Annotated in this window: 59 protein-coding genes (2 of these 59 running past the window's edge); 24 read left to right on the top strand and 35 right to left on the bottom strand. The window is 71.5% G+C overall.

The features are described from left to right. From ACGFT1_RS34585 to ACGFT1_RS34565, 5 genes are all read right to left on the bottom strand, one after another. Positions 1–1,248, bottom strand: the 5' portion of a protein-coding gene (locus tag ACGFT1_RS34585) for an ATP-binding protein (protein ID WP_373912945.1). The gene continues 165 nt to the left of window position 1, outside the view; 1,248 of the gene's 1,413 nt are visible here — the first part of the coding sequence; its start codon is at positions 1,246–1,248; its stop codon lies beyond the left edge, outside the window. 14 nt (positions 1,249–1,262) lie between these two features. After that, a complete protein-coding gene (locus tag ACGFT1_RS34580) occupies positions 1,263–2,819 on the bottom strand; it encodes an SCO6880 family protein (RefSeq protein ID WP_373912944.1) in 1,557 nt (518 codons plus the stop codon). Continuing rightward, on the bottom strand, positions 2,816–4,144 hold the full coding sequence (locus ACGFT1_RS34575) for a hypothetical protein (RefSeq protein ID WP_373912943.1): 1,329 nt from the start codon (positions 4,142–4,144) through the stop codon (positions 2,816–2,818). Before ACGFT1_RS34575 ends, ACGFT1_RS34580 begins: the two co-directional genes overlap by 4 nt. Continuing rightward, positions 4,134–4,961: a hypothetical protein gene (locus ACGFT1_RS34570; RefSeq protein WP_373912942.1), complete on the bottom strand. Its 828-nt coding sequence runs from the start codon at positions 4,959–4,961 to the stop codon at positions 4,134–4,136. The genes ACGFT1_RS34575 and ACGFT1_RS34570 overlap by 11 nt, the downstream gene beginning before the upstream one ends. Before the next feature lie 171 nt (positions 4,962–5,132). After that, a complete protein-coding gene (locus ACGFT1_RS34565; protein ID WP_016436843.1) occupies positions 5,133–5,441 on the bottom strand; it encodes a hypothetical protein in 309 nt (102 codons plus the stop codon). A 552-nt stretch (positions 5,442–5,993) separates the two neighbouring features. Between ACGFT1_RS34565 and ACGFT1_RS34560 the strand changes: the two genes are divergently transcribed. The 3 genes from ACGFT1_RS34560 (at position 5,994) to ACGFT1_RS34550 (ending at position 8,792) form a co-directional block, all read left to right on the top strand. After that, on the top strand, positions 5,994–6,773 hold the full coding sequence (locus tag ACGFT1_RS34560; protein ID WP_373912941.1) for a serine protease: 780 nt from the start codon (positions 5,994–5,996) through the stop codon (positions 6,771–6,773). Positions 6,774–6,864: 91 nt separating this feature from the next. Continuing rightward, a complete protein-coding gene (locus ACGFT1_RS34555; RefSeq protein WP_373912940.1) occupies positions 6,865–7,866 on the top strand; it encodes an NlpC/P60 family protein in 1,002 nt (333 codons plus the stop codon). 230 nt (positions 7,867–8,096) lie between these two features. Beyond that, positions 8,097–8,792: a phosphatase PAP2 family protein gene (locus tag ACGFT1_RS34550; RefSeq protein ID WP_373912939.1), complete on the top strand. Its 696-nt coding sequence runs from the start codon at positions 8,097–8,099 to the stop codon at positions 8,790–8,792. Positions 8,793–8,858: 66 nt separating this feature from the next. On the opposite strand, the gene ACGFT1_RS34545 is transcribed toward ACGFT1_RS34550, so the two are convergent. Next, positions 8,859–10,433, bottom strand: a complete 1,575-nt coding sequence (locus tag ACGFT1_RS34545; RefSeq protein WP_373912938.1) for an FAD-binding oxidoreductase — start codon at positions 10,431–10,433, stop codon at positions 8,859–8,861. Positions 10,434–10,765: 332 nt separating this feature from the next. On the opposite strand from ACGFT1_RS34545, the gene pstS reads away from it, so the two are divergent. The 4 genes from pstS to pstB all read left to right on the top strand — a co-directional run bounded on the left by pstS (position 10,766) and on the right by pstB (position 14,917). After that, positions 10,766–11,896, top strand: coding sequence for a phosphate ABC transporter substrate-binding protein PstS (gene pstS / locus ACGFT1_RS34540; RefSeq protein ID WP_373912937.1), 1,131 nt, complete (start codon positions 10,766–10,768; stop codon positions 11,894–11,896). A 115-nt stretch (positions 11,897–12,011) separates the two neighbouring features. After that, entirely contained in the window at positions 12,012–13,016 is a 1,005-nt protein-coding gene (gene pstC / locus ACGFT1_RS34535) for a phosphate ABC transporter permease subunit PstC (RefSeq protein ID WP_373912935.1), read from the top strand. Further along, complete coding sequence (gene pstA / locus ACGFT1_RS34530) at positions 13,013–14,065, top strand: phosphate ABC transporter permease PstA (protein WP_373912934.1); 1,053 nt, start codon at positions 13,013–13,015, stop codon at positions 14,063–14,065. The genes pstC and pstA overlap by 4 nt, the downstream gene beginning before the upstream one ends. A gap of 75 nt (positions 14,066–14,140) precedes the next feature. Next, the gene (gene pstB, locus ACGFT1_RS34525; RefSeq protein WP_373912933.1) at positions 14,141–14,917 is read left to right on the top strand and encodes a phosphate ABC transporter ATP-binding protein PstB; all 777 of its coding nucleotides are present in this window, start codon (positions 14,141–14,143) and stop codon (positions 14,915–14,917) included. 96 nt (positions 14,918–15,013) lie between these two features. Here pstB and ACGFT1_RS34520 read toward each other — a convergent pair whose 3' ends face one another. Further along, positions 15,014–16,012 (bottom strand): anion permease, encoded by a 999-nt coding sequence (locus ACGFT1_RS34520; protein ID WP_373912932.1) that lies wholly within the window; start codon positions 16,010–16,012, stop codon positions 15,014–15,016. A 7-nt stretch (positions 16,013–16,019) separates the two neighbouring features. Next, a complete protein-coding gene (locus tag ACGFT1_RS34515; protein WP_121788071.1) occupies positions 16,020–16,640 on the bottom strand; it encodes a DUF47 domain-containing protein in 621 nt (206 codons plus the stop codon). Positions 16,641–16,855: 215 nt separating this feature from the next. On the opposite strand from ACGFT1_RS34515, the gene ACGFT1_RS34510 reads away from it, so the two are divergent. Next, a complete protein-coding gene (locus tag ACGFT1_RS34510) occupies positions 16,856–17,161 on the top strand; it encodes a metal-sensitive transcriptional regulator (protein ID WP_373912931.1) in 306 nt (101 codons plus the stop codon). A 26-nt stretch (positions 17,162–17,187) separates the two neighbouring features. Here the strand turns inward: ACGFT1_RS34510 and ACGFT1_RS34505 are convergent, their stop codons facing one another. Further along, on the bottom strand, positions 17,188–17,349 hold the full coding sequence (locus ACGFT1_RS34505) for a hypothetical protein (RefSeq protein ID WP_356818184.1): 162 nt from the start codon (positions 17,347–17,349) through the stop codon (positions 17,188–17,190). A gap of 101 nt (positions 17,350–17,450) precedes the next feature. Beyond that, on the bottom strand, positions 17,451–18,329 hold the full coding sequence (locus tag ACGFT1_RS34500; RefSeq protein WP_373912930.1) for a hypothetical protein: 879 nt from the start codon (positions 18,327–18,329) through the stop codon (positions 17,451–17,453). Positions 18,330–18,495: 166 nt separating this feature from the next. Here ACGFT1_RS34500 and ACGFT1_RS34495 point away from each other — a divergent pair, with 166 nt between their 5' ends. Beyond that, positions 18,496–18,681 (top strand): hypothetical protein, encoded by a 186-nt coding sequence (locus ACGFT1_RS34495; RefSeq protein ID WP_373912929.1) that lies wholly within the window; start codon positions 18,496–18,498, stop codon positions 18,679–18,681. Between the two features lie 336 nt (positions 18,682–19,017). On the opposite strand, the gene ACGFT1_RS34490 is transcribed toward ACGFT1_RS34495, so the two are convergent. From ACGFT1_RS34490 to mshD, 7 genes are all read right to left on the bottom strand, one after another. Continuing rightward, the gene (locus ACGFT1_RS34490) at positions 19,018–20,136 is read right to left on the bottom strand and encodes a CHAD domain-containing protein (protein ID WP_373912928.1); all 1,119 of its coding nucleotides are present in this window, start codon (positions 20,134–20,136) and stop codon (positions 19,018–19,020) included. Beyond that, positions 20,117–22,471, bottom strand: a complete 2,355-nt coding sequence (locus ACGFT1_RS34485; protein WP_373912927.1) for an RNA degradosome polyphosphate kinase — start codon at positions 22,469–22,471, stop codon at positions 20,117–20,119. The genes ACGFT1_RS34490 and ACGFT1_RS34485 overlap by 20 nt, the downstream gene beginning before the upstream one ends. A gap of 147 nt (positions 22,472–22,618) precedes the next feature. After that, complete coding sequence (locus tag ACGFT1_RS34480) at positions 22,619–23,386, bottom strand: hypothetical protein (protein ID WP_373912926.1); 768 nt, start codon at positions 23,384–23,386, stop codon at positions 22,619–22,621. After that, entirely contained in the window at positions 23,383–24,408 is a 1,026-nt protein-coding gene (locus ACGFT1_RS34475; RefSeq protein ID WP_373912925.1) for an ABC transporter permease, read from the bottom strand. Before ACGFT1_RS34475 ends, ACGFT1_RS34480 begins: the two co-directional genes overlap by 4 nt. Next, the gene (locus ACGFT1_RS34470) at positions 24,405–25,286 is read right to left on the bottom strand and encodes an ABC transporter ATP-binding protein (protein ID WP_373912924.1); all 882 of its coding nucleotides are present in this window, start codon (positions 25,284–25,286) and stop codon (positions 24,405–24,407) included. Before ACGFT1_RS34470 ends, ACGFT1_RS34475 begins: the two co-directional genes overlap by 4 nt. Beyond that, positions 25,283–25,669 (bottom strand): GntR family transcriptional regulator, encoded by a 387-nt coding sequence (locus ACGFT1_RS34465; RefSeq protein WP_373912923.1) that lies wholly within the window; start codon positions 25,667–25,669, stop codon positions 25,283–25,285. The genes ACGFT1_RS34470 and ACGFT1_RS34465 overlap by 4 nt, the downstream gene beginning before the upstream one ends. Positions 25,670–25,801: 132 nt before the next feature. Next, positions 25,802–26,728 carry a mycothiol synthase gene (gene mshD / locus ACGFT1_RS34460; RefSeq protein WP_373912922.1) on the bottom strand — a complete coding sequence of 309 codons (927 nt, stop codon included), beginning with the start codon at positions 26,726–26,728 and terminating at the stop codon, positions 25,802–25,804. A 130-nt stretch (positions 26,729–26,858) separates the two neighbouring features. Between mshD and ACGFT1_RS34455 the strand changes: the two genes are divergently transcribed. Continuing rightward, positions 26,859–28,643, top strand: coding sequence for a bifunctional UDP-sugar hydrolase/5'-nucleotidase (locus ACGFT1_RS34455; protein WP_373912921.1), 1,785 nt, complete (start codon positions 26,859–26,861; stop codon positions 28,641–28,643). Between the two features lie 50 nt (positions 28,644–28,693). Here ACGFT1_RS34455 and ACGFT1_RS34450 read toward each other — a convergent pair whose 3' ends face one another. From ACGFT1_RS34450 to ACGFT1_RS34420, 7 genes are all read right to left on the bottom strand, one after another. Beyond that, a complete protein-coding gene (locus tag ACGFT1_RS34450; RefSeq protein WP_373912920.1) occupies positions 28,694–30,763 on the bottom strand; it encodes a pectinesterase family protein in 2,070 nt (689 codons plus the stop codon). Between the two features lie 121 nt (positions 30,764–30,884). Then, positions 30,885–32,336, bottom strand: coding sequence for an ATP-binding protein (locus ACGFT1_RS34445; RefSeq protein WP_373912919.1), 1,452 nt, complete (start codon positions 32,334–32,336; stop codon positions 30,885–30,887). Then, positions 32,333–33,067, bottom strand: a complete 735-nt coding sequence (locus ACGFT1_RS34440; RefSeq protein WP_373912918.1) for a response regulator transcription factor — start codon at positions 33,065–33,067, stop codon at positions 32,333–32,335. The genes ACGFT1_RS34445 and ACGFT1_RS34440 overlap by 4 nt, the downstream gene beginning before the upstream one ends. 90 nt (positions 33,068–33,157) lie before the next feature. Then, positions 33,158–33,394 carry a hypothetical protein gene (locus ACGFT1_RS34435; RefSeq protein ID WP_373912917.1) on the bottom strand — a complete coding sequence of 79 codons (237 nt, stop codon included), beginning with the start codon at positions 33,392–33,394 and terminating at the stop codon, positions 33,158–33,160. 58 nt (positions 33,395–33,452) lie between these two features. Beyond that, positions 33,453–34,490 carry a S1C family serine protease gene (locus ACGFT1_RS34430; protein WP_373912916.1) on the bottom strand — a complete coding sequence of 346 codons (1,038 nt, stop codon included), beginning with the start codon at positions 34,488–34,490 and terminating at the stop codon, positions 33,453–33,455. A 98-nt stretch (positions 34,491–34,588) separates the two neighbouring features. Further along, on the bottom strand, positions 34,589–35,614 hold the full coding sequence (locus tag ACGFT1_RS34425; protein WP_373912915.1) for a LacI family DNA-binding transcriptional regulator: 1,026 nt from the start codon (positions 35,612–35,614) through the stop codon (positions 34,589–34,591). Between the two features lie 84 nt (positions 35,615–35,698). Then, complete coding sequence (locus ACGFT1_RS34420; protein ID WP_373912914.1) at positions 35,699–36,496, bottom strand: response regulator transcription factor; 798 nt, start codon at positions 36,494–36,496, stop codon at positions 35,699–35,701. 181 nt (positions 36,497–36,677) lie between these two features. Between ACGFT1_RS34420 and ACGFT1_RS34415 the strand changes: the two genes are divergently transcribed. From ACGFT1_RS34415 to ACGFT1_RS34405, 3 genes are read left to right on the top strand one after another with little or no spacing between them, the layout of a single operon-like run. Further along, positions 36,678–37,529, top strand: a complete 852-nt coding sequence (locus ACGFT1_RS34415; protein ID WP_373912913.1) for an alpha/beta hydrolase family protein — start codon at positions 36,678–36,680, stop codon at positions 37,527–37,529. Between the two features lie 56 nt (positions 37,530–37,585). After that, the gene (locus ACGFT1_RS34410) at positions 37,586–37,840 is read left to right on the top strand and encodes a MoaD/ThiS family protein (protein WP_356818073.1); all 255 of its coding nucleotides are present in this window, start codon (positions 37,586–37,588) and stop codon (positions 37,838–37,840) included. Between the two features lie 2 nt (positions 37,841–37,842). Further along, complete coding sequence (locus ACGFT1_RS34405) at positions 37,843–39,090, top strand: hypothetical protein (protein ID WP_373912912.1); 1,248 nt, start codon at positions 37,843–37,845, stop codon at positions 39,088–39,090. 92 nt (positions 39,091–39,182) lie between these two features. Here the strand turns inward: ACGFT1_RS34405 and ACGFT1_RS34400 are convergent, their stop codons facing one another. Genes ACGFT1_RS34400 through ACGFT1_RS34390 form a run of 3 tightly spaced genes read right to left on the bottom strand, consistent with a single transcriptional unit; the run spans position 39,183 to position 41,096 of the window. Continuing rightward, positions 39,183–39,596, bottom strand: a complete 414-nt coding sequence (locus ACGFT1_RS34400; RefSeq protein WP_373912911.1) for an arsenate reductase ArsC — start codon at positions 39,594–39,596, stop codon at positions 39,183–39,185. Beyond that, the gene (arsB, locus tag ACGFT1_RS34395) at positions 39,589–40,704 is read right to left on the bottom strand and encodes an ACR3 family arsenite efflux transporter (RefSeq protein ID WP_373912910.1); all 1,116 of its coding nucleotides are present in this window, start codon (positions 40,702–40,704) and stop codon (positions 39,589–39,591) included. The genes ACGFT1_RS34400 and arsB overlap by 8 nt, the downstream gene beginning before the upstream one ends. After that, positions 40,701–41,096, bottom strand: coding sequence for an ArsR/SmtB family transcription factor (locus ACGFT1_RS34390; protein ID WP_373912909.1), 396 nt, complete (start codon positions 41,094–41,096; stop codon positions 40,701–40,703). The genes arsB and ACGFT1_RS34390 overlap by 4 nt, the downstream gene beginning before the upstream one ends. Positions 41,097–41,176: 80 nt before the next feature. On the opposite strand from ACGFT1_RS34390, the gene ACGFT1_RS34385 reads away from it, so the two are divergent. Further along, positions 41,177–41,593: an ArsI/CadI family heavy metal resistance metalloenzyme gene (locus tag ACGFT1_RS34385; protein ID WP_373912908.1), complete on the top strand. Its 417-nt coding sequence runs from the start codon at positions 41,177–41,179 to the stop codon at positions 41,591–41,593. Between the two features lie 69 nt (positions 41,594–41,662). On the opposite strand, the gene ACGFT1_RS34380 is transcribed toward ACGFT1_RS34385, so the two are convergent. From ACGFT1_RS34380 to ACGFT1_RS34370, 3 genes are read right to left on the bottom strand one after another with little or no spacing between them, the layout of a single operon-like run. Continuing rightward, positions 41,663–42,844 (bottom strand): epoxide hydrolase family protein, encoded by a 1,182-nt coding sequence (locus ACGFT1_RS34380; protein WP_373912907.1) that lies wholly within the window; start codon positions 42,842–42,844, stop codon positions 41,663–41,665. Further along, positions 42,841–43,125 carry a DUF397 domain-containing protein gene (locus ACGFT1_RS34375; RefSeq protein WP_373912906.1) on the bottom strand — a complete coding sequence of 95 codons (285 nt, stop codon included), beginning with the start codon at positions 43,123–43,125 and terminating at the stop codon, positions 42,841–42,843. Before ACGFT1_RS34375 ends, ACGFT1_RS34380 begins: the two co-directional genes overlap by 4 nt. Continuing rightward, complete coding sequence (locus tag ACGFT1_RS34370; protein ID WP_373912905.1) at positions 43,107–43,946, bottom strand: helix-turn-helix transcriptional regulator; 840 nt, start codon at positions 43,944–43,946, stop codon at positions 43,107–43,109. The genes ACGFT1_RS34375 and ACGFT1_RS34370 overlap by 19 nt, the downstream gene beginning before the upstream one ends. Before the next feature lie 166 nt (positions 43,947–44,112). On the opposite strand from ACGFT1_RS34370, the gene ACGFT1_RS34365 reads away from it, so the two are divergent. Further along, positions 44,113–44,514: a hypothetical protein gene (locus ACGFT1_RS34365; RefSeq protein ID WP_373912904.1), complete on the top strand. Its 402-nt coding sequence runs from the start codon at positions 44,113–44,115 to the stop codon at positions 44,512–44,514. Further along, on the top strand, positions 44,511–44,795 hold the full coding sequence (locus ACGFT1_RS34360; RefSeq protein WP_373912903.1) for a hypothetical protein: 285 nt from the start codon (positions 44,511–44,513) through the stop codon (positions 44,793–44,795). Before ACGFT1_RS34365 ends, ACGFT1_RS34360 begins: the two co-directional genes overlap by 4 nt. 95 nt (positions 44,796–44,890) lie before the next feature. Here ACGFT1_RS34360 and ACGFT1_RS34355 read toward each other — a convergent pair whose 3' ends face one another. The 3 genes from ACGFT1_RS34355 to ACGFT1_RS34345 form a co-directional block, all read right to left on the bottom strand. Then, positions 44,891–45,178, bottom strand: coding sequence for a DUF1416 domain-containing protein (locus ACGFT1_RS34355; protein WP_373912902.1), 288 nt, complete (start codon positions 45,176–45,178; stop codon positions 44,891–44,893). A 46-nt stretch (positions 45,179–45,224) separates the two neighbouring features. Further along, positions 45,225–46,070, bottom strand: coding sequence for a sulfurtransferase (locus tag ACGFT1_RS34350; protein WP_373912901.1), 846 nt, complete (start codon positions 46,068–46,070; stop codon positions 45,225–45,227). Between the two features lie 418 nt (positions 46,071–46,488). Then, positions 46,489–47,226, bottom strand: coding sequence for a DUF2993 domain-containing protein (locus ACGFT1_RS34345; RefSeq protein WP_373912900.1), 738 nt, complete (start codon positions 47,224–47,226; stop codon positions 46,489–46,491). Positions 47,227–47,356: 130 nt separating this feature from the next. On the opposite strand from ACGFT1_RS34345, the gene ACGFT1_RS34340 reads away from it, so the two are divergent. Continuing rightward, positions 47,357–47,620, top strand: coding sequence for a DUF3099 domain-containing protein (locus ACGFT1_RS34340; protein WP_373912899.1), 264 nt, complete (start codon positions 47,357–47,359; stop codon positions 47,618–47,620). A gap of 82 nt (positions 47,621–47,702) precedes the next feature. On the opposite strand, the gene ACGFT1_RS34335 is transcribed toward ACGFT1_RS34340, so the two are convergent. Beyond that, positions 47,703–48,065, bottom strand: coding sequence for a DsrE family protein (locus ACGFT1_RS34335; protein WP_111583976.1), 363 nt, complete (start codon positions 48,063–48,065; stop codon positions 47,703–47,705). Between the two features lie 148 nt (positions 48,066–48,213). Here ACGFT1_RS34335 and ACGFT1_RS34330 point away from each other — a divergent pair, with 148 nt between their 5' ends. The 5 genes from ACGFT1_RS34330 (at position 48,214) to ACGFT1_RS34310 (ending at position 50,932) form a co-directional block, all read left to right on the top strand. Beyond that, the gene (locus ACGFT1_RS34330) at positions 48,214–48,375 is read left to right on the top strand and encodes a hypothetical protein (protein ID WP_373912898.1); all 162 of its coding nucleotides are present in this window, start codon (positions 48,214–48,216) and stop codon (positions 48,373–48,375) included. Positions 48,376–48,585: 210 nt separating this feature from the next. Continuing rightward, the gene (locus ACGFT1_RS34325; protein WP_373912897.1) at positions 48,586–49,161 is read left to right on the top strand and encodes an FABP family protein; all 576 of its coding nucleotides are present in this window, start codon (positions 48,586–48,588) and stop codon (positions 49,159–49,161) included. An 87-nt stretch (positions 49,162–49,248) separates the two neighbouring features. After that, on the top strand, positions 49,249–49,491 hold the full coding sequence (locus ACGFT1_RS34320) for a restriction endonuclease subunit S (protein WP_373912896.1): 243 nt from the start codon (positions 49,249–49,251) through the stop codon (positions 49,489–49,491). Between the two features lie 28 nt (positions 49,492–49,519). Then, the gene (locus ACGFT1_RS34315; RefSeq protein WP_373912895.1) at positions 49,520–49,957 is read left to right on the top strand and encodes a Fur family transcriptional regulator; all 438 of its coding nucleotides are present in this window, start codon (positions 49,520–49,522) and stop codon (positions 49,955–49,957) included. Between the two features lie 9 nt (positions 49,958–49,966). Continuing rightward, positions 49,967–50,932, top strand: coding sequence for a folate-binding protein (locus ACGFT1_RS34310; protein ID WP_356944509.1), 966 nt, complete (start codon positions 49,967–49,969; stop codon positions 50,930–50,932). Between the two features lie 32 nt (positions 50,933–50,964). On the opposite strand, the gene dtd is transcribed toward ACGFT1_RS34310, so the two are convergent. Next, on the bottom strand, positions 50,965–51,390 hold the full coding sequence (gene dtd, locus ACGFT1_RS34305; RefSeq protein ID WP_356818026.1) for a D-aminoacyl-tRNA deacylase: 426 nt from the start codon (positions 51,388–51,390) through the stop codon (positions 50,965–50,967). Positions 51,391–51,579: 189 nt separating this feature from the next. Here dtd and ACGFT1_RS34300 point away from each other — a divergent pair, with 189 nt between their 5' ends. Together ACGFT1_RS34300 and ACGFT1_RS34295 are read left to right on the top strand one after the other, a co-directional pair. Then, on the top strand, positions 51,580–52,200 hold the full coding sequence (locus tag ACGFT1_RS34300) for an aerial mycelium formation protein (protein ID WP_373912893.1): 621 nt from the start codon (positions 51,580–51,582) through the stop codon (positions 52,198–52,200). A 471-nt stretch (positions 52,201–52,671) separates the two neighbouring features. Then, positions 52,672–53,394: the 5' portion of a winged helix-turn-helix domain-containing protein gene (locus tag ACGFT1_RS34295; protein ID WP_373912892.1), read on the top strand. It continues 186 nt past the right edge of the window; only the first 723 of its 909 coding nucleotides appear in the window; its start codon is at positions 52,672–52,674; its stop codon lies beyond the right edge, outside the window.

Raw genomic sequence — 53,394 nt, 5'->3', positions numbered from 1 at the left:
GATCAGGTGTTTGACCACCTGGACGTTGCCGTTGACGTCCCAGACCGCGATGCCGGGAGTGAGCGTCGGGATGATCTCGACCGCCCATCTGGGCAGGCCCAGCACCCGGCCCGTGGCGCGTGCCTCGTCGGCCTTCTGGGCGTAGATCGTGCGGGTCGACGCCATCTTCAGGATGGCCGCCGCCTCCTTCGCGGCGGCACCGTCGACCACGTCGGACAGGTGGTGGACGACGGCCACGAAGGACAGGCCGAGCCGCCGGCCGAACTTCAGCAGCCGCTGGAACAGCTGGGCCACGAACGGGCTGTTGATGATGTGCCAGGCCTCCTCGACCAGGAAGATGCGCTTCTTCCGGTCGGGGCGGATCCAGGTGTGCTCCAGCCAGACGCCGACGATCGCCATGAGGATGGGCATGGCGATGGAGTTGCGGTCGATGTGGGAGAGGTCGAAGACGATCAGCGGGGCGTCGAGGTCGATGCCGACCGTGGTCGGGCCGTCGAACATGCCGCGCAGGTCACCGTCGACCAGCCGGTCCAGGACCAGGGCGACGTCGAGGCCCCAGGCGCGTACGTCATCTATGGCGACGTTCATCGCCTCGGCGGACTCCGGCTCGGGGTGCCGTAGCTGCTCGACGATGTCGGTGAGGACCGGCTGACGGTCGAGAATGGTCTCGTTGACGTAGGAGTGGGCGACCTTGAGGGCGAAGCCGGAGCGTTCGTCCAGGCCGTGGCCCATCGCGACCTCGACGATCGTCCGGAGCAGCGCGAGCTGACCGGTGGTGGTGATCGCCGGGTCCAGGGGGTTGAGCCGGATCCCGTGGTTCAGGGCGGCCGTCGGGTCGAGCCGGATGGGGGTTATGCCCAGCTCCTCGGCGATCAGGTTCCACTCGCCGACCCCGTCCTCGCCCTGGGCGTCCAGGACGACGACCTGGCGGTCCTTGAACCGCAGCTGGCGCAGGACGTACGTCTTCTCCAGCGCCGACTTGCCGTTGCCGGACTCGCCGAGGACGAGCCAGTGCGGGGCCGGGAGCTGCTGGCCGTACAGCTGGAAGGGGTCGTAGATGTATCCCTTCCCGGAGTAGACCTCGCGGCCGATGATGACGCCGGAGTCGCCGAGGCCGGGCGCGGCCGTGGGCAGGTAGACGGCCTGGGCCTGGCCCGTGGAGGTGCGCACCGGCAGCCGGGTCGTCTCCACCTTTCCGAAGAGGAAGGAGGTGAAGGCCTCGGTGAGGACGGACAGCGGGTCCCGCATCGGCGAATCAGCCCCTACCTTCGGATGCCGGTGGCGAACGGAAGTGTGTTCACGAAGGCGCGGTGGTGCTCTCGGTCGCACCATTCCAGCTTGAGGTACGACTTGCCGGCGGAGGCCCTTATCGTGCGCTTGTCGCGGGCGAGGGCCTCGGGGGACCGGGAGGAGACGGTGATGTAGCCGACGAGGTTGACGCCCGCGGCGCCGCTGGCGAGGTCCTCGCCGCGCTGGTCGAGGCGGTTGTGGGCGGCGATGTCCCGGGGGTCCACCGTGCGGTTCATCTTGGCGGCTCGGGACGCCTCGGCGTCGTCGTTCGTCTTCTCGGTCAGCATGCGCTCGATGGCCACCTCGGTGGGTTCGAGGTCCATCGTCACGGCGACCGTCCGGATGACGTCCGGGGTGTGGACGAGCAGCGGGGCGAGGAAGTTGACGCCGACGGGCGTCATCGGCCACTCCTTCACCCAGGCGGTGGCGTGGCACCAGGGGGCGCGGGTGCGGGACTCGCGGGTCTTGGCCTGGAGGAAGGTGGGCTCCATGGCGTCCAGCTCGGCCGGCCAGGCGTTGCGCTTGGTCATCGCCTGGATGTGGTCGATGGGGTGGTCGGGGTCGTACATGGAGTGGATGAGGGAGGCCAGCCGGCCCTGCCCCAGGGGCTGCCGGACGCGGATGTCGGCCTCCTGGAGCCGCGAGCAGATGTCGGTCAGCTCGCGGGCCATGACGACGGCGAGCCCGGCGTCCCGGTCGACCTTGGTGCCGCGGGCGCGGACGGCGCGGGCCATGGCGTTCGCCTCGGCGGCCAGGTCGCGGGTGTAGTGCATGCAGGCGACGAGGTAGGCGCGGTGCTGCTCGCTGCTGGTGGACACCATGGACTGCAACTGGTCGTAGGACCGCTGGAGCCAGTCCGGGGAGCGGTCGTCGCCGCGCAGGGTGACGTCCTTGGCGTGCGCGTCCGGGTCGGCGGGCAGGGTCCGGGCGAGCATCTGGATCCGGGTGACGAAGCCGTCCCCGTTGGCGACGTGCTTGAGCAGTGTGCCGAAGCGGTCGACGAGGGCCTCCTGGTCCTCGGAGTCGCGCAGGCCGACGCCCGGGCCCTCGATCTCGATGGCGGCCGTGACCGTCTTGCGGTCGGCGTGCAGCAGTACGGCGATCTCGTCGGGCCCGAAGGGGGCGGCGAGCCAGTTGATGCGCCCGATGCCGGGGGGAGGCCCGATCTCGACCTCGCGTCCGTCGAGGTTGGTGCCGGCCTCCATGACGGTCGAGCGGTAGTGAGCGTTCCGCTTGACGGTCCGCTTGTAGCTGCGGTTGATCTCGAACCACTTGTAGAAGGTGCGGCGCTTGTACGGCACGTAGACCGCGGCGAGCGCGAGCAGCGGGAAGCCGGTCAGCAGCACGATGCGCAGGGGCAGCACCGGGACGAGGAGGCCGCACATCATGCCGAGGAACGCGCCGATGACGATCAGCGCGATCTCGCCGGACTCGCGGTTCCGGCCGACGATCGCGTTGGGCCGGGCGCGGCCGATCAGATACGTACGGCGGGGCGTGATCGGATGGGACAGATGGGACTCGGTCGTCAACGCCCTTCACCTCCTGAGCGGTTGTTGCGGGTGTTGCCTGCGTGCGGGGTGTTGACCGGGCTGGCCGCGCGGGGCGCGGGGGCGGCGGAGGGGACGGCTCCGCCGGAGCTTGCGGTCGGGGTGCGGCTGCTGTGGGCGGCGACACCGCCGGTGAGGGGGTTGGCCGGGCGCGGGGCGCCGCCGGACTGGCCTCCGCCGCCGTTGTTGTCGGCTCGGGTGCTGTGGGTCTTGATGCCCTGGGCGACCAGGGTGGCGGGCGAGCTGATGACGGCGGCGGCCTTGCCCTCGGCGCCCTGCATGATGCGGTTGCTGCGGGAGCCGGCGATCTCGTCGCCGAAGCCGGGGACGAAACGGTAGATCATCGCGCTGGCGAAGATGGCGAGCAGGATGATGGCGAGGCCGGAGACGACGGCGGAGAAGGCGTCGGGGCCGTTGGCGCCGGAGAGGGCTCCGGCCAGGCCGAGCACGATCACGATGACCGGTTTCACGAGGATGACGGCGATCATGATGCCGGCCCAGCGGCGTACGTGACCCCACAGGTTCTTGTCGACCAGGCCGGCGTAGACGACGGTGCCGAGGAGGGCGCCGACGTAGAGCAGGGCGGCGCGGATGACCAGCTCCAGCCACAGGATGCCGGCGGCGAGGATGCTGACCAGGGAGACCACGATCAGCATGATGGGGCCGCCGCCGATGTCGGTGCCCTTGTTCAGGGCGCCGGAGAAGGTGCCGAAGAACGTGTCGGTCTGGTCGCCGGTGGCCTTGGCGAGGACGTCCGTCACGCCGTCCGTCGCCGACACGACCGTGTAGAGGATCAGGGGCGTGAAGGCGGAGGCGAGCACCGTCAGCCACAGGAACCCGATGGCCTCCGAGATGGCGGTGGTCAACGGCACACCGCGGACGGCCCGCTTGGCCACGGCCAGGAGCCACAGGAGGAGGGTGAGGATCGTGGAGGCAGCGAAGACGACGGCGTACTGCTGAAGGAACTTCGCGTTGGTGAAGTCTACGTTGGCGGTTTCCTTCACCGCGGTACTGAGCTTGCCGATGGTCCACGCGGCGGCGTCGGCACAGCCTTTCGCGAGAGAGGAGAGGGGGTCGAGGGTGTCGGTGAGGGGGTTGTTGGTGCCCAGTCCCCCGCCTTTGGAACTGCCGCCGGATTCGCAGTACTTTCGTGCGGGGGGCGCCAGCAGGGAGCAGTCGGCACTCTTGCTCGGAGATGGTGTGGGCGAGGGAGCCGCGAACGCTTGTACGGCCAGGAGCACTGTGGTGATCTGTACGCCGCCTACCAGTCCGGCGAGCTTGAGCACACGCTGGGGGCTATCGGGCATACGTGAACCCTCCGAACTCCTTGACCGCCGTGCCGATCTCATCGGCACCGGAGACGGGATTGTCTCCGGTGATCGGGGTCGGGCCTGTCTTTTGACTGGTTTCCAAAACCTTCCAGTCGCTGCCGTTCCACTTCAGCTTGAAGGTCACGGTTGACCAGCCGCTTGTCACGGGGTTGTTCGAGCTCTCACCGGCCAGGCCGAAAAGCGTGTTGCACCAGACTTCGACGGTCGCTGCCTCAGCACTGTACGAGGTGATCTTCGTGCCGGCCGGTAGCGTGCGGTCGACGAAGGTGTCGCCCTTGAGGGCGCTGCCATCGGGATTGAGGCCGACATTTCTGAGGAAGGCAGCCGAATAGTTGGCGTCGAAGACAGACCGGAGTCGATTCGCGGCGCTCCGATCGGCGACTGCGTCGATGATGCTGTGTCGGCTGAGAGTGTCGACCATGCTGTCGGACCACAGAATTACCGCGTAGTTCGCCGCCGCACTCTGCGCCCCCTGTTCCGTGCGGGGGAAGTTCGACGGGATGCCTGTGGTCTTGGTGCCGACGGGGTGGGTGCCTGAGGGGGCTGTCGAGGAGGTCTGGGGGCGGGAGCCCTTGGTGGTGGCGGTGTCCGTGGGCGTGTCGTCCCCCCTGTTCGCGAAGGCGATGGCTGCGATCAGGAGGACTACCACGCCGACCACCGTGACCAGGCTCTTGGAGGAGGAGCGCTGGGGGCGGCGGGGGGCGCCGCCGTAGGGGTCGTTCTCCGGTAGGCGGGTCCGGGTGTGGCCGGTGTCGCCGTAGTCGGTGTAGCTCTGTTCGTCTCCGGGATTCATGCCGCGTACGCCCCCTCCACCTCGTAGACATACGACGGTAGCCGTGCTGGTTCCCGCGCGGGCGCGGTGTGGTGACTCGACATCAGGGAAACGCAACCTCAGCCGGTGGGCACGACGGGTGGGTGGGGTGGAGGGGATGGCCGTGGCCGGGCGTGCCCGGGAGGGGAGGGGCTACACCGCCATGCCGTACACGATGGTGAACAGGGTGCCGAGGGAGCCGATGATGAAGACTCCGGTGAGGCCGGCGATGATCAGGCCCTTGCCCTGCTCCGCGCTGAAGGTGTCCCGCAGGGCCGTGGCGCCGATGCGCTGCTTCGCCGCGCCCCATACCGCGAGGCCGAGGCAGAGGAGGATGGCCACGGCCATGACCACCTCGATCATCACCTTGGCCTCGTTGCCCAGGCTGCCGAAGGGGCCCCAGTCCGGAGCGATTCCGCCGATGATGGTGTTGATGTCTCCCTTGTCGGCCGCAAAGAGCATGTAAGTCACCGCCCCTGGTGGGTAGTTCCGCGTGTGCCTCTGCGGTGTGCAGAGGTCAGGCCTCATTGTCGCCGACAACGTCGCCTACGTATGTCGACTTGGCGTCATTGACTGGCGGGTTTCGTGCGAATGGCCCGCACGGTCACTCTGTGTATCACGGCAGGTCACCCCGGGCAACGAGGTCGGAGCGGAACCCGGCGTGTGGTGCGGTCGTTGACCTCCTTCACGGCCGGTCGCGTTTCGTGGCGCGGTTTCTGACGGCCGGTCGGGTGTGGTCCCGTGCCGATGTTCTCACGGGTGGTGGGGGCGAGGGCTTGGCGGACCTGACTGACGTGGTCTTCGTGGGGTAGGTGGCCGGGGATGGTTGTCGGCTATCGGTCGTACGTTCGATCAGGTCGCCGGGCGAGGTGGCGGGCGAGGGCGGCGAATGGGTGCGTCGGGCTGGTGGCCTCGGGTTTTCGGTTCTGCGGTGGCGGGACAGCTGGTGTTCACAGGAGAATCACAGTGATGTCGGAGCGGGTTTCACAGCTTCGTGGGACAGAGTGGGGCTTGATGAAGCGCATCTCACGCATCTCACGCATCTCGGTCACCTCCCGGCCCGCGCTGCTCGGCGCGGTGGTGCTGCTGGCGCTGACCTCGGCGTCGGTGGCCGCCGCCGACGACGGGCGGGGGCCGCTGGAGGTCACGGCCGACGCGGTCGCGACCCGCCAGAGCGCGCGGGTCGGGGCGCTGTTCGGCGCGGACCGGGCGGGCAGGCCGTCCGGCGGTCACTTCTGCACCGCCTCGGTGGTGCACAGTCCGCGCGGTGACCTCGTCGTCACCGCCGCGCACTGCGTGGACGGCGACGACGGCGACCTGGTGTTCGCGCCGGGCTACCGGGACGGCCGGACGCCGTTCGGGGTGTGGAAGGTGACGCGGCGGTTCCTGCCGGACGGGTGGACCGGCGGCCAGGACGAGGACAGTGACGTCGCCTTCGCCACCGTCGCCGAGCGTGACGGTGAGCGACTCGAGGACGTCGTCGGGGCCAACCGGTTCGCGGCCGGGGTGGCCACCGGTGCCACCGCCGTGACCGTCACCGGCTACCCGGACTCCCGCGAGGCGCCCATCAGCTGCACCGACCGGCCGGCATCGCACAGCAGTACGCAGCAGCGCATCACGTGCCCGGACTTCACCGGCGGCACCAGCGGCAGTCCCTGGGTCAACGGTGACGGCCAGGTCGTCGGTGTCATCGGCGGCCATGAGCAGGGCGGCGACACGGCAGACGTCTCCTACAGCGTGGTGCTGGGCACCGAGGCGGCCGAGCTGTACCGGGACGCGGCCTCGGTGTCCTGAGAAGGCGTCAGCCGGGCGGTCCAGCTGTGAAATGGCGCCACTTCGCGTCCAAATGGCCTTGAACGGGGTCCGCATGGGGGAAAGTTGAACCGTGCGGAAGGTATGGGTGTTCGGTGGGGCGGCCGTCGCGCTCGGCATGGGCTTCGTCATGCTGCTCGTCGTCGGGGTGTACATCGTGGCCGGGAACCTGGTCAACGGGGCGACCTCGGGTGCCCGGGGGCTCGCCAAGGGCGCCGTGCCGGCCGCCTACAAGTCGCTCGTGCAGCAGTGGGGCAACCTGTGCCCGGCGCTCAGTCCGGCGCTGCTCGCCGCCCAGCTGTACCAGGAGAGCGGGTGGAACCCGACGGTGGTCAGCCCGGCCGACGCCCGCGGCATCGCCCAGTTCATCCCGAGCACGTGGGCGACCCACGGCATCGACGGCAACGGCGACGGCAGGCGGGACATCTGGGACCCGAATGACGCGATTCCGTCGGCCGCGTCGTACGACTGCGAACTCGCCAAGTACGTCAAGGACGTCCCCGGCAACGTCTCCGACAACATGCTCGCCGCCTACAACGCGGGCGCCTACCGCGTCATAAGGGCGCGCGGGGTCCCGGCCATCAGCGAGACGCGGAACTACGTCCGGCGCATCCGCAGCCTGGAGGAGAGCTTCGCCGCGCCGGTCAGCCGGCTGGACCCGACCCGGGCGGCTGCGGGCGCCATCGCCTTCGCGCAGAGCAGGCTCGGCACGCCCTATCTGTGGGGCGGCAACGGCACCGCCGACCAGGGCGGACGCTTCGACTGCTCGGGTCTGACGAAGGCCGCGTACGAGAAGGTCGGCATCACCCTGCCCCGGGTGGCCAACGACCAGTACAACGCCGGCCCGCACCCCTCGCGGGACCAGCTGCTCCCCGGCGACCTCGTGTTCTTCTCGGACAATCTGACCGACTCCCGGGCCATCCGGCACGTGGGTATCTACGTCGGCGGCGGGTACATGATCGACGCGCCGAGGACGGGTGCCGTGATCCGGTTCGACCCCATCGACACCCCGGATTACTTCGGGGCGACCAGGGTCACCGAAGATGGCGCAAAAGCACTCCCCACAAGGGTGTGAACCGTGCGTGAACCCACCCCCTGAGCTGCGGCGATGAATCTCTCTTCGATAACGTCTGCGTGATCATTCGGTGGAGAGTGGAACGTATGAATGGTGGCTGTGCGTTCCTGTTGACGTAGCCGAGCGGACGTCAGTGCGGCAGTGCAGCGGAAGCGGATCTACGTACCACGGGGGGCAGGAGCGGCGCACACCCGGTGCGTCCGGACGAACGACGAAGGGGCCGCAGCACCATGGCTGTACTCGCCGATTCCGGATCGAACCCCGACGTCGACCTGCTCTACGACATCAATGGCCTGGCCAAGGACGCGCCGCACTGGTGGGACCGGGTCATGGCGTTCGTCGGTGAGTACGGCCTGCTGCTGGCCATGGTGCTGCTGATCCTGGGCTGCTGGTGGTCGGTGCGGCGCAGGGGCGGTGAGAACGCGGCGCCCTCGGTGGCCGCCCTGCTGTGGGCCCCGCTGGCGGCCGGCCTGGCGGTGCTGGTGAACGTCCCGATACGGGGTTTCGTGCAGCGCCCCCGCCCCTTCCTCGACCACCAGGGCCTGGACGTCCTGGTCGCCGGGAAGAACGACTTCTCCTTCGTCAGCGACCACGCGACGATCACGATGGCGCTCGGGGTCGGTCTGTTCGTCGCCCACCGCCGCTTCGGCCTCGTGGGCATCGCCCTGGCCCTGCTGGAGGGCTTCTGCCGGGTCTACATGGGCGTGCACTACCCGACGGACGTCGTCGGCGGTTTCGCGCTCGGTACGGCGGTCGTCCTGCTCCTGTCCCCGCCGGCCACGGCCCTGCTGACCCCGCTGATGCGGGCCGTGGAGCGCTCGCCGAGGGTGGGCGGGCTGGTGCGGCGGCGCTCGGCGCCGGGCGTCCCGGTCCTCGCCGGCGCCCACCGGCCGGCGGACTCCGAGGAACGGGACCTGGCCGCGTGAGCCCGCGCGGGCCGGTGTCCCCCGCCGGGGGATGACACCGGCGGGCTCTGCAGCCCCTGCGCGGCTCTACAGCCCCTGCGTGTAGGAGAAGAAGCGCTGGGGGTCGTACTGCTTCTTGACCTTGGCCAGGCGGGTGGCCGCGTCCCCGTAGTACGCCGTCTTCCAGTTCTTCAGCGTCGGGTCGGTGTAGTTCTGGTAGGCGGCGCCCGAGGCGTACGGCTTCATCGCGGTGTGGGCCGACGTCAGCCAGGACTGGGCGGTGGTGCCGGAGGCCCCCGCTCCCCAGGAGACTATGTACTGGGCCAGCATCCGGGAGCGGCGGTGCACGAACGCGGTGGCGGTCGGCGAGACCCTGTTGACCGCGCCGCCGAGGGCGGTGAACGCGATGCTGCTCGCGCCGCCCCGCACGGCGGCGGTCTGCTTGAGCACGGTCTGGATGCCGGCCGCGGACAGCGAGCGGTCGAAGAAGTCGGAGCGGGCCGCGTACGTCTCCCGGCCCAGCCTGCCCTGCGGGGAGCGGCCCGGGGTGGAGCCGGGCAGGTGGCACTGGGCGTCGGCGGAGAAGGAGGAGCAGCCGGCGTAGATCTCCATGGCCTCCTCGTAGCCGCGGCGGCGCAGGGTGACGGAGGCGGCGTCGGCGCCGGCCCGGTGGGCCAGGTGGTCCACGGCGTTCTGGAGCTCGCCGTAGGTGCCGAGGGAGAAGCAGGAGACCGAGACGCTCGGGGTGCGGCCGGGGGAGCACGACAGGTGCAGGGAGGACCAGATCTCGTCGGGCTGGCTCGGCCCCCACTCCTGCCAGGCCTTGAGCACCTGGGCGGCCTTGGCCCAGGGCCAGGTCAGGTAGGCGGTGACGGCCTGCGGTGCCGGGTGCGTCCGGAAGTGCAGTTCGGTGACGACGCCGAAGTTGCCGTTGCCGGCGCCGCGCAGCGCCCAGAACAGGTCGGGATGGTGGGTGGCGTCCGTGGTGACCTGGGTGCCGTCCGCGGTGATCAGGGTGGCCTGGGTGAGGCTGTCGCAGGTGAGGCCGTAGGCGCGGGAGGCGACGCCGTGGCCGCCGCCGAGCACCAGGCCGGAGATGCCGACAGTGGGGCAGGAGCCGGCGGGCAGGGTGACGCCCTTCGCGGTGAGTGCGCGGTAGACGTCGATCAGCTTGGCGCCGGCGCCCACGACGGCCTGGCCGCCGCCGGCCCGGACGCGGTTGAGCCGGGAGACGTCGAGGATGAGCCGGTTGTCGCCGGAGGAGTAGCCGGCGTAGGAGTGGCCGCCGTTGCGGATCGACACCTTGATGTGGTGCGCGCGGGCGTACGCCAGGGTCGTACGGATGTCGGCGGGGTGCGCGACGTAGGCCACCGCGGCCGGCTTGAGGCCGTCGAAGCGGGTGTTGTACAGCTGGTGGGCCGTCTTCCAGCCGGCGTCACCGGGCCGCACCAGGGTGCCGTCGAGGTCGCGGGCGAGGGCGGCCCAGTTCGCGGCGGCGCTCGCGCTGGTGGTCCTCAGGCCCGTGAGCGAGGATGCGCCGCCCGACGGTGCGCCCGGGTGCGCCGCGGCCGGGGCGGGACCGCCTCCGCCCGCACCGCACGCGGTCAGTGCGGTCGTCGCCAGGGCGGCCGTGCCACCCGAGATGAACGTACGCCGTTCCATGTCCGTCGCCTTTCCTCGGCTCTCGGGGAACGAGACGGCGCCCCGCGCTGCGGGGTTCCCCCGTCCGGATGGAGAACATCGAATATACGTCCGTGCGCTCCGGCCGTCGGGACCTCCACGTGCTCTCCCCGTGAGCATTCCGTGACCTCACCGGGCCGACGGCAGGGGTTCACTTCTCGTTCACTTCCGGCCATTGGTGGCTTCACCTGTTCTGCCTAGTTTCGGCCGTACCGGGTGCTGAGTGCGGGCATGAACGCGCTCAACGCATTCATGCACCTTTTCGACCCTCGCGCGCCGCCGACAGCGGCGGCTCCTGGAAGGAACCACCAGAAGTGAAGCTTCAGCGCAAGAACCGGCTGCGCGCCCTTTCTCTCGGTGCTGTCGCCGTCTCCGGCGCCCTGGCCCTGACGGCGTGCGGCTCGGACGACAACGGCGACGGCGGCAAGGCGTCGGGCAACAACTCCGCGTCGGCCGGCGCCGGCTCGGTCAAGTGCGACGACGCCAAGGGTCAGCTGCTCGCGGACGGCTCCTCCGCGCAGAAGAACGCGATCGACGCCTGGGTCAAGGCCTTCTCCCAGGCCTGCCACGTGCAGATCAACTACAAGGGCGCCGGTTCGGGTGCCGGTGTCACCTCCTTCAACCAGGGCCAGATCGCGTTCGCCGGTTCGGACTCCGCGCTGAAGCCCGAAGAGGTCACCGCCTCCAAGAAGGTCTGCTCCGGCGGCCAGGGCATCGACCTGCCGATGGTCGGCGGCCCGATCGCCCTCGGCTACAACGTCCCGGGTGTCGACAACCTGGTCCTGGACGCCCCGACCCTCGCCAAGATCTTCGACAGCAAGATCACCAACTGGAACGACGCGGCGATCAAGAAGCTGAACCCCGGCGCGAAGCTGCCCGACCTGAAGATCCAGGCGTTCCACCGCTCCGAGGACTCCGGCACCACGGACAACTTCACCAAGTACCTGATCGCCACCACCCCGGACAACTGGAAGTACTCCGGCGGCAAGGCCTGGCAGGCCAAGGGCGGCCAGGCGGCGTCCGGTTCGGCCGGTGTGGCCCAGGGCGTCAAGCAGAACGCCGGCGCGATCGGCTACTTCGAGCTGTCCTACGCCAAGGACATCACCACGGTCTCCATCTCCACCGGCGCCAAGTCCCCGGTGAAGCCGTCGACCGACTCCGCCACCGCCGACATCGCGGCCGCCAAGGTCATCGGCACGGGCAAGGACCTGTCGCTCCAGCTGGACTACAAGACCAAGGCCGACGGCGCCTACCCGATCACCCTGGTCACCTACGAGATCGTCTGCGACAAGGGCAACAAGGCCGACACCCTGCCCGCCACCAAGGCGTTCCTGCGCTACATCGCCGGTGAGGACGGCCAGAAGGTGCTGGCGCAGAACGCCTACGCCCCGATCCCCGACGAGATCATCACCAAGGTCCGCTCCACCATCGAGGGCCTGAGCTGACCTGATCCGAGTGTGCGGCCCGGTACCTCCCAGGTCCGGGCCGCACCGTCCGGTGCACCGCCGCCACGAGCCGCGGCCCCAGGTGGGGGCGCGGCTCCGCAGACCGGAGAACCCGATGGACATATCGACGACGACCGACGTTCCCCCTCCAAGCCTCCAGCCCCCGGTGACGGAGCAGAAGCGCGCGTCCCGTGGCGCGACCCGCCCCGGTGACCGGATCTTCCTGGGCCTGACCCGCGGTTCCGGCATCCTGCTGCTCGCGGTGATGGGCGCGATCGCGGTGTTCCTCACCTACCGCGCCTCCCTCGCGATCAGCAAGGACCACGGGAACTTCCTCACCACCTTCGAGTGGAACACCAACCTCACCCCGCCGGTGTTCGGCATCGCGGTGCTGGCCTTCGGCACGGTCGTCTCCTCGATCGTCGCCATGGCCATCGCGGTCCCGATCGCCGTCGCGATCGCGCTGTTCCTCACCCACTACGCCCCGCGCCGGCTGAGCGGTCTCATCGCCTACGTGATCGACCTGCTCGCCGCGGTGCCGTCCATCGTCTACGGCCTGTGGGGTGCCCTCGTCCTCGTCCCGCACATGCAGGGCCTGTACGGCTGGCTGGACACCTACCTCGGCTGGACCGGCGTGTTCGCCTGGGACGGCGGAGCCCCCCGCGCGATGCTCACCGTCGGCATCCTGCTGGCGATCATGATCCTGCCGATCATCACCAACGTCAGCCGTGAGGTCTTCCGGCAGGTCCCGCGGATGCACGAGGAGGCCGCGCTGGCCCTCGGCGCCACCCGCTGGGAGGTCGTGCGCATGTCCGTCCTGCCCTTCGGCCGCTCCGGTGTGATCTCCGCGTCCATGCTCGGCCTCGGCCGCGCCCTCGGCGAGACGATGGCCGTCGCCACCGTGCTCTCCCCGGACTACGACATCCATCTCAGCCTGCTCGACCCGGGCGGCGGCACCTTCGCGCAGAACATCGCCAGCAAGTTCGGTGAGGCCACCGAGCAGGGCCGCGACGCGTTGATCGCCTCCGGTCTGGTCCTGTTCGTCATCACCCTGGTGGTCAACGGTGCGGCCCGCGCGATCATCGCCCGCCGCAAGGAGTACTCGGGGGCCAACGCATGAGCACCGCAGCCGTCACCGACAAGCGCCCCGGCTCGCTGCGCGGCGCCCGCCTGCCGAAGTGGTCCCCGTGGGCCATCGCCGCCGGTTCGATCGTCCTCGCGGTCGCCATCGGCCTGGCCGGGGGCCTGCACAGCAAGGTCCAGTGGGGCCTGATCGCCGCGATCCTCTTCGTCCTCGGCACCTACGGCATCGCCACCCGGGTCGAGGGCCGCCGGCAGGCCAAGGACCGGGTCGCCACCTCCCTCGTCTGGGTCGCCTTCCTGCTCGCCGTCGTCCCGCTGGTCTCCCTGGTCTGGACGACCGTCTCGCGCGGCACGAAGGTCCTCGACTTCTACTTCCTCAGTCACTCCATGGGCGTCGTGGCCGACTCCGAGGCCGGTGGCGGCATCTACCACGCCATCATCGGCAGCCTGGAGCAGGTCGGCCTCGCCACCGTCATCGGTGCCCCGGTCGGTGTGCTCACCGCGATCTACCTGGTCGAGTACGGGCGGGGCCGCCTCTCGCAGGCGGTGACCTTCTTCGTCGACGTCATGACGGGCATCCCGTCGATCGTCGCGGGTCTGTTCATCCTCAGCCTGATGCTCATCTTCAAGATGCAGCCGTTCGGCTTCGCCGGTTCGCTGGCCCTGGCCATCCTGATGATGCCGGTCGTCGTCCGCTCCACCGAGGAGATGCTCAAGCTCGTCCCGAACGAGTTGCGCGAGGCGTCCCTGGCGCTCGGCGTGCCGAAGTGGCGGACCATCCTGAAGGTGGTCCTGCCGACGTCCATCGGCGGCATCACCACCGGCATCATGCTCGCCATCGCCCGTATCGCGGGCGAGACCGCGCCGGTCCTGCTGCTCGTCTTCGGCAACCCGTTCATCAACAACAACCCGTTCGAGGGCGCCCAGGCGTCGCTGCCGCTGTACATCTACCAGCAGTACGCGCAGAGCGCGGGCGCCAACGCGGCGTACGACCGCGCGTGGGCGGCGTCCCTCACGCTGATCGCCTTCGTGATGATCCTCAACCTGGTGGCCCGCGGTATCGCCCGCTGGAAGGCCCCGCGCTGACAATCCGCGGCTACCGCCGCGTGGCCGGCCGCCGACCGGGGCCCGCCAGTGCGACTGACTGGAAGTGAAGTAGTAATGGCCAAGCGAATCGACGTGAGCGGACTCACCGCCTACTACGGCTCCCACAAGGCGATCGAAGACATCTCGATGACCGTCGAGCCGCGCTCGGTGACGGCGTTCATCGGCCCCTCCGGCTGCGGCAAGTCGACGTTCCTGCGCACGCTGAACCGGATGCACGAGGTCACCCCGGGTGGCCGTGTCGAGGGCAAGGTGCTGCTCGACGACGAGGACCTCTACGGCACCGGTATCGACCCGGTGTCCGTCCGCCGCGAGGTGGGCATGGTCTTCCAGCGCCCGAACCCGTTCCCCACCATGTCGATCTTCGACAACGTGGCGGCGGGCCTGCGGCTGAACGGCAGCTACAAGAAGAGCGAGCTGAACGACGTCGTCGAGAAGTCCCTCAAGGGCGCGAACCTCTGGAACGAGGTCAAGGACCGCCTGAACAAGCCGGGCTCCGGTCTGTCCGGCGGCCAGCAGCAGCGCCTGTGCATCGCCCGCGCTATCGCGGTCGCGCCGGACGTCCTGCTGATGGACGAGCCCTGCTCGGCGCTGGACCCGATCTCCACGCTCGCCATCGAGGACCTGATCTGCGAGCTGAAGGAGCGCTTCACGATCGTCATCGTGACGCACAACATGCAGCAGGCGGCGCGGGTCTCGGACCGCACGGCGTTCTTCAACCTGTCGGCGGTCGGCCAGCCCGGCCGGCTCATCGAGATCGACGAGACCGAGCGGATCTTCTCCAACCCGTCCGTCCAGGCCACCGAGGACTACATCTCGGGCCGCTTCGGCTGACCCCCCGACCCCTCGCGGTGCTGCATGGCGGTGCCACCGCGAGGACGCGGAAGGGCCCGCCCCCGGATCTTGGGGGCGGGCCCGACGCATTGTCCGTCAGAGCGCCACGAGGTCGACGATCCCGAAGGCCGCGGCGGCGACCAGCGCGGCGGCCGGCATCGTGATGAACCAGCCGAGGACGATGTTCTTCGCCACGCCCCAGCGGACGGCGTTGACGCGCTTGGTCGCGCCCACGCCCATGATCGCCGAGGTGATGACGTGGGTCGTGGAGATCGGCGCCTTGAAGAGGAAGGCGGTCGTGAACATGATCGACGCGCCCGTCGTCTCCGCGGCGAACCCCTGCGGCGGGTCCAGTTCGATGATCTTGCGGCCCAGCGTGCGCATGATCCGCCAGCCGCCGGCGTAGGTGCCGAGCGAGAGCATCATCGCGCAGACGAGCTTCACCCAGACCGGGATCGGGTCGTCGAACGTCGAGTGGCCGGAAATCACCAGTGCCAGCACCACGACACCCATGGTCTTCTGGGCGTCCTGGAGGCCGTGGCCGAGCGCCATGCCGGCCGCCGAGACGGTCTGCGCGATGCGGAAGCCCCGCTTCGCCTTGTGCGGGTTGGACCGCCGGAACAGCCACATGATCACGGTCATCATCAGATAGCCGACGATCAGACCCACGACCGGCGACAGGAACATCGGAATGATGATCTTGTCGAGGACGCCGCCCCAGAGCACGTCCGTGCCGCCCGCCAGCGCCGCGCCCACCATGCCGCCGAACAGCGCGTGGGACGACGAGGAGGGCAGCCCGAAGTACCAGGTGACCAGGTTCCAGACGATCGCGCCGATCAGCGCGGCGAAGAGGATGCCCAGTCCCTTCGAGCCCTGGGGTGTCTCGATCAGGCCCTCGCTGACCGTCTTGGCGACCCCGGAACCGAGGAAGGCGCCGGCGAGGTTCATCACGGCCGCCATGGCGAGGGCCGCCCGCGGGGTCAGCGCACGCGTCGACACCGAGGTGGCGATCGCGTTCGCGGAGTCGTGAAAACCGTTGGTGTACGTGAAGAAGAGCGCGACCGCGACGGTCACGATCAGGGCGAAGGTGTCCATCGACGCCTCAGGACTCCTTGACGGCGATGGTCTCCACCGTGTTCGCCACGTGCTCGAACGCGTCCGCCGCCTCTTCCAGGACGTCGACGATCTGCTTGAGCTTCAGCACCTCGATCGCGTCGTACTTGCCGTTGAAGAGCTGGGCGAGCAGCTTGCGGTGGATCTGGTCCGCCTGGTTCTCCAGCCGGTTGACCTCGATCCAGTACTCGGTGAGGTTGTCCATGGTCCGCAGGTTCGGCATGGCCTCGGCCGTCAGCTCGGCCGCCCGGGCCAGGACCTCGATCTGCTGCTCGACACCCTTGGGCAGTTCCTCGACGTTGTAGAGGACGACCAGGTCGACGGCCTCCTCCATGAAGTCCATGATGTCGTCGAGGGACGACGCGAGGTTGTAGATGTCCTCGCGATCGAAGGGCGTGATGAAGGAGGAGTTCAGCTGGTGGAAGATCGCGTGCGTGGCGTCGTCACCGGCGTGTTCCGCGGCCCGCATACGCTCTGCGATCTCGGCCCGGGCGGAGGAGTCCGCCCCGAGCAGTTCCATCAGGAGCTTCGAGCCCGTGACGATGTTGTCCGCGGACGCGGCGAACATGTCGTAGAAGCTCGTCTCCCTGGGGGTCAGACGAAAGCGCACGTGGGGTCCTCGGGGTGCTTCGGTTTCGGTCAGGCTGATGCTAGGCGCATCATCCGGCCACGGCTAATGGGCCGTCCCCCAGTGTCGCCCATGAACCTCGGTGATCAGCACGGGGGCGTACCAACGGCCCTCTACCCCGCAAAGTTCGTTACCATATACCCACAGGGGGTATGTTTCCCTTTTGTCCGCAGCTCGTTCCGAGACGGAGGCCAGCGATGACGACGACCGAGGCCGGCGCCACGCACGGCTACCACCAGCAGAAGGACGAGCACCTCAAGCGGCTGCGCCGCATCGAGGGCCAGATCCGCGGTCTGCAGCGGATGGTCGAGGAGGACACCTACTGCATCGACATACTCACCCAGGTCTCCGCCTCCACCAAGGCGCTCCAGTCCTTCGCGCTCCAGCTGCTGGAGGAGCACCTGCGGCACTGCGTCGCCGACGCGGCCGTCCAGGGCGGTGACGAGATCGACGCGAAGGTGGACGAGGCGACGAAGGCGATCGGCCGCCTGCTGCGCACCTGAGCCGCCCGGTCCCGGGCGGGAGGCCGTCAGGCCGGATCCCGCTCCTTCGCCACCCGCAGCACCTCGTCGATGCTCTCCAGGCTGAGCCGGTCCTCGGCCGCCGACGCCGCGATGATCAGCTCTCCGCACAGTTCGATCTCGGCGAGGGCCACGTGGTCCTGTACCGCCGTACCACCGACCGGAGCCACCCGCCTCACCTCTTCCCCGCCGTCACCGACTTACTAGGGTAGGCAGCGGCCCACACGCCGCGCATGGCACGGACGGGCTACTTACCGGGTGGTGTCCCGGACTAGTGCGCCGGCCGGTTTCCGACCCCGCCGGTGGTGGCGTGCTCGGCGACCCGGCCGGCGTAGATGTCCGCCGGCGCCGGCAGCCGCACCTCGGCGGGGACGCCGAAGTCGTACAGCAGCAGGGTCGAGGCGACCGCCACGGTGGCCTTGCGGCGGCCGTTGACGAAGCTGAAGCGCTGCCGGAGCTTGCGGATGCGGCCCTGGTCGTCCAGGTAGACGTCGAACGGCACCGCGGCCGTGGCGAAGCCCTTCGCCGCCGCGGACAGGGACGCGGTGTTGCCGGCGGAGGCGGACCGGGCCGCCCGGGCCAGGTCGGCGATGCCCCGGTAGTGCCGCACCGCCGTCCCGCCGACCCGGGTCCGGTCGACGAAGACCGCCTGCCGCGTCCCGCGCAGCACCTCGGCCGCCGCGTACGGGTCGGTCGCGCCACCGGTGACCAGATTGCCGTCGGACAGCGTCGCGCTGTCCACCCGCACCCACTTGTCGGCGGGCACGCCCGCGCCCCGGTTCTTCATGAACAGTGCGCCCGGGGCGAGGAGTTCGGTGATGGGCCGATGCTCGGAGGTGCCCGCGGGGTCCTCGGGCAGCATGACGGTGAGCCGGCCCAGGCGGCGCCGGTAGTCGTAGACACCCCGGCCGCGGATGGTGACCCGGGTGCCGCCCGTCGCCATCTCCATCGAGGTGCCGGCCTTGGAACTGCCCGCGTCGCGCAGCGCGTCGGCGGCCCGGTGCAGCACGGCGACCGGATCACCGCCGCCCTTGACGTCCTCGGCGGCGACCCCGCTGCCGGCACAGCCGGCGGCGGCCGTCCCGAGGCCCAGGAGGATGCCCACCGCGACGACCGTCCTGCCCGCGCGTCTGTCCTGCCGCCGATCCATCGCCTGCCTACCCCCAGCCGGAGTGTCCGTCACGGGTCGCCCTGTCGTCCGGATAACGACGGCTGGGGACCGCCGTCACGCGCCGCCGCGGACGCCCGTGCGCAGGCGCGGAAACCCCGGGGACGCGCGGGGGTGGCTTCGCCACCGGCTGGGTACCGTTGTCGGCGTGGCAGTCACCGCGGCGCAGCAGGACGGGCCGGAGCGTGCCCGGCCCGGGCAGGAACACCTCACCACGACGGCCGAGCAGGGCCGTTTCTGCGTGGCCAGATGCAGCTGCGGCTGGCGCGGCCCCGCCCGCCGGGCCCGCAGCCAGGCCCGCACGGACGCGGAGGGCCACACCGCGGTCCGGTGACGCTTCACCGCCCCCGCCGCCGCGCGCGGCCGGTGAGCCTCGTCGGCCCCGGTCGCCGGTGGCGGGAAGGCGCCCATCGGGCGGCCCGGTGCCCGGGCGCGTCCCCACCGCCGGGCGCAGCCGGTGCGCCTGACTGGCCCCCGGCCACTCGACGCCGGACGCTCCGGCCCACGGCCGGCCGCCCGGCCCACCGGGATGTCCACGCGCCGGGCCCGCGCCGCGGATCGATACGCCGCTGCGCGCGGCTGGCGATTCGTCGGCCCCGGTCGCCCGGAGGGGTTCCCCCGGCGGCCTGGTGGCGGGGCGGGCCCCCGCGCCGCCGGGGCGTCCCGTCGCTCAGGGGGTGCCGGACGTGTGCTTCTGCCAGGTCTGCTGGAAGGTGAAGCGGGATGCTTCCACCTCGTGGCGCTGGTCGGCGTGGAGGACGCCCAGGGCGTAGGCCGTGGCCGGGGTGATGCGGGGGGTGCGGGCCGCCTGGGCCGCCGCGGCTGCCGCCTCCGAGGCGTCCCGGTGGCGGTTGAGGGCCTGGCCCGCGGCCAGCAGGCGTACGTCCACGGGGGCGACGGTGCCCGGGCCGTGCAGGACCTCGTGGGCGTACCGGTGCAGGCGCAGCAGGAGGCGGACCTGGTGCCAGGGGCCGTCCTGGGGGTGCGGTGACGGGTCGGGGGACAGGCCGTGGACCAGGGCCTCCGCGTTGTAGGGGTGGCCGGCGGTGACCAGGGGGAGGGCGGCGACGGCGTCCGTGAGGCGTTCCTCGGCCGCGAAGGCGAGCGTGTCCAGGGCGGTGGTGGGGGCGGCCGGGGCGAGGGGCACCTCGCTGGCGAGCAGGGCGACCTTGTCCGCGACGGCGTGGAAGCGGGAGGAGCCGAGGGCCTGGAGGGCCGTGGAGTGGGCCCGGGTCCGGGCCAGGGTGAGCTGGCGTTCGAGCAGGGCGCCCGCCTTGGCCGCGCCGACCGTGAGCGAGCTGCGCTCCGCCGTCGCCGTCGGGCGGCCGGGGCCCGAGGGGCCGACGGCGGCCGGGGTCGCCGCCCGTCCGGGGAAGACCACCGCTCCCGACAGCCTCTGCAACGCCAGCAGCAGCCGTTCCAGCCGGGCCTCGTAGGCGTGCTCCAGGCCCAGCGTGCCCGAGAGCCAGGCGAGTTCCGGGCGCATCTCCTCGGACCAGTCGGGGTCGAGCAGGGGACGGAAGGTGTGCAGGCTGGCGCTGATGCGGCGGGCCGAGCGGCGCAGGGCGCGGGCGGCGTCGACGGACGCCTCCGTGCCGTCCGGACCCACGCCTCGGCCCCCGCCCGAGCGTGCCCGGGCGGGGGCGTTTCCGCTCTGGCCCCCGGTCTCCCGGTGCAGGCGCAGGGCGCGGAGGAACTCCGTGGCCTGGGCACGCAGGTAGCCCGCGAGGGCGTCCCCGGTGTCCGTGAGGGGCGGGGTGTCCGTCGGGTCAGGGTGTCGCTGTGCCACGCCGGCGCCTCCGGGCGTCTATGAGCATCTCCTGGACGTTGCGCAGGGGCTGGCCGTCCGTGTCGGTCGCGTGCCGGGTCCACTCGCCGTCGGGGCCGAGGTGCCAGGAGGCCGTGGTGTCGGACATGCCGGTGTCCAGCAGCCGGTCCAGGGCCGCCCGGTGGCCGGGGTCGACGACCCGGACCAGGGCTTCTATCCGGCGGTCGAGGTTGCGGTGCATCATGTCGGCGCTGCCGAACCACACCTCGGGTTCGCCGCCGTTGCCGAAGGCGAACACCCGGGAGTGTTCGAGGAAGCGGCCGAGGATGGAGCGGACCCGGATGTTCTCCGACAGGCCCGCGACACCGGGGCGGACGGCGCAGATGCCGCGGACCCAGATGTCGACCGGTACGCCCGCCTGGGACGCCCGGTACAGCGCGTCGATGACCGCCTCGTCCACCATCGAGTTGACCTTGATGCGGACGAACGCGGTCCGGCCGGCCCGGTGGTGCTGGGCCTCCTTGTCGATCCGCGCGATCAGGCCGTCGCGCAGGGACTTGGGGGCGACGAGGAGCCGGCGGTAGGTCTCGCGGCGCGAGTAGCCGGACAGCCGGTTGAACAGGTCGGAGAGGTCCGCGCCGACCTGGGGGTCGGCCGTGAGCAGGCCGAGGTCCTCGTAGAGGCGGGCCGTCTTCGGGTGGTAGTTGCCGGTGCCGACGTGGCTGTACCGGCGCAGGGTGTCGCCCTCCTGGCGGACCACGAGCGACAGCTTGCAGTGGGTCTTCAGGCCTACCAGGCCGTAGACGACATGGCAGCCGGCCTCCTCCAGCTTGCGCGCCCACTTGATGTTGGCGTGCTCGTCGAAGCGGGCCTTGATCTCGACCAGGACGAGGACCTGCTTGCCGGACTCGGCGGCGTCGATGAGCGCGTCGACTATGGGCGAGTCACCGGAGGTGCGGTACAGGGTCTGCTTGATGGCGAGGACGTCCGGGTCGGCCGCCGCCTGGTCCAGGAAGGCCTGCACGGAGGTGGAGAAGCTGTCGTACGGGTGGTGCAGGAGCACGTCCCGGGCGCGCAGGGCCGCGAAGACGTCGGGCGCGGACGCCGACTCGACCTCGGCGAGGTCGCGGTGGGTGCCGGCGACGAACTTGCGGTACTTCAGCTCCGGCCGGTCCAGGGAGTGGATGCGGAAGAGTCCGGTGAGGTCGAGGGGGCCCGGCAGCGGGTACACCTCTGCCTCGGAGATCTTCAGTTCGCGCACGAGGAGGTCGAGCACCTCGCGGTCGATGGACTCCTCGACCTCCAGGCGCACGGGCGGGCCGAAGCGGCGCCGCATGAGTTCCTTCTCCAGGGCCTGGAGGAGGTTCTCGGTGTCGTCCTCCTCGACCTCGAGGTCCTCGTTGCGGGTGAGGCGGAAGGTGTGGTGCTCCAGCACCTCCATGCCCGGGAACAGCTCTTCCAGGTGGGCGGCGATGACGTCCTCGATGGGGACGTAGCGGCCCGGGCTGCTCTCCAGGAAGCGGGACAGCAGCGGCGGCACCTTCACACGCGCGAAGTGCCGGTGGCCGCTGACGGGGTTGCGTACGACGACGGCCAGGTTCAGGGAGAGGCCGGAGATGTACGGGAAGGGGTGCGCGGGGTCCACGGCCAGCGGGGTGAGGACGGGGAAGATCTGGTGCCGGAAGAGGGTGAAGAGCCGCGCCTGCTCCTTCTCGGCCAGCTCGCTCCAGCGGACGAGGTGGATGCCCTCCTCGGCGAGCGCGGGGGCGATGTCCTCGTGGTAGCAGGCGGCGTGCCGGGCCATCAGCTCCCGGGAGCGGGCCCAGATCATCTCCAGGACCTCGCGCGGCTGGAGGCCGGAGGCGGAGCGGGTGGCGACGCCGGTGGCGATGCGGCGCTTGAGGCCGGCCACCCGGACCATGAAGAACTCGTCGAGGTTGCTGGCGAAGATGGCGAGGAAGTTGGCGCGCTCCAGCAGGGGGGTGGCCGGGTCCTCGGCCAGTTCCAGGACGCGTTCGTTGAAGGCCAGCCAGCTGCGTTCCCGGTCGAGGAAGCGGCCCTGGGGCAGGGGGCTGCCGCCGGCCTGTGACTCCTCGTACGCGTCGAGGTCCGCGTCGATGTCGGGTTCCAGATCGGAGACCGCGGCCGCCACGGTGTGCGGCCGGTGCGCGGCGAGGGAGCCCACGGAGGGCTGGGGGTGCTGGACTTCCGCCTGGGTGTCTGACTGGCTCATGAACCCATTCTTCCGCGCGGCGGGTGACACAGGCGCGTCGGAACGTGCGGGCGGGAGCGTCACGGCCCCGTTCCCCGCGGTCCCCTCGGGGGGCGGCGAAGGTTCTGGCACGGCGGGCTTCATTGGCCGAGCGTCGCAAGCCCGTCTGAATCAGCGGTTACGGAGACATGACGTGCGGGATAGCGCGGGGCGGCCCGAAGGGGTTCCCGGTCGCGAGAAGGCCCGGTCCGGTACGTCCGCGCCGTGCGGAGGCGTACCGGACCGGAGGGCTCAGGCGGACCGGTGGCGCAGGACCGCGTACGCGCCGGTGGTGGCGAGCACGGTCAGGGTCAGGACCATGCCGGTGGCGGCCAGGTGCAGCGGCCAGAACCCGTGCAGGGGGCCGCGCAGTGGCAGCCACAGCCGGCGCAGGTACAGCCGCACGGCCAGGGTGGCGGCGCAGGCGGCGGCGAGCGCGGGGAGCGTACGGCGCAGGGCCAGTCCGGCGAGGGTGCCCGTGGCCAGCGCGCACAGCGTGAGCGCGGGCAGCAGTGGGCCGCGCGAAACGAAGACACGGTCCCAGGACCAGTGGGAGACCAGGACGTCCTGGTCGGCGGACCACACCGTGTTGTACACCAGGGCGAGCACGGCGGTGCCGGCGAGCAGGGGCAGCGCGGCCGTGGCCAGCTTCGCGGTCAGCCAGCGGACCGGGGTGGCGCCCTGGGTCCAGGCGAGCGCGGCGGTGCCGGACTCCAGTTCGCGGCCGATCAGGGCGGCCCCGGCCCAGGCGGCCACCGCGCAGGGGGCGTAGGAGAGGGCTTCGCCGAGGAGGTTCATGACGTTGCCCGTGTCGGTGAACGCGGAGTACACGCACCAGCGTCCGGGCGCGCAGGACCGGTCCCGGGGCGCCGCCGAGTAGTGGACCCAGAGCAGTCCGCCGGCCCCGAGGGCCACGAGCGCGGTCCACACGAGCAGGGCCGGGCGGTGCAGCCGCAGCAGGGTGCGGCCGATGGCCGGGCGGACGGCGGCCGGGCGGGCGGTGGCGGGGGTGGCGGTCATGCGGTCGTGCCTCCGGTGGCGGTCGCGCCCGCGGTGGTGGCCGTGGCCGGTCCGGTCAGCCGGCGCAGGGCCAGGAAGCAGCCGAGGACGAGCAGCCCGGCCACGGCGAGGACCAGCGCGCTGGTGGTGAGCTGGAGCGGCCAGTAGTGGGAGAAGGGGTGGTAGGTGTGCCAGTAGCCGGTGGAACCGGCGTACGCCTTGTCGCAGGCCTCGAAGGAGCCGCACCGGGGGACGGGTACGTGGGCGCCGGTGCCGGTGATCATGCCCTGGTCGACGGTGAGGCCGGAGCCGGTGAATCCCTGGTCCGTCGTGGAGACGCGGGTGGCGGCGGGCCACAGGTGCGGCAGCGCGAACTCGGCCAGGCCCCGGACGCCGGCGGCGACGACCGTGCCGACCAGGAGCGCGGGCAGGGTGCGGCGGAGCAGCAGCCCGGCGAGGACGCCGGCGGCGAGCCCGGCGAGGGTCAGGGCGACGATGCTGGGGCCACCCGCGTGGAAGGTCCAGCGGTCGGACCACGGCTTGGCGGTGTCGATGCGGCCGCGGCCCGCGTTCCAGGCCGAGTGGTGCAGCCAGAACAGCAGCGTGGTCCCGGCGGTGACGGCGAGGGCCGGCACGGCCAGCCGGACCGCCAGCCAGCGCGCCGGTGACGCGCCCTGCGTCCAGGACAGCAGGGCGGTGCCGGACTCCAGTTCCCGGCCGGTGAGGGCGGCGCCGGCCCAGGCGGCCACCAGGAGGGGCAGCGCGTTCAGCGCGTAGGTGGCGTAGCCGTAGTAGTCCTTGTAGCGCAGGATCGCGGCCTGGTCGTAGTGGCACCGCTCACCGGCGCAGGCGTTGTACTGCCGCCAGGCCTCGGCGGCGGCGTCGGTGAGCGGGCCGCGCAGGGCGAGCAGCAGGGCCGCCAGGACGAGCACCAGGCCCGCCCACCCGTACAGCGCGGGCCGGTGCAGGCGCAGCACCCAGCGGGACAGGCGCGGGCTCGTGGCGGCCGGCGCCGGGGTGGTGCCGGTCAGAGCGGCGGTCATGCGGCACTCTCCTCGGTCAGGCCCGGCGCGCCGGGGTTGCGCAGGTGGGCGAGGACCAGGTCCTCCAGTGAGGGGGCGGAGGCGCTCCAGTCGCCGGGGAGCGGTGCGGCCGGGCGGATCAGCGCGGTGAGCTGGCGGCCGGTGACCCGGGACTCCACGACGGTGTGCCCGCCGAGGGCGGTGGTGTCGGCGGCGCCGGTCACCCGCAGATGGGCGCCGAGCAGGTCGTCGATCTCGCCGGCCAGCCGGATCCGGCCACCACCGACCAGCAGCAGGTGGTCGCAGGAGTCCTCCAGCTCGGCGACGACGTGCGACGACATCACGATGGTGGTGCCGTACTGGGCGGCCTCGGCCATCAGCGTGCCCATCAGCTCGTGCCGGGCCAGCGGGTCCAGGTCGGCCATGGGTTCGTCGAGGAGCAGCAGGCCGGGCCGCTTGCCGAGGGCGAGGGCGAGGGCCACGCGGGTGCGCTGGCCGCCGGACAGGGAGCGGACGCGGGACTTGGGGTCCAGGTCACCGCCCGCGACGACCTGCTCGGCGACGGCCGCGTCCCAGCGGCCGGGGTTGAGGTCGGCGCCCATGCGCAGTGTCTCGGCGATGGTGAGCTGCGGGTAGAGCGGCTTGTCCTGGGCGACGAAGCCGACCTGGGGCCGGGCGGCGGCGGGTGTGGTGCCGAGGACGCTGATGGTGCCCTCGGTGGGGGCGGTGAGGCCGGCGGCCAGGGCCAGCAGCGTGGACTTGCCGGCGCCGTTGGGGCCGACGACGGCGCACACGCGCCCGGTGGGCAGCCGGAACGAGCAGTCCCGCAGGGCCCAGGCCCCGCGGCGGCCGAACCGTTTCCCGAGAGCCTCGGCCCTCAACGCCGTGTCGCTGCTCATGACGGATCTCCCTGGAAGTGCTTGTCGAGTACGGCGGTGAAGAGTGCGGCCACGTCGTCCCGCTCCAGCCCGGCGGCGCGGGCGTTGCGTGCCCACTGCTCCAGTTCGGTGCGCAGCGGGGAGTCGGCGGGGGCGGTGCCGAGGGACCGGCGCACGAAGGTGCCGAGTCCGCGCCGCGCCTCCACGAGGCCCTCGCGTTCCAGCTCCCGGTAGGCCTTCAGGACGGTGTTGGGGTTGATGGCGGTGGCCTCCACCACTTCGCGTGCCGTCGGCAGCCGGTCACCCGGTTCCAGCAGGCCCATGCGGAGCGCCTGCTTGGTCTGCTGGACGATCTGCACGTAGGTGGCCACGCCGCTGTGCCGGTCGATGCGGTATTCGACCATCGCTGCACCACCCTTTCACTAATCAAGTAGTGAAAGGGTGGTGCAAGGGTGCGCCAAAGTCAACTTCTCTCCGCCGGACCCCGGCTCCGGATGCCGCCGGGGTCCCTCGCACGGGGGTGCGATCGGCGGGGCTCACGTCTCCGTGCGGTACATCAGGTCCGTCTCGTGGACCCGGAAGCCCAGGCGTTCGTAGACCGACACCGCCGCCTTGTTGTCGGCGTCGACGTAGAGCATCGCGGCCGGCAGCTGCTGGGCGGCCAGGTGGCGCAGGCCGATCGTGGTGAGGGCCTTGCCGAGGCCGCCGCCCTGCGCCCCGGGGCGCACGCCGACGACGTACACCTCGCCCAGCCCCTCCTCGGCGTGCGTCTTGGTCCAGTGGAAGCCGATCAGCTCCCCGTCCCGCTCGGCGAGGAAGAAACCGGCCGGGTCGAACCACGGCTCGGCCTTGCGGGCGTCCAGGTCCCGCTGGGTCAGCGAGCCCTGCTCCGGGTGGTGGGCGAAGGCGGCGGCGTTCACCGCGAGCCAGGCCGCGTCGTCCTTGCCGGGCGCGAAGGCGCGTACGGTCACGCCCTCGGGCAGCGTCGGGGCGGGCAGCTCCAGGTCGGTCAACGAGCGCCGCATCTGGCGCAGTTCGCGGAACAGGGTCAGTCCGAGGACCTGGGCGAGGTGCCGGGCGGCCGGGTGCCCGCCGTGCGCCCACACCCGCAGCCGCTTGCCGGAGGCGGCGAGCAGGGCCGAGCCCAGCGCCCGGCCGTGCCCGTGCCCGCGGTGCGCCGGGTGCACGACGAGCTCGGCGGCCGGTGCCTCCACCGGGTCGGTGTCCTCCAGCTGGGCGTAGCCGGCGGGCTCCCCGTCGACGGTCAGCAGCAGGTGGGAGACGCCCGGCCGGGCACCTCCGCGCAGCTGGAGCCGGCCCTGCTCGGACACCGGCTGCTGGCCGTCCACCCGGGCGGCCTCGCCGAGCAGGTGCAGCACGGCCTCGGCCCGGTCCGGAGTGAGCGCGGAGTAGGTCTCGATGGAGCGGGAGGGAAAGGCCCGTACGGTGTCGTCGCTGCTCATGCGTATGAGGGTACGGGGCGGGCGCCGGGAAGTGCCGAAACCAGGATGTGACCCTGAACCCCCTGTCGCGCTACGCGCGTTGACCCTAGGCTGCGCCGAGCCAGCACAGCCGACCCACAGGGGGGTCCCCATGCCAGCCGCGCCCCGGCGCACCGGACGTCGCACGTACGGTCTCCTCGCCACCGCCGCAGGCCTCGCCACGATGGCCGCGCTCACCACCGCGCTCCCGGCCGACGCGCACGACGGCGGGAGCCGTCCCGGCCGCTACCAGGACGTGCAGCTGCTCTCCTTCAACGACCTGCACGGCAACCTGGAGCCGCCGGCCGGCTCCTCCGGCCGGGTCGGCGAACTCCAGCCGGACGGTACGACGAAGACGGTCGACGCGGGCGGTGTCGAGTACCTCGCCACCCATCTCCGCCAGGCCCGTGCGGGCCACCCGTACTCGATCACCGCGGCCGGCGGCGACATGGTCGGCGCCTCCCCGCTGCTGTCGGGCCTGTTCCACGACGAGCCCACCGTCGAGGCGCTGAACAAGCTGGACCTGGACGTCACCTCGGTCGGCAACCACGAGTTCGACGAGGGCGCCCGGGAGCTGGCCCGCCTCCAGAACGGCGGCTGCCACCCCACGGACGGCTGCTACACCGGCAAGGCATTCCGGGGCGCGGACTTCCCCTACCTGGCCGCGAACGTCCTGGACGACAAGACCGGCAAGCCGATCCTGAAGCCGTACTGGATCTGGAAGAAGAAGGACGTCCGCATAGGCTTCATCGGGGTCACCCTCAAGGGCACCCCGGGCATCGTCTCGGCGGACGGCGTCAAGGGGCTGACCTTCAAGGGCGAGACCGAGACCATCAACAAGTACGCCAAGGTGCTCCAGCGCCAGGGCGTGCGGTCGATCGTGGCCCTCATCCACGAGGGCGGCTACCCGGCCTCCGGCAACTACAACTACGACTGCGACTCCCCGGGCGCCGGCGCCGGCCTGTCCGGCCCGATCGTGGACATCGCCAAGAACGTCACCCCGGCGGTGGACGCCCTGGTCACCGGCCACACCCACCAGGCGTACGTCTGCACGGTCCCCGACCCCTCCGGCCGGCCCCGCATGGTGACCTCCGCGGCCTCCTTCGGCCGGCTCTACACGGACACCACGCTGACGTACGACCGACGCACCGGCGACATCGCGCGTACGGCGGTGAAGTCTGCGAACCACGTGGTCACCCGGGACGTTCCCAGGGCGCCGGACATGACCGACCTGATCTCCCGCTGGAACACCCTGGCGGCCCCCATCGGCAACCGCCCCATCGGCTACATCTCCGCCGACGTCGACAGCACCGGCACCGAGTCCCCGATGGGCGACCTGATCGCCGACGCGCAGCTCGCCCACGGCCGCGCACTCGACCCGAGGACCAGCCTGGCCCTGATGAACCCCGGCGGGGTGCGGGCCGGCCTGACCTACGCGGCCAAAGGCACCGAGGGCGACGGCGTGGTCACCTACGCCGAGGGCTTCACGGTCCAGCCGTTCGCCAACACCGTCAACCTCCAGGACTTCACCGGCGCCCAGTTGATCCAGGTGCTGAAGGAGCAGGTGAGCGGGGTCAACGAGGCGGCGCCGAAGATCCTCCAACCGTCGGCGGGGCTGACGTACACGCTGGACCTGACGAAGTCGGGCGCGGACCGCGTGGTGACGGACTCGATCCGGCTGAACGGCACGCCGGTCGACCCGGCGGCCACCTACCGCGTCGCCACCAACAGCTTCCTCGCGGGCGGCGGCGACGGCTTCCCGACCCTGGGACAGGGCACGGGCGACCTGGTGGGCGGCGACGACCTGACCGCCCTGGCGGACTACCTGACGGCGCACTCGTCGGCGAGCAGCCCGATCGCCCCGCCGAAGGCCGACCGGATCACCGTCGTGCGGTGAGCCCCGGATGAGATCCCGGTGAGACCCCCTGGTGGCTCCGCGGCCGGGGTTCAGGACGCGGTGGGTGTCCAGTCGCCGAGCCAGTCGGCGACCTCCTGCTGGGCGGCCTGGGCGTCGGTCAGCAGGGGGCGGTCGGTGCTCGCCGGGCCCGCGCCCGGACCGGTGTTGCCGTACTCGGCGAAGCGGTCGTTCTTCCAGGAGAAGCCGCTCATGTCGGTCCAGGGAGCGGACTTGATCGCCGCGCTCAGGCGGGTGTCGCGGACGGTGGTCTGCGGGTCGAGCGTGGCGTCGCCGCCGGCGTGCCAGGGCCGCCCCAGGGAGAAGGTGCGGTCGGCGACGTCGCCGGTCACGGCCGAGTCGGTGATCAGGATGCCCTTGCGGCCGGCCGCGGTGCTGGGCGCGGTGACGTAGCCGGCGGAGCTGCCGTCCCACCGCTTCTTCAGGGTGATCACCGACCGGTCGAGCACGGCGGTGGCCCGCCCGAAGACGAAGTCCACGTTGCCGGTGACGTAAGAGCCGGTCAGGTAGACCCGGCCGAGTCTGTCCTTGGCGGCGGTGTCGAGGAGCAGCGTGTCCTGGTCGCCGCTGACGATGATCCCGTCGAGGAACACCTTGTCGGCGGCGGTGCGCAGGGCGACCGCCTGCTGGGCGATGTCCTGGTGGGCGCGTTCGTCGAAGTCGTTGGTGATGCTGAGGTTGCGGGCCTGGAAGTCGTCGGCCTCGACGGCGACGGTGGCGCTGCCGCCGGTGCCGTAGGTGCCCGACCCGTCGGGTTTCCTCGTGCCGGCGGCGTTGTCGTAGACGATGACGGTGTCCTTGCGGCTGGTGCCGGTCCCCCGGAGGGTGATGTGCGGCTTGTCCGCCGGGATGCGGACGGTCTCCCGGTAGGTGCCCGGCTTGACGGCGATGACGACCCGGGAGGGGTTGTTCACGGGTACGGCGTTCACGGCGGCCTGCACGGTCGAGTACCGGCCCGAGCCGTCCTTGGCGACGGTGAGCGTGGTGGCGGCCTTCGCCGTGGTGGCGGCCGTCGTGCCGAGCGATGCGCGCGGGCCGGCACCGGACCTCACGACGGACGGCACGTCGGCGGCCTTGTCGAGGGTGTAGCGGTAGTAGCTCCGGGGGTCCCAGGCGGCGCCCGTGCCCCCGCTCTCGTTGCGGCCGGTGGTGCCGGAGAAGACGTTGCCGCGCTGGACGAGGGTGGCGGTGGCGTCCCTGATCACCGGGTTGGTGATGCCCTGGAAGTAGCTGTTCTCCAGCAGCATGTCGGTCCTGCCGCGCGCGTAGTTGCCGTACGAGGAGGTGATCGCCGTGCCCGGGTCGTCCTCCAGGTAGTTGTTGTACAGGTGCGCGTGGGCGACGTTGTCCGTGGACGGGTTGCGCTGTTCGGTCTCGCGGATCCAGTTGTGGTGGATCGTGATGTCGGCGGTGGTGTGCTCGGTCCAGCCGATGCCGAACGCCTTGTTCTCCTGGCCGAGCCGGTTGAAGGACACGGTCAGGTAGGTGGTGTCCTTGCGGCTGTCGATGAGTCCGTCGGCCATGTGCCGGATGTCGTTGTGGTCGATCCAGACGTGGTGGGCGCCGTCCATCTGGATGCCGTCGAAGTCGTGTTCCTTGTCGTTCCACACGCCTTGGTAAGCGTCCCGGATGGTCAGGTTCCGGATGATGACGTTGTGGATGCCCCGGCCGAGGAAGAAACCGCCGCCGACGATCTGTCCCGAGGTGCCGGAACCGATGATCGTCTTGTCGGAGGCGACCTTGATCTCCTTGCCGACCGGGTCCATCGTGATCGCCGCGGCGACGACGATGACGTACGGCTTGTCGGCCGTGGCGTACTTCTCCAGGTCGGCGAGTGTCCGCACGGTGACGATCGAGCCGTCCCGGCCGCCGTACGTGCCGTTCTGCCCGAGGGCGTTCACCGAGGCGAAGCCGTCCGCGGTGGCGGTGGCCCAGGCCGGCGCGGACGCGGGGGCGGCGGAGGCCCGCGACTGGGCACCGGGTCCGAGGAAGCCGTAGCCGAGGGCGCCGCCGGCGGCGAGCGCGAGCGGCAGCCCGAACGCGAGCGCCGTACGGCTTCTGCGGTGCCGGGCGCGAGGGGGGCGGGGGACGCGGGGGCTCATGGGCGGCTCCAGTCGGTGATCCGGGCGGGTGCTGCTGTGCAGTCGCCGCGGGCCGGGGGAAGGTTGCCGCCCGGGAGGCAGCCGGTCCGGCGGCCGTGGGGCTGCCGGACCGGCGTGGGGCTCAGCCGGCCGGTGTCTCCGGCGGCGGGGTCGGCGCCCCCGGCAGCCGTACGGTCGCCACCGTGCCGCCGCCCTCCGCGCGGGCCAGGGTGACCTCGCCGCCCGCCTGCCGGACCGTACGGGCGACGATGGACAGGCCGAGGCCCGAGCCGGGCAGGGCGCGGGCGCTGGGGGAGCGCCAGAACCGGTCGAAGACGTAGGGGAGTTCGTCCTCGGGGATGCCGGGTCCGTGATCGCGGATCGTCAGCTCGCCCCCGCTCAGCCGCACGTCGACCGTGCCGCCCCCGGGGCTGAACTTCACGGCGTTGTCGAGGATGTTGACGACCGCCCGCTCCAGCGCGGAGGGTTCCGCCCGGACGAACCAGGGCTCCAGGTCGGCGGTGATCTTCAGTTCCGGGCCGCGCAGCCGTGCCCGGCGCAGGGCCGCCTCGACCGCGTCCTGGAACGCGGTGACCTGGACCCGCTCGCCGCGCTGGCTCTCCGTGCGGGACAGCTCCTGGAGGTCGCCGATGAGGGCGGCCAGTTCGGTCATCTGCGCCTTCACCGAGGCGAGCAGCGCCCTGCGGTCCGCCGGCGGGATCGGACGGCCGGTCTCCTCGCTGCGGCTGAGGAGCTCGACGTTCGTCCGCAACGACGTCAGCGGCGTGCGCAGTTCGTGGCCGGCGTCCGCGATCAGCTGCTGCTGGAGGTCGCGGGAGCTGGCCAGGGAGGCGGTCATCGAGTTGAACGACCGGGAGAGCCGGGCCACCTCGTCCTCGCTGTCGTCCTGGACGGGGATGCGGATCGTCAGGTCCTCGGTGCGGGCCACGTGTTCCACGGCCTCGGTGAGCTTGTCGACCGGGCGCAGCCCGGCCCGGGCGACCGCGAGGCCGGCGGCTCCGGCACCGACGACACCGATCGCGGACACCAGGAGCAGGACCAGGGCGAGATCGTCGAGGGTCTTCTCGGTGCTCTTGAGCGGCAGGGCGACGAGCACGCCGATGTTGGGTCCGCGCCCGCCGCTCGCGGTGGAGGTGGGTCCGAACGGCTGGGTGAGCACCCGCAGCTCGTTGCCCCCGCTGTCGGTCCCGTTGCGGAAGTAGATGACTCCGGGCTTCAGGTCCGCGATCTCGGACTTGTCGCCCTGGGTGACCCGGATCCTGCCCGAGGCGCCGCCGAACAGGCAGACCCGGCCGTCCTCGGTGACCACCTGGGAGTACCGGTCCCGGAACAGGCCGTCGCTGGGCGGGGTGTCGGCGCAGTTGTCGAGGGTGTCCTGGAGCTGGTTCATCTGGGCCGTGCCCCGAAGCGTCTTCTTCAGGTCCTCGTCCAGCTGGTTGTACAGCTTGCCCTGCACGATGAACCAGCACGTCACCGAGACCGCCGCCACCGCGAACGCGACCGCCGCCGCGACCAGCATCGCCAGCCGGGCGCGGATCGGCAGCCCCCGGTAGCGGCGCACCAGCTGGTTCACTCGGCGCCGCCCTGGCGCAGGACGTATCCCACGCCGCGCACGGTGTGCACGAGGCGGGGCTCGCCGCCGGCCTCGGTCTTGCGGCGCAGGTACATGACGTAGACGTCGAGGGAGTTGGACGACGGCTCGAAGTCGAAGCCCCAGACGGCCTTGAGGATCTGCTCACGGGTGAGGACCTGGCGCGGATGGGCCATGAACATCTCCAGGAGCGTGAACTCGGTGCGGGTCAGTTCCACCTGCCGGGTACCGCGGGTCACCTCCCGGGTCGACAGGTCCATGCGCAGGTCGGCGAAGGTGAGGGCGTCGTCCTGCTGGGCCTCGGCGGACACGGTGACCGCGTAGGAGCTGCGGCGCAGCAGGGCGCGGATGCGGGCGAAGAGTTCGTCCAGCTCGAACGGCTTGACGAGGTAGTCGTCCGCGCCCGCGTCCAGGCCGGTGACCCGGTCGCCGACCGTGTCGCGGGCCGTGAGCATCAGGATCGGGGTGGTGTCACCGGTGCCGCGGATGCGGCGGGCCGCGGTCAGGCCGTCCATGCGCGGCATCTGGATGTCGAGGACGACCAGGTCCGGGCGGTAGGCGGTGGCCTTGTCCAGGGCGTCCGCGCCGTCGACGGCGACCTCGGTGTCGTACCCCTCGAAGGCGAGGCTGCGCTGGAGTGCCTCGCGTACGGCCGGTTCGTCGTCGACGATCAGGATGCGCTGGGGGTCACGGTCGCCTTCGGCGGGGCTCATCGATCGCGGTTTCCTCGGGGTGTGGTGGGTGGCCCGGTCGGGGCTTCCAGCCTCGCACGGTCCCGGGCCGGACAGCGGGCAGGCGGGGCCTCAGACGCCGAGCGCGCTCAGGCTGCGCATCGTGTTGAGCCGGTTCAGCGGCACCTTGCGCCGGTGCGGCCGGGCGGCGGAGATGCGCAGGCCCATCAGCTCGGGGACGGGGGCGGGGACGACCTCGGGGGCGCGGGCGGTCCCGGCGGCCGCGTGCAGATCGTGCGCGACCGAGAGGGCGACGGTCAGGTCGGCCGGGCCGCGGCCCGCTTCCTGGTGCGAAACCTGCTGGATCATGACCTGCTCCCTGCTGGCTGGACGGACGCCGGCCGGACGGGTGCCGGCCGGGCGGCCGTCAGTTCTGTGCACCCGACCTGAGCTTGGCCAGGTCGGACTTGACGGTGTTGACGGGGATGGCGAAGCCGAGGCCGACGCTGCCCGCGTCCGAGGACGAGGACGACTGCGCGCTCGACGCGTACATCGCGGAGTTGATGCCGATGATGTGACCGCTCGCGTCGATCAGGGCACCGCCGGAGTTGCCGGGGTTCAGGGACGCGTCGGTCTGGATGGCCTTGTACGTGGTGGTGGACGAGCCGGTGTCGCCGTTGAACTCACGGCCGCCGAACTGGAACGGCCACTGTCCGTCGCCGCCCTGGCCCTGGCCCTGGCTCTCCTCGGTGGGCACGGTGACGTCCCGGTTCAGGGCGGAGACGATGCCGCTGGTGACGGTGCCGGTCAGGCCCTCGGGGGAGCCGATCGCGACGACCGTGTCACCGACCTGGACGCTGCCGGAGTCGCCGAGCGCGGCCGTCCTCAGACCCGAGGCGCCCTGGAGCCTGATCAGGGCGAGGTCCTTGGAGCTGTCGGTGCCGACGACCCGGGCGGGATAGCTTCTGCCGTCGCTGGTGCGCACCTTGACCGAGGTGGCGCCGGAGATGACGTGATTGTTGGTGACGATCTCGCCGCCGGAGGTGATGACCACACCGGAGCCGGTGGAGGTGCCGTTGCGCAGCGTCGCGTTGATCTCGACCACGCTGGGGCTGACCGCCGCGGCGATCGCGGCGACGTCGCCCTTCTTGGCGGCCGGCACCACGGTGGTGCTGCTGCCGGCGACGGCGACGGTGTCCGTGCCGGCCAGCTCCTGGAAGGCGTAGGCGGTGCCGCCGCCGACGGCCGCCGCGACGATCGCGACCGCCGCGAGCAGGGCCACCGGCCTGCGGGCGCGCTTCTGCGGAGGCGTCGGCTCCGGGGCGCCGGCCGCCGTCACCGGCGCGTACGGCGGCGGGGGCGGCCACTCGGGGTTCACGGGAGCGGAGTAGCTGTGCTGCTGGGGGTACGCGCCCTGGGTGTCGTCGTACCCGTACTCGCCGCTGCGGCGGATGCTCTCGGTCATGACAGAAGGGTCCCCCGCGACCATGAGAGCTTCCTGAGTGCACCCTGAGAAGCCCGGCAGAAGCTCGTTCGCCCGATATGAGGGCGTGCCGGGGGCGGTCAGCCCAGGCAGCCGCAGGAGGTCCGCACCACGAGCCGGGACGGGAACGTCTTCAGCCGCTCGCGCCGCGACCCGGCGACGCGCAGCCCGTCGTCCAGCACCAGGTCGACCGCCGCCCGGGCCATCGCCGAGCGGTCGGAGGCGACCGTGGTCAGCGGCGGATCGGCGAGCGCGGCCTCCTTGATGTCGTCGAAGCCGGCCACCGCGAGCTTCCCGGGCACGTCGATGCGCAGCTCGCGCGCGGCCCGCAGCAGGCCGATCGCCTGGTCGTCGGTGGAGCAGAACACCGCGGGCGGCCGGTCCGGACCGGCGAGCAGCTCCAGGGCGACGCGGTAGGCGTCGTAACGGTTGTACGGCGCCTCGAACAGCCGGCCCTCGGTGGACAGGCCGGCCTCGGCCATGGCCCGCCGCCAGCCCTCGACATGGTCGGACACCGGGTCGCCGACGGCCGGCGTCTGTGCCGTGCCGCCCATGCAGGCGACGTACTCGTAGCCGTGTTCCAGCAGGTGGCGCACGGCGAGGTGGGCGCCGCCGAGGTCGTCCGTCACCACGGCGACGTCGTCGATGGCCTCCGGGCGTTCGTGCAGCAGCACCACCCGGGCGTCCCAGGCGTCGATCTCGGCGGCGGCGCTGTCGTTCAGCGCGTGGGAGACGAGGATGAGCCCGGAGACCCGCATGCCGAGGAAGGCGCGCAGGTAGTGGACCTCGCGCTCGCCGATGTAGTCGGTGTTGCCGACGAGGACCATTTTCCCGCGCTCGGAGGCGGCCTGCTCGACCGCGTGCGCCATCTCGCCGAAGAACGGCTGGCGGGCGTCCGGGATGATCAGGCCTATGAGGTCCGTGCGGCGGGACGCCATCGCCTGGGCGACCCGGTCGGGCCGGTACCCCAGCTCCTTGATCGCGGCGAGTACACGCTCGCGCGTGGCCGGTGCGACCGGCCGGGGTCCGTTGTTGATGACATAACTGACGACGGCGGTGGAGGTCCCCGCCAGCCGTGCCACATCATCCCGAGTCACCTTGGCCACGCGCGGAGTCTACGCGGATTGACCCGCCCTGGGCAGGGCGTATCACATCCCGGCCGACCGGTCCCCGGACCCCGCCGCCCGGCCCTACGCCTCCGCGTGGATCTCGACGCCGTCCAGGACGGTGGTCGGCGTGCCCTCTGTCCGGGCCCCGCCCGTCCTGGCCTGTGCCTCGTCGGCGGGGCGCTCGGGCTTGTCGGCGGAGCGCTCGGGCTTCTCGGGCGTGACGAAGCGGTAGCCGACGTTGCGTACGGTCCCGATCAGCGACTCGTGCTCCGGGCCGAGCTTGGCCCGCAGCCGCCGTACGTGCACGTCGACCGTACGGGTGCCGCCGAAGTAGTCGTAGCCCCAGACCTCCTGGAGCAGCTGGGCGCGGGTGAAGACCCGGCCCGGGTGCTGGGCGAGGTACTTGAGCAGCTCGAACTCCTTGAAGGTCAGGTCGAGGACCCGGCCCTTGAGCTTCGCGGAGTACGTCGCCTCGTCCACCGAGAGGTCGCCGTTGCGGATCTCCATCGGGGAGTCGTCGTTGACGATCTGCTGGCGGCCCATGGCCAGCCGCAGCCTCGCCTCGACCTCCGCGGGACCGGCCGTGTCTAGGAGCACGTCGTCGATACCCCAGTCGGCGGTGACGGCGGCGAGGCCGCCCTCGGTGACCACGAGGATCAGCGGACAGCCGGGTCCGGTGGACCGCAGCAGCTGGCACAGGCTGCGCACCTGTGGGAGGTCGCGGCGGCCGTCGACCAGGATCACGTCGGCGCCCGGGGTGTCCACCAGCGCGGGGCCCTCCGCCGGGGCGACCCGCACGTTGTGCAGGAGCAGGCCGAGGGCGGGAAGCACCTCCGTCGACGGCTGGAGGGCGTTGGTCAGGAGCAGCAGAGAACTCATACGTCTGGTTCCTCCTCGGTCCCTGCGAGGACGTGTGCGGTGCGGCACTGCTCTGCGATCCCGAAGGCCCCGTACACCCGCGGTCACCTGAGGTATCCCGCTTCGTATACAACGCTTCCGAAAGCACGAAAGGACCCGGGGGCTACGCTGCCCGAGTCCTCTGCCCAGCAGAATAGCCCACATGAGCAACCGTTCGGCGGGTCATGCGGCAGGTTCCACCATTCGTCCGAATGCCGAGACAGGCAGACGGGGCCCTATCCGGACGTTCCTGCGCACGGCCGACGGAATCGCGGTCGAGGCCGTATACGATCCCGGCGCCGCCGTGCCCTCGGCATCCCCGGACGACTCCCGTGCTCCCGCCCGTGATCTGGTGTTCGTGATCGCCCACGGGTTCACCGGCGACGTGGACCGGCCGCACGTGCGCCGGGTGGCACGCGTCCTGCGCGCTCACGGCGCGGTCGTCACGTTCTCCTTCCGCGGTCACGGCCGGTCCGGCGGCCGGTCCACGGTCGGTGACAAAGAGGTGCTGGACCTCGCCGCCGCCGTGGAGTGGGCCCGCGGCCTCGGGCACGCGCGCGTGGTGACCGTCGGCTTCTCCATGGGCGGCTCGGTCGTCCTGCGGCACGCGGCACTGCACCCGGGCACGGTCGGCGCCGTGGTCTCGGTGAGTTCACCGGCCCGCTGGTACTACCGGGGCACGGCCCCCATGCGCCGCCTGCACTGGCTGGTCACCCGCCCCGCGGGCCGCCTGGTCGGCCGCTACGGCCTGCGCACGCGCATCCATCACCGGGACTGGAACCCCGTACCGCTCTCCCCGGTGCAGGCGGTCCCGCGGATCGCCCCGACGCCGCTGCTGGTCGTGCACGGCGACCGGGACGGCTACTTCCCCCTCGACCACCCCCGGATGCTCGCCGGGGCGGCCGGTGACCACGCGGAACTCTGGGTCGAGGCGGGCATGGGCCACGCGGAGAACGCGGCGGACGACGCCCTGCTGGCCCGGATCGGGGACTGGGCGGTGTCGGCGGCGGGCTAGCCTGACCCCACACTGTCTTCGTCCATGTCTTTTCCTGCCGTCGAGTGAGGATCGAGATGCCCAAGGTCACGGTGCGGTACTGGGCCGCCGCCAAGGCCGCGGCCCAGGTCGCCGAGGAGCCGTACGAGGCGGACACACTGGCCGACGCGCTGGCCGCCGTGCGCGCGCGCCACCCCGGTGAGCTGACGCGCGTGCTGAAGCGGTGCTCGTTCCTCGTCGACGGCGACCCGGCCGGGACCCGAGCGCATGAGACGGTACGGCTGGCCGAGGGCGGCACGGTCGAGGTGCTCCCGCCGTTCGCAGGAGGGTGAGCATGACCGACCAGCCGTATCAGGGCGGCCCCTACGAGGGCTACGACCAGCAACAGCAGCAGCACTGGCCCGGGCACGAGCCGCAGCAGGGGCAGCAGCCCGGGCACGATCCGGAGCTCACCCAGCAGTGGCAGGGCCAGACCTGGGAGACGCAGACGCACGCGCCGCTGCCGGACCCGGCGTACCCGCCGCGGCAGGAGCAGCAGCCGTACCCCCAGCCGGCGTACCGGCAGCCGTACGGCCACGAGCCGTACCAGGAGGAGCAGTACCCGCCGTACGAGGGCTCGTACGGCGGCGGTTCGCCCGGCGGCGGTTCCTACGGCGGCGGTGCGTACGGGGAGGCCTACGCCCCCGCGCAGCACCCCGAACCGGCTCCGGCTCCGGCACCGGCCCGGATCCCGGCACCCGTGCCCGCATCCGCCGCTGCTCCCGCGCCGGAGGCCGAGGAGGAGCCGGAGTACGGTCCCGCCACCCTCGCCGGCAACGCGCGGATCACCGACGCCCAGCGGGCCCGCCTGGAGGGCCGCTCACCGGTCATCGAGCCCGGCATGCAGCCCGCGGCGCTCACCGCCGTACTGGGCCTGCTGCTGGCCGTGACGGCGCCGATCGCCTCCTACGCGCTCGTCGTGCCGCTCGTGGTGCTCCAGGCGGTGACGGCGGCGGGCTGGTTCCGGCTGAACGGCATGTGGCCGGCCCGGCAGGGCATCGCGCTGGCCTTCGCGGGCGCGCTGACCGCCGACGTGGCCGTCCTGGCGGCCGGCCCCGACCACGCCCTGGTGGCGATCCTCGGCTCGCTCGGCCTGTGGGTCCTGCTGTCCCTCGTCCTCCAGCTGCGCTCGCACGCCTCGGCGGACGAGCGGATCTACGGCCTGATGGCGACGGTCGCCTCGGCGGCGCTCGCCGTACTGGCGACCGGGTTCCTGGCAGCCGGCACGCACGCGGTGTCGGTGGGCGCGGCGGCGGTGGCGGTGGCCGTCCTGGCCCGCGCCCTGCCCCTGCCGACCCCGGCCTCGGTCGCGGTGTCCGTGCTGGCCGCGGCGGGTGCGGGGATCGCCGTCGGCACGATGACCGGTTTCGGCACGACGGGGGCGCTGCTGGGCGGGGCCGCCGGGGTGTGCGCGCTGATCGGCCACCGGGTCGCGAGCTACGACTACCCGTCCCGCTTCGTCCACTTCACGGCCGGCGTGGCCCTGCCCCTGTCGGCGGCGGCACCGGTGGTGTGGCTGCTGGGACGGGCGCTGGGCCACTAGACGATCGATTCCAAGGGTTGGTGGTCGTAGGCGATCAGTGAGCGCAGGACGGGCTGTCCGCTCCGCACCGCCGCGGCGGAGTGGGGTGCGGGTCAGGCGGGGTGCGGCAGGAGTGTGGTGAGGAGGGTCCGGGTGCGGCGCTCGATCTCGTCGCGGATCGGCCGGACGGCCTCGACGCCCTGGCCGGCGGGGTCGTCGAGGTCCCAGTCGAGGTAGGTCTTGCCGGGGAAGACGGGGCAGGTGTCGCCGCAGCCCATCGTGATCACCACGTCGGACGCCCGGACGGCCTCGACGGTCAGGACCTTCGGTGTCTCGGCCGACATGTCGATGCCGGCCTCCGCCATCGCCTGTACGGCGGCCGGGTTCACGGCGCCGGCCGGTGCCGATCCGGCGGAGCGGACCTCGACCCGCCCCTCGGAGAGGTGGGTGAGGAAGGCGGCGGCCATCTGGGAGCGACCGGCGTTGTGGACGCACACGAACAGCACGGACGGCTTGGGTTCAGACACGGGCGGGACCTTCCGGAGCGGTGACCGATTCGGCCGCCGGGGCGGGCTGGGGGAAGAAGCGGCGGGCGGCGAGGGCGACGTACACCAGGCCGATGAGGACGGGTACCTCGATGAGGGGGCCGACGACTCCGGCGAGGGCCTGCCCGGAGGTGGCGCCGAACGTGGCGATGGCGACCGCGACGGCCAGCTCGAAGTTGTTGCCCGCGGCGGTGAACGCCAGCGTCGTCGCCCTCGGGTGGTCGAGTCCGACCGCGCGGCCGGCGGCCATGGACCCGGCCCACATCAGCGCGAAGTACGCCAGCAGCGGCAGCGCGATCCGGGCGACGTCCAGTGGCCGGGAGGTGATGGCGTGGCCCTGGAGGGCGAAGAGCACGACGATGGTGAACAGCAGCCCGTACAGGGCGAACGGGCCGATCCGGGGGATCAGCTTCGTCTCGTACCAGGTACGGCCCTTGGCCTTCTCGCCGATGCGGCGGGTGAGGAACCCGGCCAGCAGCGGGATGCCGAGGAAGACCAGTACGGAGCGGGTGATCTCCCACACCGACACGTGCAGCGCGGTCTGCTCCAGTCCGAGCCGGCCGGGCAGCACGCTGAGGTAGAACCAGCCCAGCGCGGAGAACGCGATCACCTGGAACACGGAGTTCAGCGCCACCAGGACGGCGGCGGCCTCGCGGTCGCCGCAGGCGAGGTCGTTCCAGATGACGACCATGGCGATGCAGCGGGCGAGCCCGACGATGATCAGCCCGGTGCGGTACTCGGGCAGGTCCGGCAGGAAGAGCCAGGCGAGCGCGAACATCAGCGCCGGGCCGACGATCCAGTTCAGCACCAGCGACGGGATCAGCAGGCGGCGGTCGCGGGTGACGGTGTCGAGGCGGTCGTAGCGGACCTTCGCCAGGACCGGGTACATCATCACCAGCAGCCCGAGCGCGATCGGCAGCGAGACCCCGGTGACGGTGACCTTCGCGAGCGCGTCCCCCAGGCCCGGGACGAGGCGGCCCAGGCCGAGGCCGGCGGCCATCGCGGCGAGGATCCACACGGCGAGGAACCGGTCCAGGAACGACAGCCGGCCGGCGACCGGTCCGGCGGGCACGGCTGTGCGGGTGCTCACGAGGCTGCCCCGGCCGTCCCGGGCAGAGGCGTTCCGGTGGGGCGGGTGAGGATGGCGGCCAGCTGGTCGGTCGTCTCGGGCAGCAGCCGGTAGTACACCCACGTCCCGCGCCGTTCGGAGTCGATCAGTCCGGCCTGCTTCAGCAGCTTCAGGTGATGCGAGATCGTGGGCTGCGACAGGTCGAAGGCGGGGGTGAGGTCGCAGACGCAGACCTCGCCGCCCGCCCGTGAGGCGATCAGCGACAGCAGCCGCAGCCGCACCGGGTCGCCCAGCGCCTTGAACACCCTCGCCAGCGTCTCGGCCCGGTCCTCGGCCAGGGGAGCGGTCAGCAGGCCGGGGCAGCATCCGTCGGCGCCGTCCCGGCCGAGCACCGCGAGCTCTTGTTTCGACATGCCTCTATGTTGATGTTTTTCGATTCAAGGCGCAAGCTTGCATCGACAGACATCAATACAACCTGTCCGGAGTGATCGTCATGTCCCGTGTCCAGCTCGCGCTCAACGTCGCCGACCTCGAAGCGTCCGTCGCCTTCTACTCCAAGCTGTTCGGTGTCGAGCCCGCCAAGCGGCGCCCCGGCTACGCCAACTTCGCGATCACCACCCCGCCGCTCAAGCTCGTCCTCATCGAGGGCGAGCCCGGCCGGGAGACCCGCCTCGACCACCTCGGCGTCGAGGTCGGCACCACCGGCGAGGTCACCGCCGCCACCACCCGCCTCAAGGACGCGGGGCTCGCGACCTTCGAGGAGAACGACACGTCCTGCTGCTACGCCGTGCAGGACAAGGTGTGGGTCCACGGCCCCGGCAAGGAGCCGTGGGAGGTGTACGTCGTCAAGGCCGACGCCGAGGGGATGGGCAAGAGCCCGACGGGCGGAGCCGCCGGGTGTGCGTGCTGACCGGCCCCCGGGGGCGCGGATGCCGCGCGGGGCGTTCCGGACGGCACGGGGCGGCCGGTGCCCGCACGGTCAGCAGCCGGTCGCCTCGCGCAGGCCGCGGAAGAAGGCGCGGACGTCCCCGACGAGCAGGTCCGGCTGCTCCATCGCGGCGAAGTGGCCTCCCCGGTCGAACTCCGTCCAGCGGACGATGTTGTCGGTGCGTTCGGCGATGTGGCGCAGGGCGAGGAAGTTCTCGTGGGGGAAGGAGGCGAACGCGGTGGGGACGGTCGAGGGCTCGGGTGCTTCTCCCCGGTAGGCCGCGTGGGCGCGCTCGTAGTAGATGCGCGCGGAGGAGCCGGCGGTCCCGGTCAGCCAGTACAGCATCACGTTGGTCAGGAGATGGTCGCGGTCGACGGCGTCCTCCGGCCGGTCGGCGGAGTCCGTCCACTCCTTGAACTTCTCGGCGATCCAGGCGAGCTGGCCGACGGGTGAGTCGGAAAGCGCGTAGGCGAGGGTCTGCGGTCGCGTGGACTGGATGTCCGCGTAACCCTGCTCGTCGCGGCTCCACGCCCGCATCCGCTCCCAGGAGGCCCGGGCGCGCTCCCGTTCCGCGGGGCCGAGGGTGGCGAGTTCCGCCTGTGACGGCTCGGCCGTGGCCCCGGCGCCGGGAATGAGGTTCAGATGGACGCCGATGACGTGGTCGGGGCGGATGCGGCCCAGTTCGCGGGAGACGGCCGCTCCCCAGTCACCGCCCTGAGTTCCGTAACGGTGATGGTCCAGGCGGCGCATCAACTCGGCGAACGCGGCCGCGACACGGCGGTACTCCCAGCCGCTCTCGCGGGTGGGGCCGGAGAACCCGAAGCCGGGGATGCTCGGCAGGACCAGATGGAAGGCGTCCGCCGGGTCGGCGCCGTGCGCCCGGGGGTCGGTGAGCGGTCCGGCGATCCGCTCGAACTCGACGATGGACCCCGGCCAGCCGTGCGTGATGATCAGCGGCGTGGCATCCGGTTCCGGCGAGCGGATGTGCGCGAAGTGGATGTTCGCGCCGTCGATCGTGGTCGTGAACTGCGGCCACCGGTTCAGGCGGGCCTCCGCCGCCCGCCAGTCGTACTCGTGCCGCCAGTAGTGCGCGAGTTCCCGCAGGTAGTCACGCGGAACACCGTAGGACCAGCCGACGCCGGGCAGTTCGTCCGGCCAGCGGGTGCGGTCGAGGCGGTACCTCAGGTCGTCCAGATCGCTGTCCGGGACCGCAATGCGGAACGGTCGGATCATCCGAGCGGACTCGCGTCCTTGATCCCGGACACGAAGGCCACCCAGGTGCTCGCCCGGAAGACGAGGGCCCCACGGGCGGGGGCCTTGCTGTCACGGACGGGGACGACGGAGGGGAGGTTGTCGGCTACCTCCAGGCACTCGCCGCCGTCCGAGTTGCTGTAGCTGCTCCTGCGCCAGGCCGCGCCCAGGAAGTCGTCGGAGACTTCGACGCAGTCGCCGCCCGTAGTGTTGCTGCGGCTGCTCCTGCGCCACGTCGCTTCGCTCAGGTCGATGACTCGCAAGGCTCCTCCAACATCCGCAGGATGAACGTCTGCGACTCAGCCGGGTACAGCGACAAGTCGCGCACCGCATCATAAGTGCGCTGCAAATGCTCAACCTCGTTGTTTTTCTCGATCAGTTCGCCACGTACATCGTTCTCGGTGTAGGCAACGGTACGACCGTCCAACAGTCGCAAGAACTTCACAGCGGTGTTCATCAGGCCATGAGGACCGGCACTGAAAGGCAACACGTGAAGCGTGATGTTCGGCCGCTCCGACGCCTCTGCCAGGTACTCCATCTGTTCCCGCCAAGCCCTCGTGTCACGTAGGGGAGTCCGCAGCACCGCTTCGGAGAGGATGACGCGAAACGGCGGAGCATCGTCACCTTCCAGCAGCATTCGTCGCCCTACACGCGCCTCGACCTGCTGCTCCAGCTCTGACCCCTTGAGGCCGCCTGCCGCCAGCGCCTCGCGCGCGTAACCAGCCGTCTGCAGAAGGCCAGGTGGTGCGCTCACCGCGTAGTGCCACAGGCTCATCGCCTCGGCCTCCAGCACCATGTAGCGCCGATACTGCTCCTTGAACTGCGTCGGGTCGGCGACCGCCAGTTCCCACAGGGTCACCAGCAGCCCCGGTGTCCCGTAGAACTGGTCCAGTGCCTGTACGACCTCCGGGCCGCCCAGGGTCTGGCCGCTCTCCATCTTGCTGAACTGGGACGAGTCCCAGCCCACCTCCTTGGCGAGGTCCCGCAGGGAGAGGCCGCGTTCGCCGCGGAGGCGCCGTAGCTCCTCGGTGAACCGAGCCCTCGGCTCCTGGCTCCGTCCCGTGATCACCAGCCGTTGTGGCATCGCACTCCTGTTGAATTTGTTGAATTTGGTGGCCGCAACGTTGAATTTGGGCCTCTCAACAGCTCAAACGCGCTTTCCGTGGGCCATGCTCGTAGGCATTCCGAACACGCAGGGTAGTCCTACGTATGCGCTGCGCTCAGGCGTTCATGGAAAGGAGCAGGCCGCGATGACAACGACGTCGGAGCCCCACGAGCCGGGGAGCCTCCTCTACGATCCGGCCACCGACAGGGTCGGCGAGTACCGCGACCGGGCCGGCCCGTACGCGTTGCTGCGCCCCGTCGGCGGTGGGGTGGAGTGGGAGGCCGATCCGGGCACGCTGCGCCCGGCCACCGACCGGGAGCGGCTCTGCGCGAGTGTCCGGGCCGTCAACCGCCGTGCCGGGGCGCTGCCTTCGCTGCCCGCGCCGTTGGACGACGCCAGCCGGCCGCCGCGTCCGGTGCCGGGCTGCGCCGCGTGCGCGGAGCTGGCGGAGCGGCGGGAGGGGGCGCGGACGGCGTTCGACCGCAGTGCCGAGACCGATGCCAATGTGCTGCTGCGTCAGCACCAGCGACAGGAGCACCGGGCATGACGGTGACCGGGGGACTGCCGTACGAGGAGTGCGCGCGGTGGGGGAGGCGCTCGCCGCGGGACGCCGTGGGCCCGTGGCCGGCCTACGCTCTGCCGCCGTTCCGGCCGGGTGTGCGGGACGTGCCCGCCGCCCCCGCGCCCCGGCCGCCCGTCACCCGTCCCCGGCACCGGGTCCGGCGCCGGGCGTCCGACGGGGCGGCTGTGAGCGGCGTGCTCACCGCGCTCTGCGCCGCCGCGCTGCTCGTGACCGCGGTTCTCGCGACCGTGAGGACGCGGGGCTGACCGACGGTCGGGGGCAGCCGAAAGGCCGCACCCCCCACTGGCGTCCAACCCAGGGGATGCGGCCCTCAGCCGTCGGTGAGGCGCCCTCGGGCGGCTCAGACCGCGATCGCGACCTCGGCCAGGCCGCCCTGCTGGGCGACGACCGTGCGGTCGGCCGTGCCGCCCGGGATCAGCGCCCGGACGGTCCACGTGCCCTCGGCCGCGTAGAAGCGGAACTGGCCGGTCGCGGAGGTGGGAACCTCTGCGGTGAACTCGCCGGTCGAGTCGAGCAGTCGGACGTAACCGACCACGGGCTCGCCGTCGCGGGTCACCTGGCCCTGGATCGTGGTCTCACCGGGCTTGATGGTCGAGGCGTCCGGGCCGCCGGCCTTCGCTCCACACATGCTGTCTCTCCAGAGGGTCTGACCGGGAAGGTCGTTCGGGAAGGGGTTACTTGCCGGAGCCGAGTTCGATCGGCACGCCGACGAGGGAGCCGTACTCGGTCCAGGAGCCGTCGTAGTTCTTGACGTTCTCCACGCCGAGCAGCTCGTGCAGCACGAACCAGGTCAGGGCCGAGCGCTCACCGATGCGGCAGTAGGCGATCGTGTCCTTGGCCAGGTCGACGTCCTCCTCGGCGTAGAGGGCCTTGAGGTCCTCGTCCGACTTGAACGTGCCGTCGTCGTTGGCGTTCTTCGACCACGGGATGTTCTTGGCGCTCGGCACGTGACCCGGCCGCTGCGACTGCTCCTGCGGCAGGTGCGCCGGGGCGAGCAGCTTGCCGGAGAACTCGTCGGGCGAGCGGACGTCGACCAGGTTCTGCGCGCCGATCGCGGCGACGACGTCGTCCCGGAAGGCGCGGATCGCCTTGTTCTGCGGCTGGGCGGTGTAGTCCGTCTTCGGGCGCTCGGGGACCTCGTCACCGGCGACCAGCTCGCGGGCGTCCAGCTCCCACTTCTTGCGGCCGCCGTCGAGGAGCTTGACGTTCTCGTGGCCGTACAGCTTGAAGTACCAGTAGGCGTACGACGCGAACCAGTTGTTGTTGCCGCCGTAGAGGATGACCGTGTGGTCGTTGGCGATGCCCTTCTCCGACAGGAGCTCCTCGAAGCCCTCCTGGTCGACGAAGTCACGGCGGACCGGGTCCTGGAGGTCCTTGGTCCAGTCGATGCGGATCGCGTTCCGGATGTGGTTCTTCTCGTAGGCGGACGTGTCCTCGTCCACCTCGACGATCGCGATGGTCGGGTCGTCCAGGTGCTCCTGGAGCCAGTCGGCGTCGACCAGGACGTCGCTGCGGCTCATGCTCTTTCTCCTCCGGGGCAGTTACGGCGGGGCGTGCGAAGTAGCGGGGGCGCGCTCGGTGCCCGAGCGGCGCACGGATGCCCTGACGGCAGGGCGGTGGGATGCGGGAGCCGGACTCCCGCTCAGAAGGGGCGACAGAGCATGGCGGCAACGCGGCACAGGTCCACTGCCCGCCGCTTCGTGAGATCCGCCTGTCGCCTCATGCCGACGATCGTAGGGACGTACGGGCGGACATGCCACCGGCGTGTCACATCGCGAGACACGATCGTCCGAATGGCGGGATGCAAAAAGCGCCCGGGGGCCCTCCGGGGACCTCCGGGCGCTCAGGTGGACCACCGCGCCTACGCTGTGAGCGGGACCGTCTCGCCAGTCGGACAATCGGTGTCCACCGGCGGTCCCGGCCCGCGGTGCCGGTCGACTACCCCGCCAGCCTCACGTCCGAACCCTTCACGCTGATCTCCACGCCGTCCGGCGCGGCCTGCACCTTGTCCAGCTTGATGCCGCCGGGCAGCTGGTCGATGGCCTGCTGGAAGTCGGTGATCTCGCGGACGCGGCTCTCGACGAGGGCGGCGGGACCCAGCTTGGGCAGGGAGTCCGCGTGCACCTCGACCCTGTCGTTCACCACGGCCACCGAGCTGAGCACGGACACCGTCTGCTTCAGCCCCAGGGACGCCACGGTGCCCTCCACCGCGACCTTGATCTTCCCGTTGCCGCCGTCGGAGAGCCCGACGATCCGGGCGGTGACCCCGGGAGCCACCTCGGTCGGCTCGGACTTGGCCGTCTTCAGCAGCTCGGCGTACGAGACCGTCGCGGTCCCGGTCGCCGCGTCCGCGATGGCGGAGCTGTAGTCGCCGGAGAACTTCACGCCGTTCATGTGGGCCTTCAGGTCGTCCACGCGGATGGTCGTGCCGGCCTTGCCGGTCGCCGCCCGGTAATGGTCGATGCCGACCTCGACGTCGTCGAGGGAGCCGCCCGCCAGCTGGGTGAGGAACGGGAAGCCCTTGATGTCCACGTCCGGGGTGGACGCGAGGTTCTCCGTCGCCTTCAGCTTGTCCGCGGCCTTGCCCTCCGCGAAGTGCACGGCGACCCGGTCCGCGATCACGAACAGCCCGCCCAGGATGACGACGAGGATCAGCAGTATTCGCAGGGCGCGCATGTGGTGGGTCCCCCGGGTCGGTGACGGTGGTCGGGATGCGTGGGTCTACGCCACGGTAACCCCGCCGGTGCCGGGGGGACGGCCATTGTCGATCAGTTGTGACAGGGCCGTCCGGCCCTACCCTGGAAGCATGTACGCCCGGCGGCGGCACCTCTACTTCGCCATGATGGGGATCTGTATCGGCCTCTTCGTCCTGGCCTGGGGGGTCGTGCGCATGTGGTCCGTGCCGGCGGCCGTCGGCATGTGCGTCGTGGCCATGGTCCTCCCGCCCGTCGCGGCGATGGTCGCCAACCGCCGCGGCCCGGAGGACCGCTGGTGGGACGACCCCTCCGGGGACCCGGAGTCGGACGACTGGTGGGACGAACTGGACGGCAGGAAAGGCCCGCGCCCCTGACGCCGGCCGCCGGGTCCGGCACACGAGCGGTCGCGGGGCCCGGTACGCGAGTGGCCGCGGGGCTCGCGAGCGGTCGTGGGGCTCAGTACACGAGCGCCTGGGTGTCGTCGGCCAGCGCCTCCTGCACGAACACCTGCGCGCCCGCGATCCGCACACCCTCGACGACGTCCTTCTCCGTGATCTCCCGGCGGGCGGCGCACTGCGTGCACAGGGTGACCCGCCCGGCCGCGAGGACCGAGTCGATCAGGTCCGGGAGCGGTGCCGCGTGCGGCAGTTCGAACTCGGCGGCCCGGCCCGGCAGCGCGAACCAGGACGACTCCCCGGTCAGCCACAGGGAGACCTCGACGCCACTGGCCACGGCCACCGCGGCCACCGTGAACGCCTGCGAGCAGCGCTCGGGGGCGTCCGCCCCGGCCGTCACCTTGATCACGAGCTTCTTCGCCATGACCGAAGCGTAGTGCGCTTGCCCACAGCTGCATGCGCACGCCATCAGCCTCCTGTGCGTGCGCGGAGGAGGAAGCCGCGATTCCCGTTCCCTGGGGGGAGACCCGTGGAAGCGTCCGAGACGATCGATCCCGAGCCGGAGAGGACCGGTGCCGTACGCGGAGAGGAAACCGTACGGCGCCGAGCGGGTCCGGCAGGCGTACCTCGCGGCCGGGGACACCGTCGCGATCATCACCCAGGCCCGCGAGGGCGGGGCGGACGCCGTCCCGTTCCGGCAGACCGTGACCCTCCAGACCGAGCTGCTCACCTGAGCAGACCTCGTCGGGAGGGTGGGGCCCGGGCCGCGTAAGCTGGTCTGCGGCTCTGTCGTCCGTCCACCTTCGCTCAAGGAGCACCCGTGGAACTCTTCTACGAAATCCTGCTCGTCCTGGTCTGCGTCGGCGTGCTGGCCTTCGCCGGTCTGACCGTGAAGAAGCTGTACCAGGGCCAGCGCTGACCCACCCCAAGGAAAGCTGTCGCTCATGATCGAGATCCCGTCCGACCTGCACAAGGACCTCGTCCCGCTCGTTTTCCTGCTCGGCGACTGGGCCGGTGCGGGCGTGTACGACTTCCCCGGCTCGCAGAAGTGCAACTTCGGGCAGGAGGTGGCCTTCACCCACGACGGCCGGGACTTCCTCGAGTACCGCTCCCACACCTGGGTGCTGGACGGTGACGGCAACAAGGTCCGCCCGCTGGAGTCCGAGCACGGCTTCTGGCGGATCGACGCCGACCGCAAGGTCGAGGTGACGATGACCCGCGACGACGGCGTCATCGAGATCTGGTACGGCGAGCTGGCCGACAAGAAGCCCCAGATCGACCTGGTGACGGACGCCGTCGCCCGCACGGCCGCCTCCCAGCCGTACAGCGGCGGCAAGCGGCTGTACGGGTACGTGAAGGGCGACCTGATGTGGGTCGGCGAGAAGCAGACCCCTGAGGTCCCGCTGCGCCCCTACATGTCGGCCCAGCTGAAGAAGGTCGTCACCCCGGACGACGTCGAGCGCTGGGCGAAGGCCCTGCCGGACGACCTCCCGGACGACGGCATCGCCTTCTTCAAGTAAGCGTTCCCACCCCCGTCTTCCCGATGGCCCCCGCGCACCGCGCCGGGGCCATCAGGCGTTTCGGGCGGCTCGGTATCCGCGCACTCGTTGCTGGAACGCCGTGCGGCCGGCACCACCGGTATGCGCTCGGCCACGGCGCGCACGCTGGAGCAGCCGCCGGTGTCGCTCCCCCCGCTCGACCGGCAGAGGGAGATCGGGACCGCTCTCCGCGCGGTCGACGAGAAGATCAGGGCACACGAGGAGATCATCCGGGCAAGCGTGGAACTGCGCGCGACCCTCTCCGATCTTCTGATGTCGGGCCGCCTGCCCGTCGACCCTTCGACCGCCTGACGCGCCGCGGCACTCCTACACTGGGCCTGTGGTGAGCACCGACTGGAAGAGCGACCTCAGGCAGCGCGGCTACCGGCTGACGCCGCAGCGCCAGCTTGTCCTCGAAGCCGTGGACACCCTCGAACACGCGACCCCCGACGACATCCTCGTGGAAGTGAGGAAGACGGCGTCGGGGGTCAACATCTCCACCGTCTACCGGACGCTGGAGCTGCTGGAGGAGCTGGGTCTGGTCAGCCACGCCCACCTCGGCCACGGTGCGCCGACGTACCACCTCGCCGACCGCCACCACCATCTGCACCTGGTGTGCCGGGACTGCGAGAACGTCATCGAGGCGGACACCGGGGTGGCCGCGGAGTTCACGGCCAAGCTGCGCGAGCAGTTCGGGTTCGACACCGACCTGAAGCACTTCGCGATCTTCGGCCGGTGCCGGGACTGCTCCCTGAAGGGCTCAACTACCTCGTCGTAGGCTTGCGGTATGAAGAGCCCCCTGCTGTCCCTGCCCGGCGCCGTCCCCGCCGAGGGCGTGGACGAAGGCGTCGCCGCCCACTACGGCGACCTGTTCCGTGAACAGCGCGCCCTCGCCGACGGCACCGGCTTCGTCGACCTCTCGCACCGCGGTGTCGTCACCGTCAGCGGCGAGGACCGGCTGAGCTGGCTGCACCTGCTGCTCACCCAGCACGTCAGCGAACTGCCCGCGGGCGAGGCCACCGAGGCCCTGATCCTCTCCGCGCACGGACACATCGAACACGCGCTGTACCTGGTGGACGACGGCACGACCGTCTGGGCGCACGTGGAACCCGGCACCCAGGAAGCGCTGATCGCGTACCTGGAGTCGATGAAGTTCTTCTACCGGGTGGAGGTCGCCGACCGGACCGCCGACATCGCCGTGGTCCACCTGCCCGCCGGCTCGATCACCGAGCCGCCCGCGGACGCGGTCGTCCGCGAGACGCCGTACGGCCGTGATCTGTTCCTGCCGCGCGCCGCGCTGGAGGACTTCGCCGCCGGACACGGACCGGCCGCCGGGATCCTCGCCCACGAGGCGCTGCGCGTGGAGCACCACCGGCCCCGGCTCGGCTTCGAGACCGACCACCGCACCATCCCGCACGAGCTGGGCTGGATCGACACGGCCGTCCACCTCCAGAAGGGCTGCTACCGGGGGCAGGAGACCGTGGCCCGGGTGCACAACCTGGGCAAGCCGCCCCGGCGGCTGGTCTTCCTGCACCTGGACGGCAGCGAGGTCCACCTGCCGCCGGCGGGCACGGAGCTCCGGCTCGCCGACGAGGAGCCCGACGGCCGGAAGATCGGGTTCGTCACCACGTCCGTACGCCACCACGAACTGGGACCGGTGGCCCTGGCCCTGGTCAAGCGGAACGTCCCGCTCGACGCGCGGCTCCTGGCCGGGGACACGGCCGCCGCCCAGGAAGTCGTCGTGGCGCCCTAGCACCGGACGGGCGGCCCGGGTCTCGAGAGGCCCTAGATCTCCAGCAGCACGGTGAACGGGCCGTCGTTCGTCAGCGACACGCGCATCTGCGCGCCGAAACGGCCCGTCGCCACCGTCGCGCCCAGCGCCCGCAGCCGGGCCACCACCTCGTCCACCAGGGGCTCGGCGGCCTCGCCCGGGGCCGCCGCGTTCCAGGTGGGCCGGCGGCCCTTGCGGGCGTCGCCGTACAGGGTGAACTGGCTGATCACCAGCAGCGGGGCGGCGGTGTCGCTGCACGACCTCTCGTCGTGCAGCATCCGCAGCGTCCACAGCTTGCGGGCCAGCTGGGCCGCCTTCTCCGGGGTGTCCTCATGGGTCACCCCGACCAGGACGCACAGCCCCTCGCCCTCGATCGCGCCCACCGTCTCGCCGTCCACGACGACGCTCGCGCCGTCCACTCTCTGCACCACCGCACGCATGCGGACCATCATGCCCGGTGCCCCACGCCCGGCCGCGGGGGGTCACGGCGGTCGTGGGCGGGCCGCGGCGGGCCCAATTTGGTTCCGTTACCGCCCATCTGGGGCTGTTCGGGGGCTCTCGGTCACATAGTGGCCGGTTGGGGTGGCACGATGCTGTCACACGCCGGGCGAGGGGACGGTCACCACCTGATGAGCACACCGAGTACCAGCGGGCGGCTGGGGACACCGAAGGCGTGCCGGCCGCCCGCACAGCGCGCCGACGGCACCACGGGCCCCGAGTCCCGCCCGGGCCTCCCGGGCGCGGGGTGCGCCCAGCCGCACGACCTGGCCCGGCTGAGCCTGCCCGAACTGCGCGCCCTGCGCCGCGACGCACAGCGCGACGAGGCGGACCTCAGCTACGTGCGGCGGCTGTTGCAGGGCCGGATCGACATCCTGCGCGCGGAGCTGGGCCGGCGGGGCCGGACATCGGTGCCGGCGCCCGTGGACGGCTCGGTGGTCGACCGGCTCCCGGAGATCCTCCAGGACGCCCCGGCCCGGCAGCGCTCCTCCGCCCGCCATGTCACGCTCGGCACCCCGCACAACGAGGAGTACCGGCAGCTGGCCACCGAGATGCTCGGCGAGGTCGAGCTGTCCGACCTGACGGCCCGGACCGACCCCGAACTCGCCGCCGCCATGGGCCGGCTGGTCTGCTACGAACAGGAGGTCTCCCGGCGCCGCCAGCGGCTCCAGCGCACGGCCGACGATTGCAGCGGGGAGATGACGCGCCGCTACCGGGTGGGCGAGGCCCAGATCGACGACCTGCTGATCTGACGGCGGGCGCCGGACCGCGATCGGCACCCGCCCGGCCCGCGATCGGCGGGCTCCGGTGCCGGCCGGCGTCCGGGGTGCGCGCCGGGCGGGCGAGAGGGCGCCGTCCGGTGGCCGGCGCCCTGGTGTGCCCGTCCGGGCGGCTGCGCTGCCCGGACCGTCGCGGCGGCTCCCCTCTTCCGGCGGCGCTGACTGTGCATCCGTAGCGAGCTGTTCAGTTGTGGCTGTGCGATACGGGTGTTCAGTTGTGGCTGTGCGGGATGTTCAGTTGTGGCTGTGCGCTCCGGTGGCCGTCCCCGGTCCGGGCTCCCGGCTCCCCTCCGGGAGGGAACCCGGGCGGCCAACCACTGGGAAGCTCGACCAGGTCGGGCAAGTTGGCTGCCAACTTCACTGTACTTATCTCCGCCGGGAAGCGGCTCATAACCAGCTGCCGCTGAACTGCCCAAAGTTGGCGGGAAGTTGTACGGTTCAGGGGTGGACCCGGAGCACGCCGCCGCCAGTGGGCGGACGAGGCCCCAGCGGCACCGCCCGTCCCACCGCGAGATCGCCGACGAACTGCGCCACCGGATCAGGTCCGGAGTGCTGCGCCCGGGCGAGCGCATGCCCACCCAGGCGAGGCTGGCCGACGAGTTCGGGGTCGAGCGCGGGGCCGTACGGCAGGCGCTGCGCATCCTGCAGTCGGAGCAGCTGCTCACCGGCGTTTCCAAGGGCAGCCCCGCCACCGTGGCGGTGGACCCGGGGCCCACGCGTCCCCCGGCCGGCCCGGCGGCGCCGCCGCAGCCCACCATGGTGGCCCTCGCGCCGCGGATCGCCGGCGCCTTCGCCGCCCCGCACGTGCGGATCGACGCGCTCTGCCTGACCGCCGTCTCGCTGACGATGGCGATCGGGGAGCCGCTGCGGCAGATCCACGCGGGACAGCTGGAACCGGCCAAGATCGACCTGCGGCTGCTGCTGCCCAGCCGGAACATCGACCTCGCCTTCCCGGCACCGGTGGACGCCGACGACGGCGCCCGGCTGCACCGGCGCTGGCTGTCCCAGCGCAACGCCCAGGGCCTGGTGCTGCGGCAGAACCTGCTGGCCCTGCGCGCCACCCACGGCATCGACGTGCGCATCTCCTTCCGGGCGCTGCCCTTCACGCCGCCGGTGAAGCTGTATCTGCTCAACGGGTCGGAGGCGCTGTTCGCGTACTACACGCTG

It is taken from the genome of Streptomyces sp. Y20 (assembly GCF_043195475.1).
Taxonomy (GTDB): Bacteria; Actinomycetota; Actinomycetes; order Streptomycetales; family Streptomycetaceae; genus Streptomyces.
The sequence above is the reverse complement of the archived record's forward strand: the minus strand, read 5'-3'. Positions and strand labels throughout refer to the sequence as shown.

What these genes read in the sequence shown, in the direction of transcription:
- ACGFT1_RS34300 (WP_373912893.1), top strand. Translation starts at nt 51,580, where the DNA reads ATGAGCACACCGAGTACCAGCGGGCGGCTGGGGACACCGAAGGCGTGC.
- ACGFT1_RS34365 (WP_373912904.1), top strand. Translation starts at nt 44,113, where the DNA reads ATGACAACGACGTCGGAGCCCCACGAGCCGGGGAGCCTCCTCTACGAT.
- ACGFT1_RS34420 (WP_373912914.1), bottom strand. Translation starts at nt 36,496, where the DNA reads ATGAGTTCTCTGCTGCTCCTGACCAACGCCCTCCAGCCGTCGACGGAG.
- ACGFT1_RS34570 (WP_373912942.1), bottom strand. Translation starts at nt 4,961, where the DNA reads ATGAATCCCGGAGACGAACAGAGCTACACCGACTACGGCGACACCGGC.
- ACGFT1_RS34450 (WP_373912920.1), bottom strand. Translation starts at nt 30,763, where the DNA reads ATGAGCCCCCGCGTCCCCCGCCCCCCTCGCGCCCGGCACCGCAGAAGC.
- ACGFT1_RS34325 (WP_373912897.1), top strand. Translation starts at nt 48,586, where the DNA reads ATGATCGAGATCCCGTCCGACCTGCACAAGGACCTCGTCCCGCTCGTT.
- ACGFT1_RS34335 (WP_111583976.1), bottom strand. Translation starts at nt 48,065, where the DNA reads ATGGCGAAGAAGCTCGTGATCAAGGTGACGGCCGGGGCGGACGCCCCC.
- ACGFT1_RS34345 (WP_373912900.1), bottom strand. Translation starts at nt 47,226, where the DNA reads ATGCGCGCCCTGCGAATACTGCTGATCCTCGTCGTCATCCTGGGCGGG.
- ACGFT1_RS34390 (WP_373912909.1), bottom strand. Translation starts at nt 41,096, where the DNA reads ATGTCGAAACAAGAGCTCGCGGTGCTCGGCCGGGACGGCGCCGACGGA.
- ACGFT1_RS34310 (WP_356944509.1), top strand. Translation starts at nt 49,967, where the DNA reads ATGAAGAGCCCCCTGCTGTCCCTGCCCGGCGCCGTCCCCGCCGAGGGC.
- ACGFT1_RS34410 (WP_356818073.1), top strand. Translation starts at nt 37,586, where the DNA reads ATGCCCAAGGTCACGGTGCGGTACTGGGCCGCCGCCAAGGCCGCGGCC.
- ACGFT1_RS34405 (WP_373912912.1), top strand. Translation starts at nt 37,843, where the DNA reads ATGACCGACCAGCCGTATCAGGGCGGCCCCTACGAGGGCTACGACCAG.
- ACGFT1_RS34500 (WP_373912930.1), bottom strand. Translation starts at nt 18,329, where the DNA reads ATGGATCGGCGGCAGGACAGACGCGCGGGCAGGACGGTCGTCGCGGTG.
- ACGFT1_RS34355 (WP_373912902.1), bottom strand. Translation starts at nt 45,178, where the DNA reads ATGTGTGGAGCGAAGGCCGGCGGCCCGGACGCCTCGACCATCAAGCCC.
- dtd (WP_356818026.1), bottom strand. Translation starts at nt 51,390, where the DNA reads ATGCGTGCGGTGGTGCAGAGAGTGGACGGCGCGAGCGTCGTCGTGGAC.
- mshD (WP_373912922.1), bottom strand. Translation starts at nt 26,728, where the DNA reads ATGAGCAGCGACGACACCGTACGGGCCTTTCCCTCCCGCTCCATCGAG.
- ACGFT1_RS34340 (WP_373912899.1), top strand. Translation starts at nt 47,357, where the DNA reads ATGTACGCCCGGCGGCGGCACCTCTACTTCGCCATGATGGGGATCTGT.
- ACGFT1_RS34415 (WP_373912913.1), top strand. Translation starts at nt 36,678, where the DNA reads ATGAGCAACCGTTCGGCGGGTCATGCGGCAGGTTCCACCATTCGTCCG.
- ACGFT1_RS34440 (WP_373912918.1), bottom strand. Translation starts at nt 33,067, where the DNA reads ATGAGCCCCGCCGAAGGCGACCGTGACCCCCAGCGCATCCTGATCGTC.
- ACGFT1_RS34485 (WP_373912927.1), bottom strand. Translation starts at nt 22,471, where the DNA reads ATGAAGCCCGCCGTGCCAGAACCTTCGCCGCCCCCCGAGGGGACCGCG.
- ACGFT1_RS34510 (WP_373912931.1), top strand. Translation starts at nt 16,856, where the DNA reads ATGACGACGACCGAGGCCGGCGCCACGCACGGCTACCACCAGCAGAAG.
- ACGFT1_RS34350 (WP_373912901.1), bottom strand. Translation starts at nt 46,070, where the DNA reads ATGAGCCGCAGCGACGTCCTGGTCGACGCCGACTGGCTCCAGGAGCAC.
- pstC (WP_373912935.1), top strand. Translation starts at nt 12,012, where the DNA reads ATGGACATATCGACGACGACCGACGTTCCCCCTCCAAGCCTCCAGCCC.
- ACGFT1_RS34550 (WP_373912939.1), top strand. Translation starts at nt 8,097, where the DNA reads ATGGCTGTACTCGCCGATTCCGGATCGAACCCCGACGTCGACCTGCTC.
- ACGFT1_RS34480 (WP_373912926.1), bottom strand. Translation starts at nt 23,386, where the DNA reads ATGACCGCCACCCCCGCCACCGCCCGCCCGGCCGCCGTCCGCCCGGCC.
- pstA (WP_373912934.1), top strand. Translation starts at nt 13,013, where the DNA reads ATGAGCACCGCAGCCGTCACCGACAAGCGCCCCGGCTCGCTGCGCGGC.
- ACGFT1_RS34360 (WP_373912903.1), top strand. Translation starts at nt 44,511, where the DNA reads ATGACGGTGACCGGGGGACTGCCGTACGAGGAGTGCGCGCGGTGGGGG.
- ACGFT1_RS34435 (WP_373912917.1), bottom strand. Translation starts at nt 33,394, where the DNA reads ATGATCCAGCAGGTTTCGCACCAGGAAGCGGGCCGCGGCCCGGCCGAC.
- ACGFT1_RS34560 (WP_373912941.1), top strand. Translation starts at nt 5,994, where the DNA reads ATGAAGCGCATCTCACGCATCTCACGCATCTCGGTCACCTCCCGGCCC.
- ACGFT1_RS34575 (WP_373912943.1), bottom strand. Translation starts at nt 4,144, where the DNA reads ATGCCCGATAGCCCCCAGCGTGTGCTCAAGCTCGCCGGACTGGTAGGC.
- ACGFT1_RS34465 (WP_373912923.1), bottom strand. Translation starts at nt 25,669, where the DNA reads ATGGTCGAATACCGCATCGACCGGCACAGCGGCGTGGCCACCTACGTG.
- pstB (WP_373912933.1), top strand. Translation starts at nt 14,141, where the DNA reads ATGGCCAAGCGAATCGACGTGAGCGGACTCACCGCCTACTACGGCTCC.
- ACGFT1_RS34565 (WP_016436843.1), bottom strand. Translation starts at nt 5,441, where the DNA reads ATGCTCTTTGCGGCCGACAAGGGAGACATCAACACCATCATCGGCGGA.
- ACGFT1_RS34430 (WP_373912916.1), bottom strand. Translation starts at nt 34,490, where the DNA reads ATGACCGAGAGCATCCGCCGCAGCGGCGAGTACGGGTACGACGACACC.
- ACGFT1_RS34370 (WP_373912905.1), bottom strand. Translation starts at nt 43,946, where the DNA reads ATGCCACAACGGCTGGTGATCACGGGACGGAGCCAGGAGCCGAGGGCT.
- ACGFT1_RS34380 (WP_373912907.1), bottom strand. Translation starts at nt 42,844, where the DNA reads ATGATCCGACCGTTCCGCATTGCGGTCCCGGACAGCGATCTGGACGAC.
- ACGFT1_RS34385 (WP_373912908.1), top strand. Translation starts at nt 41,177, where the DNA reads ATGTCCCGTGTCCAGCTCGCGCTCAACGTCGCCGACCTCGAAGCGTCC.
- ACGFT1_RS34545 (WP_373912938.1), bottom strand. Translation starts at nt 10,433, where the DNA reads ATGGAACGGCGTACGTTCATCTCGGGTGGCACGGCCGCCCTGGCGACG.
- ACGFT1_RS34475 (WP_373912925.1), bottom strand. Translation starts at nt 24,408, where the DNA reads ATGACCGCCGCTCTGACCGGCACCACCCCGGCGCCGGCCGCCACGAGC.
- ACGFT1_RS34455 (WP_373912921.1), top strand. Translation starts at nt 26,859, where the DNA reads ATGCCAGCCGCGCCCCGGCGCACCGGACGTCGCACGTACGGTCTCCTC.
- ACGFT1_RS34520 (WP_373912932.1), bottom strand. Translation starts at nt 16,012, where the DNA reads ATGGACACCTTCGCCCTGATCGTGACCGTCGCGGTCGCGCTCTTCTTC.
- ACGFT1_RS34470 (WP_373912924.1), bottom strand. Translation starts at nt 25,286, where the DNA reads ATGAGCAGCGACACGGCGTTGAGGGCCGAGGCTCTCGGGAAACGGTTC.